General features: G+C 45.6%; 40 protein-coding genes and 1 pseudogene (1 of these 41 running past the window's edge). 19 read left to right on the forward strand and 22 right to left on the reverse strand.

What is annotated here, in order from left to right; translation table 11 throughout:
- Nucleotides 1-74: 74 nt before the first annotated feature.
- Nucleotides 75-635, forward strand: a complete 561-nt coding sequence (locus H6F98_RS07845) for a cyclic nucleotide-binding domain-containing protein (protein WP_242058434.1) — start codon at nucleotides 75-77, stop codon at nucleotides 633-635.
- Between the two features lie 38 nt (nucleotides 636-673).
- On the opposite strand, the gene H6F98_RS07850 is transcribed toward H6F98_RS07845, so the two are convergent.
- From H6F98_RS07850 to H6F98_RS07865, 4 genes are all read right to left on the reverse strand, one after another.
- Nucleotides 674-1,018 carry a Txe/YoeB family addiction module toxin gene (locus tag H6F98_RS07850; RefSeq protein ID WP_313929814.1) on the reverse strand — a complete coding sequence of 115 codons (345 nt, stop codon included), beginning with the start codon at nucleotides 1,016-1,018 and terminating at the stop codon, nucleotides 674-676.
- Nucleotides 990-1,409, reverse strand: coding sequence for a type II toxin-antitoxin system Phd/YefM family antitoxin (locus H6F98_RS33425; RefSeq protein ID WP_242058435.1), 420 nt, complete (start codon nucleotides 1,407-1,409; stop codon nucleotides 990-992). The genes H6F98_RS07850 and H6F98_RS33425 overlap by 29 nt, the downstream gene beginning before the upstream one ends.
- A 281-nt stretch (nucleotides 1,410-1,690) precedes the next feature.
- Nucleotides 1,691-1,915: a hypothetical protein gene (locus H6F98_RS07860; protein WP_192218117.1), complete on the reverse strand. Its 225-nt coding sequence runs from the start codon at nucleotides 1,913-1,915 to the stop codon at nucleotides 1,691-1,693.
- A gap of 116 nt (nucleotides 1,916-2,031) precedes the next feature.
- Nucleotides 2,032-5,502, reverse strand: coding sequence for a HEAT repeat domain-containing protein (locus tag H6F98_RS07865; protein WP_192218118.1), 3,471 nt, complete (start codon nucleotides 5,500-5,502; stop codon nucleotides 2,032-2,034).
- 164 nt (nucleotides 5,503-5,666) lie between these two features.
- Here H6F98_RS07865 and H6F98_RS07870 point away from each other — a divergent pair, with 164 nt between their 5' ends.
- Complete coding sequence (locus tag H6F98_RS07870) at nucleotides 5,667-5,894, forward strand: hypothetical protein (RefSeq protein ID WP_192218119.1); 228 nt, start codon at nucleotides 5,667-5,669, stop codon at nucleotides 5,892-5,894.
- Between the two features lie 142 nt (nucleotides 5,895-6,036).
- Here the strand turns inward: H6F98_RS07870 and H6F98_RS07875 are convergent, their stop codons facing one another.
- Nucleotides 6,037-7,530 carry a DUF697 domain-containing protein gene (locus tag H6F98_RS07875; RefSeq protein ID WP_192218120.1) on the reverse strand — a complete coding sequence of 498 codons (1,494 nt, stop codon included), beginning with the start codon at nucleotides 7,528-7,530 and terminating at the stop codon, nucleotides 6,037-6,039.
- 235 nt (nucleotides 7,531-7,765) lie between these two features.
- On the reverse strand, nucleotides 7,766-11,086 hold the full coding sequence (locus tag H6F98_RS07880; protein ID WP_192218121.1) for an ATP-binding protein: 3,321 nt from the start codon (nucleotides 11,084-11,086) through the stop codon (nucleotides 7,766-7,768).
- Nucleotides 11,087-11,225: 139 nt separating this feature from the next.
- Between H6F98_RS07880 and H6F98_RS07885 the strand changes: the two genes are divergently transcribed.
- From H6F98_RS07885 to H6F98_RS07900, 4 genes are all read left to right on the forward strand, one after another.
- Nucleotides 11,226-11,621: a hypothetical protein gene (locus tag H6F98_RS07885; protein WP_192218122.1), complete on the forward strand. Its 396-nt coding sequence runs from the start codon at nucleotides 11,226-11,228 to the stop codon at nucleotides 11,619-11,621.
- 239 nt (nucleotides 11,622-11,860) lie between these two features.
- On the forward strand, nucleotides 11,861-12,445 hold the full coding sequence (locus tag H6F98_RS07890; RefSeq protein WP_192218123.1) for an SH3 domain-containing protein: 585 nt from the start codon (nucleotides 11,861-11,863) through the stop codon (nucleotides 12,443-12,445).
- A gap of 303 nt (nucleotides 12,446-12,748) precedes the next feature.
- Nucleotides 12,749-15,727, forward strand: coding sequence for an L-glutamate gamma-semialdehyde dehydrogenase (gene pruA, locus H6F98_RS07895; RefSeq protein ID WP_192218124.1), 2,979 nt, complete (start codon nucleotides 12,749-12,751; stop codon nucleotides 15,725-15,727).
- A gap of 311 nt (nucleotides 15,728-16,038) precedes the next feature.
- Nucleotides 16,039-18,711 (forward strand): ShlB/FhaC/HecB family hemolysin secretion/activation protein, encoded by a 2,673-nt coding sequence (locus tag H6F98_RS07900; RefSeq protein ID WP_192218125.1) that lies wholly within the window; start codon nucleotides 16,039-16,041, stop codon nucleotides 18,709-18,711.
- A gap of 102 nt (nucleotides 18,712-18,813) precedes the next feature.
- Here H6F98_RS07900 and H6F98_RS07905 read toward each other — a convergent pair whose 3' ends face one another.
- The 4 genes from H6F98_RS07905 to H6F98_RS07920 form a co-directional block, all read right to left on the reverse strand.
- Nucleotides 18,814-19,614: a DUF928 domain-containing protein gene (locus H6F98_RS07905; protein WP_192218126.1), complete on the reverse strand. Its 801-nt coding sequence runs from the start codon at nucleotides 19,612-19,614 to the stop codon at nucleotides 18,814-18,816.
- Between the two features lie 151 nt (nucleotides 19,615-19,765).
- Nucleotides 19,766-26,530 carry a filamentous hemagglutinin N-terminal domain-containing protein gene (locus tag H6F98_RS07910; RefSeq protein WP_192218127.1) on the reverse strand — a complete coding sequence of 2,255 codons (6,765 nt, stop codon included), beginning with the start codon at nucleotides 26,528-26,530 and terminating at the stop codon, nucleotides 19,766-19,768.
- Between the two features lie 338 nt (nucleotides 26,531-26,868).
- Nucleotides 26,869-29,424: a CHAT domain-containing protein gene (locus tag H6F98_RS07915; RefSeq protein WP_199348363.1), complete on the reverse strand. Its 2,556-nt coding sequence runs from the start codon at nucleotides 29,422-29,424 to the stop codon at nucleotides 26,869-26,871.
- A 208-nt stretch (nucleotides 29,425-29,632) separates the two neighbouring features.
- A complete protein-coding gene (locus tag H6F98_RS07920; protein WP_192218129.1) occupies nucleotides 29,633-31,375 on the reverse strand; it encodes a tetratricopeptide repeat protein in 1,743 nt (580 codons plus the stop codon).
- Nucleotides 31,376-31,674: 299 nt separating this feature from the next.
- On the opposite strand from H6F98_RS07920, the gene H6F98_RS07925 reads away from it, so the two are divergent.
- Entirely contained in the window at nucleotides 31,675-32,952 is a 1,278-nt protein-coding gene (locus H6F98_RS07925; protein WP_192218130.1) for a pentapeptide repeat-containing protein, read from the forward strand.
- 114 nt (nucleotides 32,953-33,066) lie between these two features.
- On the opposite strand, the gene H6F98_RS07930 is transcribed toward H6F98_RS07925, so the two are convergent.
- A complete protein-coding gene (locus tag H6F98_RS07930; RefSeq protein WP_192218131.1) occupies nucleotides 33,067-34,005 on the reverse strand; it encodes a DUF2382 domain-containing protein in 939 nt (312 codons plus the stop codon).
- A gap of 409 nt (nucleotides 34,006-34,414) precedes the next feature.
- Here H6F98_RS07930 and H6F98_RS07935 point away from each other — a divergent pair, with 409 nt between their 5' ends.
- The 3 genes from H6F98_RS07935 to H6F98_RS07945 all read left to right on the forward strand — a co-directional run bounded on the left by H6F98_RS07935 (nucleotide 34,415) and on the right by H6F98_RS07945 (nucleotide 37,682).
- Nucleotides 34,415-34,984 (forward strand): DUF3611 family protein, encoded by a 570-nt coding sequence (locus H6F98_RS07935; protein WP_192218132.1) that lies wholly within the window; start codon nucleotides 34,415-34,417, stop codon nucleotides 34,982-34,984.
- A 219-nt stretch (nucleotides 34,985-35,203) separates the two neighbouring features.
- The gene (locus H6F98_RS07940; protein WP_192218133.1) at nucleotides 35,204-36,316 is read left to right on the forward strand and encodes an S-layer homology domain-containing protein; all 1,113 of its coding nucleotides are present in this window, start codon (nucleotides 35,204-35,206) and stop codon (nucleotides 36,314-36,316) included.
- Between the two features lie 88 nt (nucleotides 36,317-36,404).
- Complete coding sequence (locus H6F98_RS07945; RefSeq protein WP_192218134.1) at nucleotides 36,405-37,682, forward strand: DUF389 domain-containing protein; 1,278 nt, start codon at nucleotides 36,405-36,407, stop codon at nucleotides 37,680-37,682.
- 118 nt (nucleotides 37,683-37,800) lie between these two features.
- Here H6F98_RS07945 and H6F98_RS07950 read toward each other — a convergent pair whose 3' ends face one another.
- From H6F98_RS07950 to H6F98_RS07960, 3 genes are all read right to left on the reverse strand, one after another.
- Nucleotides 37,801-38,526, reverse strand: coding sequence for an SDR family oxidoreductase (locus tag H6F98_RS07950; RefSeq protein WP_192218135.1), 726 nt, complete (start codon nucleotides 38,524-38,526; stop codon nucleotides 37,801-37,803).
- Nucleotides 38,527-38,595: 69 nt separating this feature from the next.
- Complete coding sequence (locus H6F98_RS07955) at nucleotides 38,596-39,186, reverse strand: Crp/Fnr family transcriptional regulator (RefSeq protein WP_192218136.1); 591 nt, start codon at nucleotides 39,184-39,186, stop codon at nucleotides 38,596-38,598.
- A gap of 169 nt (nucleotides 39,187-39,355) precedes the next feature.
- Nucleotides 39,356-40,486, reverse strand: coding sequence for a potassium channel family protein (locus H6F98_RS07960; protein ID WP_192218137.1), 1,131 nt, complete (start codon nucleotides 40,484-40,486; stop codon nucleotides 39,356-39,358).
- A gap of 114 nt (nucleotides 40,487-40,600) precedes the next feature.
- Between H6F98_RS07960 and H6F98_RS07965 the strand changes: the two genes are divergently transcribed.
- From H6F98_RS07965 to H6F98_RS07995, 8 genes and pseudogenes are all read left to right on the forward strand, one after another.
- Nucleotides 40,601-41,773: a mechanosensitive ion channel domain-containing protein gene (locus H6F98_RS07965; protein WP_313929815.1), complete on the forward strand. Its 1,173-nt coding sequence runs from the start codon at nucleotides 40,601-40,603 to the stop codon at nucleotides 41,771-41,773.
- A gap of 5 nt (nucleotides 41,774-41,778) precedes the next feature.
- On the forward strand, nucleotides 41,779-42,900 hold the full coding sequence (locus H6F98_RS07970; protein WP_242058436.1) for a mechanosensitive ion channel family protein: 1,122 nt from the start codon (nucleotides 41,779-41,781) through the stop codon (nucleotides 42,898-42,900).
- A 38-nt stretch (nucleotides 42,901-42,938) separates the two neighbouring features.
- Nucleotides 42,939-43,970 (forward strand): TIGR00341 family protein, encoded by a 1,032-nt coding sequence (locus H6F98_RS07975; RefSeq protein WP_192218138.1) that lies wholly within the window; start codon nucleotides 42,939-42,941, stop codon nucleotides 43,968-43,970.
- Nucleotides 43,971-44,327: 357 nt separating this feature from the next.
- A pseudogene (locus H6F98_RS07980) lies at nucleotides 44,328-45,082 on the forward strand (transposase).
- 211 nt (nucleotides 45,083-45,293) lie between these two features.
- On the forward strand, nucleotides 45,294-45,686 hold the full coding sequence (locus tag H6F98_RS07985; protein ID WP_192218139.1) for a hypothetical protein: 393 nt from the start codon (nucleotides 45,294-45,296) through the stop codon (nucleotides 45,684-45,686).
- Between the two features lies 1 nt (nucleotide 45,687).
- Complete coding sequence (locus H6F98_RS33430) at nucleotides 45,688-45,945, forward strand: DUF5985 family protein (protein ID WP_242058437.1); 258 nt, start codon at nucleotides 45,688-45,690, stop codon at nucleotides 45,943-45,945.
- Between the two features lie 48 nt (nucleotides 45,946-45,993).
- Nucleotides 45,994-46,251 (forward strand): DUF5985 family protein, encoded by a 258-nt coding sequence (locus tag H6F98_RS07990; RefSeq protein ID WP_192218140.1) that lies wholly within the window; start codon nucleotides 45,994-45,996, stop codon nucleotides 46,249-46,251.
- Between the two features lie 105 nt (nucleotides 46,252-46,356).
- Entirely contained in the window at nucleotides 46,357-47,340 is a 984-nt protein-coding gene (locus tag H6F98_RS07995; protein ID WP_192218141.1) for a TIGR00341 family protein, read from the forward strand.
- A 75-nt stretch (nucleotides 47,341-47,415) separates the two neighbouring features.
- Here H6F98_RS07995 and H6F98_RS08000 read toward each other — a convergent pair whose 3' ends face one another.
- The 4 genes from H6F98_RS08000 to H6F98_RS08015 all read right to left on the reverse strand — a co-directional run bounded on the left by H6F98_RS08000 (nucleotide 47,416) and on the right by H6F98_RS08015 (nucleotide 51,423).
- A complete protein-coding gene (locus tag H6F98_RS08000; protein WP_192218142.1) occupies nucleotides 47,416-48,747 on the reverse strand; it encodes a DUF2254 domain-containing protein in 1,332 nt (443 codons plus the stop codon).
- Nucleotides 48,748-48,772: 25 nt separating this feature from the next.
- Entirely contained in the window at nucleotides 48,773-49,792 is a 1,020-nt protein-coding gene (locus tag H6F98_RS08005) for a mechanosensitive ion channel family protein (RefSeq protein WP_192218143.1), read from the reverse strand.
- A 225-nt stretch (nucleotides 49,793-50,017) separates the two neighbouring features.
- Nucleotides 50,018-50,938: a metallophosphoesterase gene (locus H6F98_RS08010; RefSeq protein ID WP_192218144.1), complete on the reverse strand. Its 921-nt coding sequence runs from the start codon at nucleotides 50,936-50,938 to the stop codon at nucleotides 50,018-50,020.
- Nucleotides 50,939-51,051: 113 nt separating this feature from the next.
- On the reverse strand, nucleotides 51,052-51,423 hold the full coding sequence (locus H6F98_RS08015; protein WP_192218145.1) for a hypothetical protein: 372 nt from the start codon (nucleotides 51,421-51,423) through the stop codon (nucleotides 51,052-51,054).
- Nucleotides 51,424-51,952: 529 nt separating this feature from the next.
- Here H6F98_RS08015 and H6F98_RS08020 point away from each other — a divergent pair.
- Complete coding sequence (locus H6F98_RS08020; protein ID WP_192218146.1) at nucleotides 51,953-52,540, forward strand: hypothetical protein; 588 nt, start codon at nucleotides 51,953-51,955, stop codon at nucleotides 52,538-52,540.
- Between the two features lie 394 nt (nucleotides 52,541-52,934).
- On the opposite strand, the gene H6F98_RS08025 is transcribed toward H6F98_RS08020, so the two are convergent.
- The 4 genes from H6F98_RS08025 to H6F98_RS08040 form a co-directional block, all read right to left on the reverse strand.
- Nucleotides 52,935-53,675, reverse strand: coding sequence for a histidine kinase (locus H6F98_RS08025; protein ID WP_192218147.1), 741 nt, complete (start codon nucleotides 53,673-53,675; stop codon nucleotides 52,935-52,937).
- 106 nt (nucleotides 53,676-53,781) lie between these two features.
- The gene (locus H6F98_RS08030) at nucleotides 53,782-54,600 is read right to left on the reverse strand and encodes a hypothetical protein (protein WP_192218148.1); all 819 of its coding nucleotides are present in this window, start codon (nucleotides 54,598-54,600) and stop codon (nucleotides 53,782-53,784) included.
- 769 nt (nucleotides 54,601-55,369) lie between these two features.
- Nucleotides 55,370-56,848 (reverse strand): hypothetical protein, encoded by a 1,479-nt coding sequence (locus tag H6F98_RS08035; protein ID WP_199348364.1) that lies wholly within the window; start codon nucleotides 56,846-56,848, stop codon nucleotides 55,370-55,372.
- Between the two features lie 67 nt (nucleotides 56,849-56,915).
- Nucleotides 56,916-57,671, reverse strand: partial view of a glycoside hydrolase family 31 protein gene (locus H6F98_RS08040; protein WP_192218149.1) — the end only. It continues 1,755 nt past the right edge of the window; the window shows 756 of its 2,511 coding nt (coding positions 1,756-2,511); its start codon lies off the right edge, out of view — the gene reads right to left on this strand; its stop codon occupies nucleotides 56,916-56,918.

Here is a 57,671-nt window from a genome sequence, read left to right on the forward strand (position 1 = left end):
GCTTAAGAAAATCTAAAACTACATGGGTACAAAGCTGACGGGAACGATATCTCTATCTCAAGCAGAGCAAGCTCTTGCTTACTAAACAGTACATCTGTATGGGGGAACTTCAGCCTAAAAAATCATCTCCAAAATCACAAAGTAACTGGACTCTTCGCGATTTGTTACGACGAGTAACTTATTTTGAAACTTGTACAGATTTAGAATTACGGAGATTAATTGAGTACGGGTATCGGCAACTATTTCCTGTAGGGCAGATTGTTTGTCAAGAAAATGACCCTGGAGATTCTTTTTATATTATTCTAAATGGTTCTGTAGAGGTGTTTTCTCAACGAACGGAGAAATATATTGCGACACTCCATGCGGGAGAGTTTTTTGGAGAGATGTCTTTACTATTGGGTGTGCCTCGCTCAGCAACAGTTCGGACTTTGGAAGATTCAATTCTGTTTGTTGTCTCCCATAATGATTTGCAGCAACTTTTGGTAGAACATCAAGAGTTAGCTGATGACATTGCTCAAAAACTATCTGAACGTCAACAGGCGTTAAGAAACTTAGGGTTACTCGATGACGGAGCTTTTGAAGAAACTCCATTTATTCGGATACGAAAGCAAATTCAAACGCTTTTTGGTATTTAGAAAAGATGCGATCGCTCTACTCTTGCTGACGAGGGTCTTCATCTGTCGCCATAGTGATATCGACCTTGCAAAAACTCAATTCGGTCATCACTGACCACGTAAACAATGCGATCCTTCTCTGTTAGACGGCGCGACCAGACATTTGCATCCTGATATTTCAATCGTTCCGGTTTTCCTGTTCCTTCAAAGGGATTGCGCCCAATTTCTTCAACTAAAGATAATAATCGAAGCGCAATCTTTCTGTTTGTATCAACCCAGAAGGTAAGATCTTCCAGAAATCTCACATCAAAACCTAACTCGCGTTTTGAACTATCTTCTTGTGAGGCTTCAGGCTTGGGTTCCGGTTCCAGATTTTCAGGCTGAGGCTTTTTCTTCTTCTTCACCAAGTCCAAACTCCTGACACAGGTCTTCTACAGTTCGCGGTTGACTCGTCCGTGCTTTGGCACGTTCTAAGGCATCTAGAAGACGCTTGGCATTTTCATGGGACTGGAACAGATAGACTGTCTCCCTGAGACTTTCAAGTTCTGCTGTAGGAATTACAGATAGACTTTCCTGCCCTTCATAAGTAATAACTATCTGTTGGTGATTGTAAATTACCTCTGGGCTAACTGACTCCGTCTTTTCACCTTCTTTAATAGCGTTTTCTAGGGCTATTTCTTTTAGGGCTTCTGCTAATAAATCAGAAAATAATTCTTTCTGCTCTTGAAGTACCTCAACAATTGCTGTTTTCAGCAGTTCTTTAAGTTTGGTTTCATCTAGGATAATTTCAGCCATATATCCTCATGCTTTGTTATTTAGCACAATTCTAGCGTTTGTGAACGCTTAAAGGACAAAGAGCGAGCGCACTCACTTTAAAGCTTTACTCAAAAAAGGCAGCAGGGGAGATGTGAAAAAAAGCAGCCAGTTCTTTTATTTGAGTAGCCGTGAGTTCACGTTTTCCATCCAGAATATCTAAACGATAGATTCAGATTGACAGATGGAGGCTAAATCTTTGGGCTTGAAATTGGATTCCTAGCAGTAGAGCAATGATGACATTTGGATTCAATAAGTAACGTTCACCACGCATCTCGCATACTTGTTTGAATTTCCACAGGATCGCCCTGCAAAGTTAATTTGCCAGCCAAGTCGGAAAAATTATAGGTTTTGCGGTTTGGCTTTTCTTGGGGTGTGGGGTTAATTACTAGGACTAACTCTACATTTCCGGCTGGTAGCTGAGTCGGTATATCCAGGCGCAAATGCCCATCGGAGTCAATTTTACCAGTGAGTGTTAAAACTTGCATTTAGGTATCGCGCTCACGAGGTTACTCAGTTTTGAGCCTATCTGACGCAAGGTAATGTGCGACCCCATCAAATTTGCTCAAGTCACAGAGGAAGCGATCGCTAAATCCTACCCTCTCTAATGAACGGTCGTCTGGTGCCAAGCTTGATAGAAATCTGGGTAGGACATATTTTGGGCGCAGTGCCAGATGACTCGGTAGCAAGCCTCGTGGTAATCGGGATTATTTTCATAAACCGGAACTGCCAAGCCAGACTTTAAGGCTGAGACAGCTAGCCGTAGCCCATCGCCTTCAGTGATTTCCGTTAAGCTGTTTACAGCCTGCCCACGGGTTTGATGATGTGTAGCTGTTTGCACAAGCCAAATCAAAGCCTGAATAGCTTCTGAGTTGTACTTGCCGATTTCCCCTAAACTTTTTACAGCTATCTGAGTATAGGCATCTTCAGAGCTTTGTACCAGCCGAATCAGAGTTTGGAGCGCCTCTGGATTATCTTTGCTGATTTTCCCTAAACTTTCTACGGCAAGCCAACGAGTATTGTAGTTATCTTCAGAGGTTTGTACCAGATGAATTAGAGTTTGGATTGCCTCTGGGTTGTCCTTGTCGATTGTCCTTAAGCTTTCTACAGCTAGCCAACGGGTGTAATCTGACTCAGCAGTTTGCACCAGTCCAGTCACAGCCTGGATTGCTTCTAGATTATCCTTACCGATTTCCTCTAAGCTTTTTGCGGCTAGCCAAGGTTCATTATTGTCTTGAGTATTTTGTACCAGCTCAATCAGGGTCTGAATTGCCTCTGAATTGTCTTTGTCGATTTTCCCTAAGCTTTCTGCGGCTAACCTGCGGGTACACTTATCTTTTGACGACTGCGCTAGCCAAATCAAAGTTTGAAGCACCTCTGGGTTGTCCTCACCAATTTCACCTAAGCTTATTGCAACTTGCCTACGAATAGACTCATCTTCAGAGGTTTGCACCAGTTCAATCAGATACTGGATTGCCTTTGGGTTGCCCTTACCAATTTTGCCTAAGCTTTCTGTGGCTCGTCTACGAATAGACTCATCTTCAGAGGTTTGCACCACCCGAATCAGAGCTTGGAGGGCTTCTGGGTTGTCCTTGTCGATTTTCCCAATGGTTTCTGCTGCTAGCTGGCGGGTGGATTCATCTTCAGCAGATTGAACCAGCCGAATCAGAGTCTGGAGTACCTCCAGATTGTCCTTGTCGATCTTCCCTAAGCTTTCTGCTACTAGGTGGCGAGTGTGAATATTTTCAGAAGTTTGTATCAGGCTAATCAGAGTCTGGAGTACCTCCAGATTGTCCTTGTCGATTTTTCCTAAGCTTTCTGCGGCTAGATTGCGAGTATGACTATCTTCAGCCGTTTGCATCAGCCCGATTAGAGCCTGAAGCGCCTCTGAATCGCCATTGGCAATTTTCCCCAAGCTTTGGGCAGCTTCCCTACAGATGAACAGAGAATTAGTAGTTTGTATCAGCTCAATCAAAGCTCGTATAGCTACTAAGTTGCCTGGGTCAATTTCCCCTAAGCTTTCTGCGGCTTCCATACGGGTAAACTCAGAATTGGCAGTTTGCACCAGCCTAATCTGAGTGTGTATGGCTACTAAATTGCCTGGGTCGATTTCTCCTAAGCTTTTTGCGACTTCCATACAGATATAGTCTTCCTGAACATTAGGCAGAAGGTCAATCAGAGCAGTGATCGCGCTCTTTCTCTGAGTTTCTCGCAGGACTACCCTAGCTACTTTTTGAATTGGATTGAGAAGTACCCACCACTTCTGTTTTTCAGTGTTGAAATAACCAAAACTCCATTCAACGATCTGCCTCACAATTTCATCAGCCCAAGGACAATCGCAAAATTCGGAGATGCCTGCTGCTGCTAGAAACCAAGCTTGATACCAATAAAAACTCTCGCACCCATCTTCAAATCTTCCTAAAGCCAAAATAAGTGCCTTCTTTTGCTCCTTCTCTACATCCTCTCGTCCTAGCCAAAGCAAAAACACCTCTTTCCACTGCCGCTCAAAAATGCTGTAAATACCTTGCATCGGGTTATCTTGAACGTGGTTGAGGAAATAATGCCAATCATCGATCGCACACGCCGCAAAATATTCCTGAAACGTGGGATGGAAGAAAGCATAGACAGCTTCATCAGTTTTCGCCTCTCTGTCCACCAAAACGAGCCAATTCAAACGTTCAGCTAATTTGAACAGGGGTTCGCCCATCTCCTGACGAGCTAACTTCCGTTTCAACCGGAACCTAGCAGTGCTGTTGATTCCTGCTAGAGCTAATTTACCTAGAGCTTCGTGTAATTCATCAATCAACTCATCCTGCTGGGTTAAATCCAGATGTTGCTCTTGTTTCCACTCATAAAAATAGCGAGTAAATCTCTCGTAAAGAGCCGCCTTCGTTTCCGGCAATGGCTCATCCACAGGCAGCAAATACGATGTCTGACACAACAGCGACAATCGCAGGGGATTTCTCACCAATTCCCGGATGCGCTCCCTCCCTGTTTCCTGTAACTTCCTCAGTAATTCTTCTCCCCGTTGCAACTCATTGGCGCAGGCAAACCACTGTCGAATAAAATCCTCAACCTGCTCCGGCTTAAACTCCAGAGTGCGATAGGTTTCAAAGCCAGTCAGTATAGTGTTGACATTGGCATCCCAGACATTGAGGCGACAAGTCAGCACCACCCGCGCCTCTACCAGCCAGTCTGTCAATTGTTCCTTGATAGTGGCTAACGCCTCGACAGGTGAGGTAGCCGCCATCTCATCTACTCCATCTAACAGCAGCCACATGTTACCTTCACGGAACAGTTTTTGTAGAGAAGCGAATGCCTGAGCCTCTACCCGTGAAACATCCGGTTCAATGAATCGCAGCGCCGTTTTGAGCCAAATCTGTTGTAGATAGTCTTCAAGGGATTTCCCTTGCAACCCTCCCAACGGGATACAAATCGGCAAACCTTTGTTCTTGTCATGTATCCAAACCGCAATTTTCTCTTGCAGCGTAGTCTTTCCTGCCCCCGGTTCGCCGATGATAGCGATGCGCCTACTTTTCCCAGGCTCAATTACTTCTGTCAAAAACTTGTCATTGTCATACTCTTTCGTGATGACTTCCTCGGCTAGCTGATACACCTCCTCTAGAGGAACATCTCCACGCCGACGCTGCTGTTGTTTGCGCTCAACTAATCCCAGTGGTACATAGACATTTAATTCAAAACCCCGCTCAGTAGCTTGTCGTCGGAGTCGCTGTTCTTCTCGCTGCCGTGCTAAGACTTTGCCACAAACTTCGTGCCAGTCGATCGCATCCGATGTCTCTTTTGCTGGGTTCCAATCCTTTGGATCGACTACCTCTGTGATTTCCAAACCCAAGGCTTGGACAATTGCGAGCGCACTGTTTTCATCAACAGGCTTTTCGCCAAGAAAGCGTTTAACTGTGCTGATATGGACGTATGCCTGAGCCGCCAAGTCTTCTTGAGACCAACCTTTTTTATCCGGCTTTCCAGGTTTTTCTAGTTCTGCCCTTCTTTGGCGAACTTTATCTAGTCCTTCTTTGGTTGCCGAAACGCTGCGGGATTTGCCAGATTGACTCATCAGTCGCAAATAGGTTCAGTTGCGAATACCAATAGCTTAGCTAGCTGTACCTAACATCTGGTAGTTCAGAACGGTTCACCTTGAGCTGAACGGTTTTGCTCTAGAGGTACCCCCCTCAGTCAACCTATCTTTGTCTCAACAGCATTTGAGATGAGGTTCAAATCATGGAAAACACCCAAACAACATTCGTAAAACCAGCACAGACTATCCAACCTATTCAGCTTGTCACTCCTGCACAAGTTCAGCCAGATAGTGCAAATGTCAGTCTGACAGATGGAAACAGTCCTGTCGCTGTCATCATGGCAATTTCAGTTTTGATTGGCGCGATCGCAAGCTTGATTAAAGTCTTGGTACCTGTAATGTTGCAACTGCCACAAAAGAAAACCAAGTAATCCCTTACACTTCTCTTACATGAGGGCGCAAAACAAGAGCGCCCCTACAAACCTTTTACCTACCCCATTGGAAAATTGCAGCGTCCTAAGTCAGCCTTCGTAGGGTGCGTCGCGACGCACCCTACGAAGGCTGACTAGAGGACTAAGCAGCCGTTGCCCCTGTCTCAGAACCCGTGAGTTCAGGCTGAGGTGACTTTGGCGCAAGATGTCCCACCGCTTGCTTGACAAAACCCTGCAAAAATGAGCCCCGTTGATTTTGCTGGAACACGGATTGCAGTTTCTGTCCGAGTCGCTCAATGTTGAACGGTTGTCCTGTTGCAGTAGTTTGGCTAATCTCTTGCTCTTGGAAATACTCAATGAGACTTAGACCCGCTAATCTTGTGAGATAAGCGGCGCTAACTCCCTGCACAGCACCCCCTGCAACGTAGGTGACGACATGGCTTTTGAGGATGCTGCCAACAGTTTGAGTCGAGAGTTCAACCAGCCCCAACTTGAGCATCAAAGTGCCTAATGTTTTAGCGGCTGACTGGGCTTGTGAGAGTGAGAACTTTTGCTGATAAATCTCACCCAAGTCTTTCACTAACTGGGCGCTGATTGCCGCCGTTGCGAGGATATCCAGTGCGGGTACTGGGTTAGCAAACGCTGCTGCTGCCGCAATCCACTGATATTTTTCAATCAAGGGGAGAGCGCGATCGCGTCTGACTTTATTTAACTCAGTTTTCACCTCAGTTTTTAGCGCTACCACGGCTCTATTGGTAGTTGCCCAAACTAATTGTTGCCCTTCTTGAGCAACAAGTTGATTTAACCGCCCACTGAGTGAAGTTAAATCAGGGGTTTGTGGTTCCATCCACTCTTGTACCGAACCATCTGGCTGATGCTGACGCACTTTTACTGAGGCAGGAGAAGATGCGATCGCAACCACATCGTCGGCAGTTAATAACCCCGTCATCCGTTGCCGTAGCTGTTGCAACACAGTGGCTCGTTCTGTTGGTAGATACTGGTCTTGTTTATTAAATACCAGTAGGATTCGCTGGTTTGTCGCCCTCAGTTGTCGCAAGCTTTGCAACTCACTATCCGTCAAATCCCCAGCCGTGACAAATAGAACCAAATCCGAAGCGAGAGCAACTTCTTTCGCTAGGGATTCTGCCGCGACATCACCATCTGTATTAATAAACAGCGCAGGTGTCTCCTTTAAGGTAAGACGCTGCGGTTGTTGACTCCAGATAGACTCCAACACTTGAACAACAGCCGTTTTCCCGACACTTTTACCACCTGTTACGGCTATTTGTAATTCCTGTCTATCTAACTGTGTTGTGAGTTGGGTAACCTGCTGTCGCAATTGGCTAATCGTCTCTGGGTTGCCTGTCTCAGTTTCCAGGTGGTTAATTAGAGTTTCGCAAGAAGCGATCGCTTTTTCCACCGTCTCACGGTTTAACGGCACTGATTCCCTCGAAAAATCAATTTCTTTCGAGTTTTTCTGCTGGAACAACCAGAACCCAGCACCTAATGCCATCACACCGAGTACGCCAAACTCACCCACTTGCCCAACGGAGTGATGCCAACTCTGCAAAAGCCAGAGCAAAAACGACAGGCTAACTCCTCCCACTAAAATAGGTTGCCGCAATTTAACAGCCATCTCTCCCTCCGAAAGCTACTCCCACCAAAGTCACCGCCCTCAACCAAAATTTTTGGGCTATTTCCTCTCTCTATGCTAGTCCTCGTTGACCCACTTCGCTCGTTTCACCACTTCCTACCTAGTGCAAGAAGACAGAAGGCTCTAGGGCAGAAGGAATATTGCTTGTACAGCAAGCTTTTGAACCTTTTTCAACTGGATAGTTATTGCCGCCCTGCTGGACTAGCCAAATTTTTCCCTAGCTAATTAAACCATTAAGTTCAGATGCGCCGAAGTTTTGCACCCTCTGACAACGTTTTATATACAACTGTGTTGCTCGATCTTGCTGATTTTTGCGTAGAACTTGCTCGAAGATCTGTTGTGCTTGTGCAAAGTGGTCTTCTAAGTACAAAGCCACTCCTTCCTCAAACTCCCTACGAGTTTGCTCTTTGAGTTCAAGCACTGGCTGAGGGTCTGCCTCATATACTTCAAATATATCCACAGGTTGAGTTTTACCCTTTACCTTAACTCGACCGAGAAACCGATGTTTATAACATTGTGGATCATTGAGGCGATACCGGGTTTGTTCGCTAATTAAAATATCAACCCCATACACCTTAGTTAAGCCTTCCAAACGAGACGCTAAATTCACCGCATCAGAAATCACAGTCGTTTCCATCCGCTGCGCCTCTCCTACAGTTCCTAACATCAAACTGCCTGTATGTAGACCAATACCGATCGCAATTGGCTCATCACCACTCTTTTGCAAATGCTCGTTGTAGAGCAAAATCTGCTTTTGCATCTCAATTGCCGCCTGTACTGCATCGTCAGTCGTTTGAGGAAACAACGCCATAATTGCATCACCAATGTACTTATCAATAAAGCCGTTGTGATTGCGAATGACTGGACTCACCTCACTCAAGCAAGCGTTGAGGAAATCAAAGTTTTGTTTAGGTGTCATCCTCTCTGACAAGGTCGTGAATGAGCGAATATCGGCAAACAGAACAGTCATGTCTTTCTGTACCTGGTCACCTAATTGAACATCAACAATGCTTTCTCGCTCCAAAAACCTTAAGAATTCATAAGGCACAAATCGTCCATAAGCCTCATTGATTTTTGCTAAGCGAATATGGGTTTTGATTCGTGTTAGTAATTCATTTTTAGAGATAGGTTTGGTTAAATAATCATTGGCTCCAGAATTAAACCCTTCTACCAAGTCTGATACCTGATTTTTAACGGTTAATAATACAACAGGCATTTCATTAGCCGGAAATTGTTCACGAATTTTTTTACAAAATTCATACCCCGTCATTTTTGGCATCATCACATCCAACAAAATAAGGTCAGGTTTTAAACCATTGTGAATGACTTCTAATGCATCTATTCCATTTGAAGCTTGAGTAATGGCGTAGTTTTGCAAAGAAAGATGGTTGACAAGCACCTGAAGATTTACAGGTTCATCATCCACAATTAAGATTTGAAAGCCTCCTTCAGCAGGAACAAATGTCTTACTATCAATTAATAGTTCATTAGCAGACAGTTTTGGTGCCAATAAATCTTGACCCTTTGACACGTCTTGTTGTTTACTTTCTAGCTTATTTCTTGATAAGGGGAGAGTAAACGTGAAGCGTGAGCCAACTCTTACAGTAGACTCGACGTGAATAGTACCACCATGTAGCTGAACTAGCTGTTGTGTTACCGCTAAACCTAATCCTGCACCTCCATATTCCCTTGCAATTGAACCATCCGCTTGTTCAAATGACTCAAAGATTCGCTCTAGTTTATCAGCCGGGACGCCAATACCTGTATCTGTGACGGTAACAGCTAACATCTCATTGACAATAGCAGCAGAAACTTCAATGATGCCGCTTTCGGTAAACTTAATCGCGTTACCCACAAGGTTGTGCAAAATCTGCTGGACTCGATTCTCATCGGCATCCACAGGAGGCATCTCTGGAGCAATGTTATTAATCAGTTGTAAGGATTTGTTGCCAATAAGCGATCGCGAAAGCATCAGCACAATATCTGTTACTTCTCGCATCCCGACTGGATTAATCTTCAACTCAAGCTTTTTGTGTTTTAGCTGTGAGAAATCTAGCAAGTCATTCACTAGCTGAGTTAACCTTCTTCCACTCAAAGCGATTAGGGAAAGGTTCAAAACGGTTTGTTTAGATAACTGACCTGTTACGCCATCAATTAGTGACTCTGCAATACCAATAATTCCATTTAAAGGAGTTTTTAGTTCGTGAGACGTATTTGCCAAAAATTCATCCTTAAGCTGATCCAATCTCTTAAGAGCTGCATTTTTAGTCTCTAATTCAATAGCATAAGCTTGTAATCGTTTTCGTGCTTGATTAAATCGACTTTCTAAGATAAATCCTGAAATTAGGATAAAAACAAAGGTTCCCCAAGGATAGATTCTCGAATACCAAGTTATTGGGCTGAAAATATAAACCAGGATGTCGTGAACGCCAGATAGAGTGAGAATAATAAAGCCAAAAGTAAATAGCTTAGCATCCAGATTTCCTCTGATTAGTATTTGAAGAGCCGCAAATAATAAAACAACAGCATTTACTAGAAATAATAGTTGAGCCGGAAATATAGTCTGACTCCACAAAGCTAGGTTACTAATCACTAAGGTTATCGCAACCAGCACATAAGCTAAGTTGATTTGCCACAAACGCCGAATAACTGACTGATATCCTGCCCCAAAGACTTCTTCAAAAAAAGCACAGCCACTAATTGGTATTAAGTAAAAAGATATATTCCGAATATAATCTAATGCTGCTGGATTGCCAAAAAATAGAGTAACAACCTGACTATTCGCCGTTGTATAAGTACCAACAAATATAGATAACAAACCAAATTTGATATAGGCTTGCTTTTCTTGACGATTCAAAGAAATTAAAAGTGCAATTAAACCTAAGCAAGCAAAGAAAATACCCAGTACAGAGCTAATCTCTTTTTGAATTAAATGCTTAATTAGACTCGTCTTAGAACCAATCATTACTCGGTCAAATAAACCGATATAGATATCAGCCGCCGAGGCGTAACCCGCATAAACCCGGAAAAACAGAGTTTTCCCTGCAACAGGAGGCTCAAGAGGAATAATTGGCCATTGATACTCTTCTCGTTTAACTTGATTTGACGAGTTTAGCGAAAGCTCTGCATAGATTGGCTTATCCTTATCCTCAATGTAAGCACCGAGTATGTAGGGAACGGCACGCAAATACAGTGCAGGAGACTGCCATTGTCCGCTGGGTAAAGGAACACGCAGCCAAACAATTTCTTGCCCCTGTTGTTTCCATAAGCGTTTAGGGAACTCAAATGGATGCCAGTCAGAACTAGAAATCTCTTGTTGTGTCCAAACTGGAACACCAGCTTCATTCAGAGGAAAGTCTCCCCAGTGGTATTGCCAGCCTTGTAGGATTTCCTGCGGTGGTTCCTCTTGCGGCATCAGCATCTGAGGTTGTGCCTGAATAGACGTTAGATTAAATGGCAAGACACTCAGAACAATGACAAACAATGTGCCCAAAGCCAAGACAACCTGGTTACGCAACCAACCCAATCTAAACTTCATTTGGCTCTCCTGGGGTACTATCCACAAGGCTTCCATCCAAAAGGGTAAGTCTTTAACGTCAGTCGTGCCAGGAAATGAGTGTTAACAGACAGCAGACTTGAAGCCCAAATGCTATAAACCAAGTAGTTAACCGGACTAGATGTTAGTTGATTCGGCGAGTGGGATTTTATCCCGATTGTGCTGTACCAAATCGGTAAAAGGAATCAAAGCAAGTTTTTTACCTCAAGGCAGTCATCAGATGAAAAATGGTCAATGTCCCAAGTGCAGTTCGCACGAGGTTTTTTGCAACACGAATAGAAAGTTTCCCTCTTTAAACACGATTACGGTAGGATCTGGAACTTCTGGCGATCGCTATGTCCCACTCGACACTTATATTTGTGGTACCTGTGGTTATGTTGAGAGCTATGTCTCTAGACCATCTGACCTAAGTTACATCAAAAACGAATGGACATTGCTTGAGGTTCCAACGTCTTATACGCATAGCACAGAAAAACACCCCGTCACCGCTAACGGGGCTTTTTTGTCTGAAGGATAAATTGTAATCGCCAAGATGTAGGGGAGAAGTAGGGTGCGTCGTAACGCACCCTACTTCTCTGAGCGTTAAAGTTTCTAAGTGATAAATTTTTAGTGTATTGGTCAAAAAATAGCAAATTTAAACCTAAATCTCTACTTAATTGTCTAAAGCATTGAATTTCGCTTTTTATCGCTGACTAGAGCTTTTTTGAGGGTTTTAGAATAAAGCATCTCTCTTCGATTTGCTAAGGAATTACCCCCATGAAACAGCTCAATGGTTGGCAACAATCCCTCGCCGTGACTCCAATACTTTCACTGGCTGTGACAGCTTTTGCGACTCCCTCTACTGCTGCTAAACCTGCATCGCAAAGCATCAAGCCTTCTCCTCCAGAAACAACAGCATTCCAGGCGGGTAAGTTTCTACTCGCACAAAACTCAGACAACTGTCGCCGAGTTGTTACTCGTGGCGACAGTCTCAATGTCCGCTCAAGCCCAGGTGGGTCAATTGTCGGCTCATTAACCAATAGAACCCTTGTCGCGATTGAGGGACAGAGTGTTAATGGCTGGGTACGGATTTCTTCCCCTGTCAGAGGTTATGTAGCGGCGGCTTATCTTAAGCTATGCGCTACACCTGTACCTCCTTCTAATTCCAGTAGTAACTACCGCCGAGTAGTAGTGGACAGTAGTCTTCGCGTCCGGCAAGCACCCTCGATTAACAGTGCTATCGTTGGCTCTTTAGCCAATGGACAGCGGGTTACAATTGTGAATCGCGGCGTAAATGGCTGGGTACCCATTTCTTCCCCTGTGAAGGGTTATGTATCGTCTGCTTATCTCAAATTGAGATAGTAAGGAGACATTGATACTCCCCAGCTTTAGGCAGCAGTAAGTAGTGTTAAGCTAACCAACCAGCAGACCCCAATTCGGGTTTTAAATTGGACAATAGAAATATAAAGAGCAATCAGCTTTCAGCAATCAGCTTTCAGCTCAAAAGTTGGTGGGAGAGTGAAACTCCGACTAACGATTAGCCACTAAATCTTTGTCAGAGGAATCTAACCGACTGATAGCTGACCAACGATCCGCTGACGGCTTTGTTAAGTACTATAGAAGGCTTCAGTCCAAAGCCTCGCCCAGAATAGGAGTCTGCCAGCCGTGGTTGTACAAGTACAGAAAAGCACCTACGAAACGAAAACTCAGGAAATCGCCAAACAACTTTTGGCAGCAACCAGAGAGAATCGCTCCTTTTTCGCCCAGATGCGTGACCAAATGCGCTGGGATGATAAATTGCTAGCCTGGGCAATGGGCAATCCAGGATTGCGGGTGCAGTTGTTTCGCTTCATTGATTCTTTACCCGCTTTGCGTAGCAAACCGGAAGTTGCTCGTCATTTGCAGGAATATTTAGGTGATGAGTCAGTTGAATTGCCAGCAGCACTCAAAGGAATGCTCAACTTTGCTCAAGCTGACTCGATGCCGGGACAAGTAGCTGCAACAACGGTTTCTACCGCCGTTGAAACACTGGCACATAAATATATTGCTGGTGAGAACATTAAGCAGGTACTCAAAACGATAGAGCGACTGCGGAAAGACAAGATGGCTTTCACTCTTGACTTGTTAGGAGAGGCAGTCATTACGGAAACTGAGGCGCAGTCTTATCTACAAAGTTACCTGGATTTGATGGAGCAGTTGACCCAGGAAGCGAAGAAGTGGTCGCCAGTACAAGAGATTGATTTTGCAGATGGTGAGTCTTTACCACAAGTTCAAGTATCAGTCAAGTTAACGGCGTTTTACTCGCAGTTTGACCCGCTCGATCCTCAAGGAAGTAAGGAAAGAGTTTGCGATCGCCTTCGTATTCTCTTACGTCGGGCTAAAGAACTGGGGGCAGCCGTTCACTTTGATATGGAGCAGTATGTTTACAAAAACATGACGCTCGATATCCTCAAAGAACTGTTGATGGAAGAGGAGTTTCGTTCTCGCACGGATGTCGGTATAACGCTGCAAGCTTATCTACGTGACAGTGAGCAAGATTTACGTGAGTTGATTGAGTGGGCAAAACAGCGCAGCTATCCGTTCACCGTGCGTCTAGTAAAAGGGGCGTACTGGGATCAGGAGACGATTAAGTCCGCCCAAAAGGATTGGCCGCAGCCAGTTTATAACGATAAAGCGGCAACGGATGCCAATTTTGAGAAGATGACCCAGTTGATGCTGGAGAATCATGAGTATATTTATTCCGCAATTGGCAGTCATAATGTGCGATCGCAAGCCTTGGCAATTGCGATCGCAGAAACCCTCAACATCCCCCCTCGCCGCTTTGAAATGCAAGTTCTCTACGGCATGGGTGACCAACTGGCAAAAGCCTTAGTGAAACGAGGTCATCGGGTACGTGTCTATGCTCCCTATGGCGAACTTCTGCCAGGAATGGCTTACCTCATTCGCCGTTTGCTAGAGAATACCGCAAATAGTTCATTCTTGCGGCAAAGCATGGAAGAACGACCAATTGAGGAACTACTTGCCCCACCTGTTCTCGCCAATCCAGAGTCGGAACATCATCCGCAAAACTCCTACTCTTTCCCAAATGTGGCAGATACAGATTATGCGGAGCTAGAGGCAAGACAGGAAGCCCAACAAGCCCTTGCAACAGTTCGGCAACAACTGGGTAAAACCTATTTACCTCTCATTAACGGCGAGTATCAAAACACTGAGCAAACAGCCGATTCCCTCAATCCATCCAATCCCAGTGAAGTAGTGGGGAAAATTGGACTGCTGTCAGTTGAACAAGCAGAACAAGCCTTACAAGTTGCAAAAGCGGCATTCCCAGGCTGGCGGAAGACACCTGTACGGCAACGTGCTGGTGTATTGCGAAAAGCCGCAGAGTTGATGGAACAGCGTCGTGCTGAACTATCAGCTTGGGTTGTTTTGGAGGTGGGCAAACCGTTGCGGGAAGCGGATGCAGAAGTGTCAGAAGCGATCGACTTCTGCCGCTACTATGCCGACGAGATGGAACGCCTTGATCAAGGGCATATCTATGATGTGGCTGGTGAAACGAATCGCTATATCTACCAACCGAGAGGGATTGCGGTTGTGATTTCGCCCTGGAACTTCCCAATTGCGATCGCAACTGGGATGACTGTAGCAGCATTAGTAGCCGGAAATTGCACTCTACTCAAACCGGCTGAAGTCTCCTCCGTAATTGCCGCAAAAATTGCCGAAATTTTGGTTGAGGCAGGGATACCCAAAGGTGTGTTCCAATATGTTCCTTGCAAAGGGTCAACCGTAGGCGCTCACATGGTTAATCATCCTGATGTCCACTTAATCGCCTTTACAGGTTCTCAGGAAGTCGGTTGCCGAATTTATAAAGAGGCGGCGATTGTACAACCGGGGCAAAAACATCTCAAGCGAGTGATTGCAGAGATGGGCGGGAAGAACGCGGTTATTGTGGATGAAAGTGCTGACCTTGACCAAGCCGTTGCAGGTGTGGTGCAATCAGCGTTTGGCTACAGTGGACAGAAGTGTTCGGCTTGTTCGCGGGTGATTGTCTTAGAACCTGTGTATGAGGCTTTTGTGAGTCGCTTAGTAGAGGCAACGCGATCGCTTAATATTGGCGTAGCAGAAGCTCCCAGTACTCAGATTGGTCCAGTCATTGATGCCAATGCCAGAGACCGTATCCGAGAGTATATCGCCGCAGGTCGTCAAGACGCTGAAGTCGCGTTGGAAATGTCTGCCCCTGATACTGGCTACTTTATTGGGCCAGTTATCTTCAAAGATGTCTCACCGGATGCAAAGATTGCTCAAGAAGAAATCTTTGGGCCAGTTGTTGCCGTCATTCGGGCGAAGAACTTCCAAGAAGCACTTGATGTTGCCAACGGCACTGACTACGCCCTCACAGGTGGTTTGTATTCTCGAACACCGTCCCACATCAACCAAGCAACAACCGAGTTTGAAGTCGGAAACCTTTACATCAACCGCACTACTACAGGTGCAATTGTTTCTCGACAGCCCTTTGGTGGCTTTAAACTCTCTGGTGTCGGTTCAAAGGCAGGTGGCCCCGACTACTTGCTGCAATTCCTAGAACCCCGCACCATCACTGAAAACATTCAGCGTCAGGGCTTTGCACCCATTGAAGGGGCTGAATAGGAGAGTTAGTCTAGGGTTCATTATCCGCTGCAAGTAACAAAAGTAACCTCTGTAGGGGCACACAGTTGTGCGCCCCTACCTACTTGACAGACCACTAACATGGGTTTGCTAGTCACTCGTTAGGTAGAAAGATGTACTGCATTTGGCAAAAAGTTTCACCAGCGTATCGAACAGTTACAACAGGACGTAGATCAGGAGATTGATGAATATAATGGCGAATGCCCTAAATGGTCGGTGCTGTTGTGGCATAACACCAATACAGGTATTGCTTCTTTTTAGATTTAAACGTTTATCGGTTGGGACTATGGCACATGATTGTCCTCACTATTGGGCCCTCGCTTAAGCCGAGGTTATCATTACTTCTTAAAATTCTCGGCATCTCTGCATTAGTCGGTGTTGTCTGGTTAATTGCAACTCAGCTAGTTTTTCGCTCGGAATTTGATGTCGTCAGAGAGCCAGAGGATGAAGCGAGTAGTAATGAGCCGATTCGGATTGTCACGCTGTCTCCACCCACCTCAAATCAAACACGGACGAATACTCAACAGTCTGAAGCGAGGAAAAACGCACAGCTTAGAACCAATGTAGGAAATTCAACCCAGGATAGAGCCTTATCTAATCCTTCCGCTTTACCTGAAAGTTCTACTTCACCTCAAGCTATTTCTTCGCCACAAGTTCGCTCGACACCTCAAAGTCGCTCCGCCTCGCAAACTCGCTCTTCACCACAAGTTCGTCCGACACCTCAAGCTACTCCTCAAAGGCAACAATCTGTTCAACGTGCTGAGACTCGTTCACCGCAAAAACAGGCAGTTGCACCACAACCGCAACCTTCTCCGCTAAAGGTTGATTTTTCTGACCTGCTAGCCGCTCCAACAGCGCAATCTAGTACCCAGCGAGCTTTACCTGAACAAGCAAGCCTACCATCATCTGAGCCATCGGGTGTTGCGATCGCTCCACCTTCCTCTGTGCAGAGACAACGTCCACTTCCCCTGCCGGAAGAACCCATCACTGAGCAAGTCCCAGAACCGTCACCTCTAGCGCCTTCACCTCCGTCAACGGCTGCGAAACCTCAACCAGTAGCTTTACCTCCAGCCTCAGAACCTCCGCCAACTGCTGCTAAGCCCCAGCCAGCAACGGAATCGCCTCCTGTTGTGCCCTCTCCCACTACTCCGGTTCAGCCATCTGCTCCAACTCCTGCACCTGAACCAAAACCTATGCCTGAGGCAGTCCCTCAAGCTGTATCAGAAAACGTTTTTGTTGAGCGATTTGAGGTTGTGGGGAGTACAGTTTTTAGCCCAAAAACCTTGGCACTAATTGCTGGAGAAGCAGTGACTCCTGAACAAACCGAACCGTTACCCGAAGGGGTTGAGGTCGATCCGGCTGTGATCAATCGCTTATTATCTCTGGCTGAGTTGCTGCAAGCGAGTGAGGCAATCACAAAATATTACACAGACCGAAACTATATCAATTCTGGAGCTTATATTCCTCAGGATGCTCTGCGTGATGGGGTTGCTACGATTCAGATCATCGAAGGCAGTCTGGAAGCAATCAATATCTTAAACACTACTCCTGCCATACCACCACTAGAAGGTAGTCGTTTGAGCCTGGGTCTAGAAGACGTTAACATCAATCGAGACAATAATCGCCCAAACAACAATGGTTCTGGGTCACTTTTGGCAAACCCATCCTACCTGACGAGTAACTGGCTAGAACCCAACGTTACGCCTGCACCAGACCGCTTTTTCATTACAGGAAATCGCCCTTTGAATCCTGGCTACATTCGTAGTCGTCTTGCGATCGCAGGTGCAACGCCTCTGAATTTAGATCGGTTGCTAGAAGGTGTCCAACTTTTGCAGCTAAACCCTCTGATTGAGAGCATCTCAACGGAGATTGCTCGTGGGACACAAACGGGAACTAGTATCCTGAATGCTAATGTCACGCAAGCGGATACCTCGGACATTCAGTTCTCTGTGGATAATGCGCGATCGCCAAGTGTAGGAAGTATCCGTCAACGCGCTCAAGTGAGTCAAGGGAATTTCCTTGGTTTAGGCGATAGCTTAATCCTCGGCTACAGTCGCACAGAAGGCAGTGAAGGTTGGGATGCTAGCTATAGCTTGCCCATCAACGCTCGCAACGGCACCTTAAGCTTTAGCCTTGGCGATACCTCTAGTGAGGTAATTGAAGACCCATTCAATTTTCTAGATATCCAATCTCGATCCCGCTACTATGAACTAACTCTCCGCCAGCCTGTAATTTTAACTACCACTGAAGAGGTAGCGTTGAGTTTGACAGCCTCTCGACGAGAGAGTGAAAGTGAGTTTCTCCAAGGATTAACGGGTATAGCAGAACCATTCCCTGGTGTTGGTGCTGATGCAGAAGGGAATACACAAGTTTCAGCGCTGCGATTTTCTCAGGAATGGACGAAACAGGGGGAAGAGTACGTCTTAGCGCTGCAATCAGAATTTAGCCTTGGGTTGAATGCCTTTAACTCAACAATCAACCCTATCCCTCCCGACAGTCGCTTCTTTTCCTGGCGGGGAAGAGGACAGTGGGTGCGTCGCTTAGGAGACGATACACTCTTACTCTTACGAGGTGAACTCCAACTCGCAGATCGACCCTTAGTCCCGTTGCAACAGTTTGGAATTGGTGGGCAAGAAACAATTCGGGGATACCGTCAAGATACCCTGCTAACCGATAACGGTTGGCTAGCAGGTGTTGAGCTACGTCTCCCAATTTTACGGATACCTGAAGTTGATGGTGTATTGCAGCTTGCGCCGTTTCTAGAGGTCGGTAGAGGGTGGAATAGTGGAGATAGTACTGACCCAGAAAACAGTGTATTGGCAAGTACAGGGATTGGTCTGTTGTGGCGACAGGATAATCTAAGTGCCCGTTTAGATTGGGGTATTCCTCTCACCTCTTTCTCATCAAGTGGGGAGACGTTGCAGGAGAATGGGATTCACTTCTCCCTGATTTACTCTCCGTTTTAAAGTCAGCCGCTTCTATACTGTCAATGTCGGAGTACGCAACAAGGAAAATAAGAAAGCTGATAGCTGATAGCTGACAGCTTTCTGCTATGAATGTCCAGCACCTTATTTTCCTGCAATTTGCACCACAGGCTTATTAGCAAAGTCTTGTAGGTTGACAGATTGCATGAGGCTTGCCCAATCTTGTGCAACGGATTGGTCGTTAGGATTGCTCAAGCGTAGTTCAGCTAAGGAGGACAAGGTATCTTGCCAAATTCCTGCTTCTGCATAGAGAGCAGACTTTTCACTGGGAGTGGCTTGATTGATCTGACTGGCTACGGTAGGGTCTAGGGCAACTCGCTCTACCCAACTCATGGCAAACAGGCGGTCTTCTGGCTTGTTGGGGTTACAGATAACTGAAACCTGCCACAGGTACTTTTGACCGACTTGCATAGGGGTAACGCTGTCTGGAATGCGAATGCCTACAATCCCAGGCTTACCCGTCAGGGGAAATTTGGTCGAGTAAAGCTCTTGCTCGCCAGCTTCGTTCTGTAAGGTTAACTGGGCTGTTGCACCCGGCATTTCGGCTGGGATGTTGACAAATACTGTAGGATGTGCAGATGCGGTGGAGTCAACAGGAGCTTCCTTATCTGAGGATATTTCCTCTGGTTGGGTGGGCGGGGTAACAGGGGCGATAGTTACGGGTGGGCAAGACCCTCGCGCAAAGCCACCAACTCGGAACCGGGAGGGTCGGACTCTCACCCGAAATCCAAGGCGACCCGCAACTAGGATTCCTTGACTTCCGGAGGAGGGTTCTCTAGCTTGGCTAAATCTGGACAGGGCGAATACGGGCAGGACACTGGTGCCTAAAAATCCTGCGGCTAGGACGGTTGCAAGGGTGATTTTGAAAGAAGTAGAGGGTTTCATAAGGGTTCTCCTAGGGTTGGCGCTGGGCTTGGTGCGATCGCTTACGTTTGGTTTAGATGGTAATAATAGAGGGATTGAATTGTTCGGCTTCTACTGACACATCAGTTGAGTTGAGAGCGATTACGCAATGTATTAACAAAATGTAATGGCTCTAGGGTGCGATCGCTGATGTTGACCAAGACTGATAGCACAGTGACGGGAATTGTGCGAGTTGCTGAGGGCTGACTGAAGAAGTAAAGGGAGTGATGCGGATTGGGGTATGGGCTTGGGGGGAAATGCGATCGCTTTCAGGATCAAAAGTGACCCAATCGGATGCTTCAGCTTCGGGTGCTAAGGGATCAGTGGGATTGAGGGGTAAGCCACCACGTCCGATGATGGTGAATTGGCTCAGTTCACCGTCTGCACCGCTTGCTGAACACTGCCCACCGACTAAGCCTGAGACATCAATAAAGTTTAGAGGTAGGGCAGCTAAACCTCGGCTGGGGTCAATGCCAAGGGTTGTTATTTGTACAGTTCCAGCGGCTCCACCTTGAGAACTGGCAGTAATGTCGTTGAGAGGGGTTCGTGCTGGGCGAAAGTCAAGACCAAAGATGCCAAGAGCGTTGATGGTGATTTGCCCACCATTGCCAAGAACCGCATCAGCAACGATATCACTTCCTTCTGAGCCTTTGGGGAAAGATGCTATGACGTATTGGGCGTTGATGTTGATGTTACCACCTGTGGCACTTCCTGTTGCCAGAGCAGAGATGAGGCTCTCGTTATCCAGACGCAAGAAGCCAGAGGCGTTGAGGTCGATGTTTGCACCACCTTCCCCTTGACCCGCTTCAGCCGTGATGCTGCCTTGGTTGAGTCCGATAAAGTCAGCATTGACGTTAACATTGCCTGCAATTCCTGATGGGCTGCTCACGGATACTTCTGCTTCATCTCGAATTAGCAAATCTCCTGTATTTATAGTGACACTGCCAGCTCTACCTCCTGCCGTAGCTGCTGCCACTACACCTCCTTGTGGTTCACTTCCCGGTGAGGGAGTAAACGTACCACTAAGCGTTACTGAATCGCTGGCATCAATTATCACATCTCCCGCTACACCACTTATGGTGGAGGAAGAGATGAGACTGTTATTAACGCTCAGCCTTTCCAGGTTTTGCAGTTGAACGCCTCGTCCTTGTCCCGCATTTGTCGCTGCTGAAATAGTCGAGTCATCTTCCACGGTTAACTCACGGGTGTTGATCGTGATTAGTCCTGATTCAGAGTCGGCATTACTACCTGTTGCTTCTACCGACAACTCGCTATTGTCACTTACGAACACAGACTCGGCTGCTGCCTGATTCTCATTGAGACTGATATTACCTGCCAGACCTGTCAGGGTGGATGCCTCAATCTCACTGTTGTTAAGGCTTAAAGTTTCCAATCCTCGCAGTATGATGCCGTCGCTCACTCCGGAAATATTTTCAGCGGATATTGTGGAGCGATCGCTAGTTAACTGCCGAGTATTGAGCAGGACTCTTGCTGCGTTCCCACCATCTGCCTTAGCTGTTACAGCTAAGCTGCTGTCTGTGAGTTCTACGGATGTCGCTGCTGCCTCATCTGCATTCACATCGATACTGCCTGCCAGACCTGTTTGGGTGGATGCTGTAATGTCACTGTTGTTGAGGGTCAGGGTTTCCAAGCCTTGCAGTATGATGCCGTCGCTCACTCCGGAAATATTTTCAGCGGATATTGTGGAGCGATTGCTAGTTAACTGCCGAGTATTGAGCAGAACTCTTGCTGCGTTCCCACCATCTGCCTCAGCTGTTACAGCTAAGCTGCTGTCTGTGAGTTCTACAGATGTCGCTGCTGCCTCACCTGCATTCACATCGATACTGCCTGCCAGACCTGTTTGGGTGGATGCCCCAATCCCACTGTTGCTAAGGCTTAAAGTTTCCAAGCCTCGCAGTATGATGCCCTCGCTGTTACCTGAAATATTTTCAGCGGATATTGTGGAGCGATCGCTAGTTAACTGCTGAGTGTTGATTGTGATGCTTCCTGCATCTCCGTCAGCTTCCTCAGCTTCAACACCTAAGCTGCTATCTGTGAGTGCTACAGATGTTGCTGCTGCCTCATCTGCATTCACCTCAATACTGCCTGCTCGACCTGTTTGGGTGGATGCCTCAATCACACTGTTGTTAAGACTTAGCGTTTCCAATCCTTGCAGTATGATGTCCCTGCTCTCACCAGAAATGTTGGAAGCAGATATCGCAGCTTGCTCCCTGGCTGTTAACTGCCGTGCGTTGATGGTGACGCTTCCTGCATTTCCACCAGGCTCACTAGCTTGGGCAGCCAAGCGGCTCTCTCCTATGATCTCTATAGATGTCGCTGCTGCCTGATTCTCATTCACGCTGATGCTACCTGCCTGACCAATAATTGTCGAAGCTGAAATTTGACTGCCGTTAAGAACTCGCAATGCATCTAGATCTTGGAGTGTTATATTGCCACCCACTTGGCGTATATTGGGGTCTGTGCCTAGAGTTTCAGCAGAAATTCGGGATTGCTCTTGCACCGTTACTTGTCCGGCAGTAATTGCTATATCTCCGCCATCACCTTCTGCACCGTCTTGTACCTCAGCAGAGATTTGGGCTTGGTTTTGTACCGTTACCTGTCTAGCAGTGATTGTTATATCTCCGCCATCACCTTCTGCACCATTCTGTACCTCGGTTGAAATTCTGCTGTTATCAACCAAAACCGCGCCGTTATTTGCCTCTATAAATACGTTGCCAGCATCTCCCGTTCCAGTAGTACTGGCGTTAACTCTAGTATTCTCCCTTAGAGCAATTGAACTGGCTGTCATCCGAATCTCAGCCGTGTCATCTGGATCAACGGGAGTACCTTCTACCTGATTGGATATGACGCTGTTGACGGTACTAATAGTACCTCCCAACGCATTAAGTGTAATATCTCCGGCGGCACCAGCACCACCAACATCAATATCAAAAATGCCACGACTACCAGCCGTCGTTGTAAAAGAATAGTAGTCGAATGTAACATCCCCTGTACCTCCAATAGACAGATGGGGGATTAAGGTTGATTCTGCAATACGTGAGTTAGCTTCAAGTGAGAATTCCTCTGAAGGAAGAAGTTGTGCCTCATTAACGAGAGTTGCGATGGAAATGGGATTATTGGGTTCAGCTTCAACGAATATACCGCTACCTTCATTACCTTGATTTTGAATCGAAACTTGTAACGTGTAAGAAGCACTAGGGCTTAATGGTTGACCTTCTATTAATCCACCATTAACAAAAGAATTGAACTGACCAACGCCAATCACAAACGTACCATCAGTTGTAAAGGTATGGTCAATATAGGAATCAAGGCTGCTTGTACTTCCACCAGCACCTACTGAAGTAGAAGAGTCGTCATTGCTAGCTAGTAGATTCCCTGCACTATTAAAGAGGAAAAGCTCTGTGTCTACATTACTGTTTGAATTGGCGAATGATGTTCCTGCATTAATTACACCTTCATCCATAGAGATGGAGGCAGCATTGACTATAATATCCCCCCCTTCTCCAGTTCCTTCTGTTTGAGCAAATAATCCACTGTTTGGAACTTGAACCGGACTAGAAGGTGGTGTTCCTGCATCTTCTAGTGAAACTTGAAGTGAATAGGTGTCTGCTGGAGTTTCTGGAGTTGTACCATTATTAATCCCATCTGGTGTATCGCCACTAATCAGTGAGCCACTCGATGCGAAGGAGTTAAATTCACCAACTCCAATAACATACCGACCTGGTGCTGAAAAGTTATAACGAAGGTAAGAGTCAAGACCACTTGTACTTCCGCCTTCGCCCAACGAAATGGTAGCGTCATCACTAGTTGCCAGTAAGTTTCCAGCATAATCGAACAAAAAAAGTTCAGTATCCATACTGCCTACTGACTCGTCAACATCAGGAGTCGCAGGATTATTAATGTTGCCACTACCATAATCAATGTCGAAGATACCAAGACTTGCTGATGCAACATCAAATGAATAGTAAGCAAACCTGCCATTGCCCTCACCAGGAACCGTATAGTGAGGAATGCTTTCGGCAGACTCTATGTCCGAATTTGCTCCGGGTGTAAATAGTGGTCTATCTAAAAACTCTAGTGTTGTGGTATTTGTCGGTAGAGTATCAAATGGGGATGCTATCTCATCTAGCTCAGGAGCAATGCCAGCAATAGTAACTTGACCAGAAGCCGTGATAGTAATGTTGCCTGAAGGGCCATTACCAAAGGTCGTTGTCAGGAATTGTCCGCCGTTAACCAACTCAAGAGTATTGACATCAACATTGATGTTACCTCCTGAAAAATTACTTCTAGTTGTTGCATCTAGAAATGCTCCATTGGAGACACGCAAGAGACCATTACCATCACGCACATTGACAGTGATATCACCACCTGTTCCACTGTTCGGTTCATCAGACGAAGTAGACACTCGACTGAAAATTCCTGTTGTTGGATTAAATCCAGAGATTTCAACCAGATCTCTAGCTTCGATTAGAATATCTCCTGCTTCTCCTTGGTTACTTCCTGTTACTCCTCTACCACGAGTGCGAGCTTCTAGGGTGGCTCCATTCGTCAAGAAAACAGTCCTGCCTGTGATTCTAATATCACTGCCTCTACCTGTAGATTCACGACCTACAGAAGTTGATACTGTACTTCTATCAAGAGAGACAGTTCCCGTATCAGCAGCGCTTATTGATACACTTCCTGCATTACCAGAGCCAAAGGCATCTGCACGTACTACAGTATTATTTAGGGAAACCGTTGCGCCTGTAATTGCGATATTACCGGCATCACCAGTTCCGTTACTTGTGCTGTTAATATTTGCAGTATTGATAGTAACTGCTTGACCAGCATCAATTGAAATATTACCGCTACGATTAACAGATGATGTTTGAATATTAGCCGTTGTAATATTGCCAGTTGCTTCCAAAATTACAGGACCTGCAACGCCGGTTGGAGACTTAGAAGTATCAATGCTTCCCACCACAATGTCTCCTAATGACGATGATGGAGTAGTAGTGGAAAAAGTTGTTCCTCCAGCGGTAAGTGCCGAAGGTGGATTTAAAGGTGGATTATTAGCCAAACTAGCCACACCCGCTCTCAATATCACAGCCGGACTTTGGCGCAAAATGGGAATGTCTGGATCGCCTGACAGATTTATACCCGAAGAATTTAGTACTTCAATTCCCGAGGTAACTCCTGTATCTCCAACATCTACTACTCCAATATTGAGACTGTATGTTCCTGGATTTTGTATGACAGTAGAAAATGCTTGAAGTCCAGTTTCTGCATTGAACCCTGAAATAGAGGAGGGAGAAGAAAAGCCCCCTGAGAAAGTAGTGTCAGCTAATTCGTTTAACGCTATTAAGGTTACTGGTGTAGGTGGTGTACCTGTTGTTGTTCCGGATAGCGAAATAAAAGCAAAGTCGTTAAAAGAGACGCTAGGTGTGCTTTCGCTGGTAACAAACCGCCATTGAAAAGAAATAGGTTGATTGGCGGTTGTGGTTGAAAAGGTTGCTTGGATCGCAGAACCTTCAGTAGCATTTCCATTGCCGAGATTATCCAAAGTATTATTTAAACCCAGGAGGGTTTGTAGTTCTGAGTCAACAATCGAGCCACTTGCATTTGAGATAAAAGCTGTATTGATATTAGATACGCCTGTGCTGGCATCAGGTAGACTTAATGTAGCAGTAGCATTACCGATAGTTCTCAGAGGAGTATTTTGTACAAGACTAGTATCGGGGCCTGTAATAGTAATGTTTCCTGCTGTAATGCTTCCTGTCGCTTCAACCTTGAGCGATACTCCCTCATAATTCCCAAACGTGACATCCCCATTGACGCTAATAATGGGATCATACAAACTAACAAAAGTTCCAGGTTCCCCTGCTAAATTCAGAATCGAGAAACCACCACCACTATAAAAGTGAGCATCCCCCGACACATTCCCATCACTCACTAACGTCAAACTTCCTCTTGACTGAAACGGAGTCTGAGGATGATTCAACGCCAAAATATCAACACTATCAGTCCCTTGAACTAAAAGATTCCCTCCGGAGAGTGCCAAAAACGGATTCTGTACACTATCCCGCACCCGAACTGTCTGATCTGCCAGCAAGTTCAAGTCCCCTGTCGTTCGTAGCTGACTTTCCTCCAACGAGAGCACTTGACTAGAATAAAGAGTCGCTGACTGCGCTGTAACATCCTGCACCTGCACATCGCCAGCCACTCCTTCCACAACAACCAGTCCCTCTGGTGCTGAAAGATGTCCTGTACTCGTCACACTACCGCCAGATAGTGCTAAGTCCCGTCCCACTGCTAAATCTGCCTCACTCACCAACGCCGCAGGCGGTTCTGAACCATACTGCAAACCAATGGGAATATTCACCGTTACCAAAGGCGGTGCATTAGGGTTTGTTGCTCGAAACTCACTACCATCGGGAAACTTAAACCGATCCGCTGTCCCCGCAACAAACGACCCTCGAATATCCAGTTGAGCATTGGGACCAAAGACAATGCCATTGGGATTAATCAGAAATAGGTTTGCCCCACCATCTACCCCTAACGTCCCAAAGATATCGGAGCGGTTACTTCCCGTCACCCGCCCCAAAATATTCTCAATCCCCTCCGGATTGGCAAAATAAACTCGTTGCAGATCCCTAACATTAAACTCCCCGAAACTGTGGAACAGGTTAACCCCCCGGACTGCTCCTCCATCAATTCGGTCAGCCAACCCTCCCCGCACATCGACATTCGGCATGACCTGAGACGGTTCCGTCCCCAACGTTTGGTCAGGAACAATCTGAGCAAGAGTGGGGTCAGTCTTACCTGTGATAACCCCAATGACAGCCATGACACTCGCAAGGCTTAACGACCAAACACCATGATTTCCGAAGCGAGTCATTGCTGTACCTCCAGCCAAACAGTCTGTTATTGAAGGGGATACCTAGCTATTTCTTACCCCCCTAACCCCCCTTAGAAAGGGGAGAACTAGAGTCAAAGTCCCCCTTAACAAGGGGGCTTTAGGGGGTTTAAACGAAGTTTGCATCAGAAAGAATAAGTTATGTATGCACCGTAGCCTTACTAAAGGGAGGGAGCTAAATTCCCCTTGCAAAGGGAGACTGGGCAAGATTTCAGTTAACGCATCTATCTGAGGATCTAGTCTAGGAAACCATATTCTATTCCATCCTCAGGTATCCGCCGAAAGGTTGTCACAATCTTTAAATTCTTCTGCGAAAGAAGCTACAACCAGTTCCCTACTAGGATGAACGGTGCCCAAAAATAAGGATGGCGTCGGAAACGTGGATCTTGGAGGATAGACAGTTGGGCTTGCCGCAACGCTTCTGCTTTCGTGACATCCTGACGCGCTAACTCCTCATAAAACCGACCCATTAGCATAGACGTTGCCTCGTCATTCACCGACCAAAGGCTTGCTACCGTACTCCGTGCCCCTGCCCGAACGGCAACTCCTGCTAACCCTAATGCTGCTCGTTTATCGCCCGATGCCGTTTGACAAGCACTCAACACTAGTAGCTCAATCGGTTCAGAACGCCCTAATTCACTCGATTGCAGCAAACTGTTTAGCTGTCCTACATCGATCGCAACATTATCTTCCCCAGTCAAAATAAACGTCTCTTCTTGCCGAGAACTAAACTGACCATGAGTAGCAAGATGCACAATGGGAGCCGCAGAGCTTTTCACGGCTGCTTTGAATCGCTCGATTGTAAAATCTTCATCGAGTAGGATGCGTGTCGGTAATTCCGCCTGAATTGTCTTGAGTTCTGGCTCAACGTTGGGTAGTGGAGAGAACTGTTGAGAACGCCATTGCCGTGCTTCGGTGATGCCAACGGCTAGGACACTTAGATCTTTCTGCTGTAACGGTTTGGGACTGACAAGCTGTAATCCTGGAGTGAGAGCGATCGCATATTTCTCCAATAAATATTGTTGCCCATCATTGAGCGCCCCCATCGGAATATTCCGCAGCGCCCCATCTAAAACAAACACCAACGTATTCACCTGACTCTGACCCAAATCCTGCTCAATCGGACGGATGAGCAAATCATAAACTTGCTGGCTTAAGGGTCGAAACTCCAAACTAATGCGATTGTACAAAGCACCCTGCAATCGCTCGACCAACGCTTCCACTTCCTCGCTGGTAATTTTCGTAGACTTGTGGCTCAACTGCTGCCCTGGCAAGTTGATAATCACCTCCAAGCGATCTGGCAGGATAATCGGATAGATTACCGCCACCTGCTGCACTCCAGCCACTTCATCAAGTTTTACCGCTTGCACATCCAGACAGGCTTCCCGCAAGAAATTATTCAGTTCCGCAATTTGCAACGACTCCATTACTTGTCGTGCTTTTTCCAACTTTTCTGGACTGGACTTGCCATCGTTATCCTTTAACAGCAAACTCACCAACTCTCGGTGAATCGGTTCAACGCTTTCTTTAAAGGAAAACTGGACTTCTGGATTTACTGTAACCAGGTCACTTCGCAAAGATTGGAGAATATCAACCGCACTAGAATAAGCTGCGATCGCTTTTTCCGGCTTCCCCTGTGCTTCTAGTATCCGCCCTATCTGCCAATGCCAACGGTAAGTCATATCATTGGCATTAATCTTTTGGGAGAGAAACAGCGCTTGTTCCGTTAAACTTTGCGCCTCATTCCATTGCTTTGTTCGTTCATAAATCTCGCCTAAATGACCCATAGCATAGGCTTGGGCGCGTTGATCACCTAATGCCTCTGCCTGTCCTCGTGCAGTAATTAACCCTTGGGTAATATCAGCCCAACTCTGCACTGATGGACTATTCAATTGGTTTAAGCGAGTCAAACTCCGAGCAAAGTTAATTTGGGCATAAACCGTAGTGCGACTGGGAGGCAGCGTATTAATTTGTTGTTGAATTGGAGATACAAGAGCTTGAGCTTGGGAGACTTGGTTAGTTTCTAGAAGGAAACTCAGTTGATTAAGTTGAGCTTGTAATTTTATCGTTGGAGAACCAGAACCCTTAGCAACCTGTTGATAAAAGTTGAGTGTTTCTTCATTCTTTTGCTGGGCACGGGCAATATTTCCCAAGCTGAGTTGCGCTGAGGCAATGGCTTGAGGAAGTTGCAATCGCTGCGCTGCTTCCAAACTCTTCTGCGTTACAGAATAAGCCTGATCGAGATTGCCCACAATTTGCAGCACCTCTCCTAAGCTGCGTAACCCCATCGCCTTAGTCGGTGAATCGGATTGATTTTCTAAACTTTGAGACAAGGGTTGCAAAAGTCCGATCGCTCGTTGATGAAACCCCAAAATTTGTAGTGCTTGTGCTTGCCGAATCTGGGTTTGCGTCGCGTCAATTTCGTTGCCAACTTGCTTATAGATTGTTGCGGCTTGTTCCCAAGTTGCCAGTGCAGCTTCCGCTTGTCCTTGAGCGAGTTGAACCCGTCCTTGAATTTCCAGCGTTTGTGCTAACACCGAAAGGCGCTGATTATCTAAATCCCGTTGCGTTTGCAGAATCTCTAAACTTTGGCTTAGTGCTTGGTTGGCTTCTGCCCAAGACCCTAACTGCTCGTACACTAAAGCCAGATTACTTAAACTCATCGCTGTCGAGAGTGCATCTCCTTGGGCACGATACCCCTGAACTGCCTGCTGGAGAATTGCTGCTGCTGCTGATAGCTGCCCGGATTCGTAGAGAGTTCTTCCCTGCTGAAGCAAGGCTTGAGGATTAGTGCTATTCACACTCAAGTTAACAGGAGAAGCGCCTAAAACTGGAGCGGTACTCAAGCGAGGAAAGGTAACAAGGCAAAACGCCACTGTTAATGAAAGCAGTAAGAATCCCCAACCCCTTACGCGCCTTAATACATCGCTCCAATACCGTCGTTTGTGCTTAGGACTTACGCAAATTGCTCGTTTAATTACTATTCGTAGTAGGGTGGGCACTGCCCACCTTAGAGGTAGAGGTTCTGAGGAATGTCTTCGCTGTCTGTTGCTCATTGTTGTGTCTGGGGTTAATGAGGGCAGGCTAGGGTTGCTGCTGTTGCTGTTGCGGCGGCTGTTGTTGCGGCGGCTGTTGTTGCTGCGACTGTTGTTGCTGCTGTTGCAGCGCAATTCTTTGTAAAGCGGTTTGTGCGAGGGATTGTTGGGGATTAAGCTTTAGAGCAGTGGTTAGTGCTGCGATCGCTTCTGGAATGCGTCCCAACTGACCTAAAATCAGACCTTGCCCTGTCCAAGCGTCTGCATTATCCGGTGCAAGCTCAAGCACTTGTTCGTAAGATTCTAAGGCTTCCTCATACCGTTGGAGGGCAACCAAGGCGACTCCTCGGTTATACCAGGCTTGCACTAATTCTGGATTGAGATTAATCGCGCGATTGGCAGAGAAGATGGCGGGTTCGTGGAGTCCTAAATGCCACAACACAACACTCCGATTTGCCCAAACTTGCGCGTTATTTGGCTCAAGTTCGAGTGCTTTTTCATAGGCTTCTAGAGACGCTTCGTAGTCATTGATACTACGAAGAATTCTGCCTTGGTTTGCCCAAGCTAGCGCATAGTTAGGATTAAGAGTGATCGCTTGCTTACTGGAAGCCAGTGCCTCATCGTAGCGCTCCAAGTACCAAAGGACGGCACTGCGATTGCTCCAAGCTTCAGCATAATCAGGGTTCAGCCCAACCGCACGATTCACGGCTGCCAGGGCTTCTTCATAACGTCCCAAACCACCAAGAGCGTGTGCTTGTTGATGCCAAGCTTCGGCAGCACCAGCTTCTCGCCAAGTCCCATCTCCCTGAAGTGCCTTGGTACAAGCCTCCAGTGCTGGTTCATAGGTTTTGAGTTCGTTTAATAGTCCACATTGCGCGACTAATGCCCGTGAAAAATCCGGTTTGAGAGTAATGGCTTGTTGGTAAGAAGTTAGGGCTTCGGTATTGCGTTCGAGTTGTTCAAACAGTTGCGCCTGATTTGCCCAAATCTGAGCATTTTTTGGCTCAAGGTTTAATGCCCGGTCATAAGCCGCGATCGCTTCGGGATACTGCTTGAGTTCGGTATGAGCTAGCCCTTGATTGTACCAGGCAAGTCCTGGTGTTTTATCACCCCAATTCCCGTTACCTGCCAATGCTTGCTGGCAAGATGCGATCGCATCTGGGTACTGTCGCAAATTGAGCAAGGCTTCACAGCGAGCCGTTAAGGTTTGAGAATCGTTGGGTTCCAGCAATAGCGTCCGGTCATAGGCAACTAACGCCTGTTCATCGTCTGCCAACTGACTCAATGCAATTCCCCGATAGTACCAAGCTAAAGCCGGAGCGCGATTTCCCCAGTTGCCATTCACCCGTAGTGCTTCATTGCAAGCATCTAACGCCGCTTCATTTTGCTTGAGGGCAGAGTATGCCATGCACTGATACGTGAAGGCAAGTGAGTTTTTGTCGTCAAATTTTAAGGCATTGTCTGCTGAGGCGATCGCTTCGGGATATTGCTTGAGGTTCAGGAGAATCCCACTATGGACTGCCCAAATGCTTGCACTTTTAGGTCGTAACGTAATTGCCTGTTCACACGCCGCTAAAGCTTCTTCATACTTTTGGGCAGATATCAGTAAATCGCAACGATTTACCCAATAATCAAAATCTTCCAGGTCTTCTAACCCAGATTGGGCAGTAAGAGTAGTAAGTCCAGCATCTTGGCTCAAGGTCTGGGTGGTACTCGCAGCTAGGGTAAGTGATGACGCTCCAAGACCGCCTACAACTGCCGTCAAACTCAACCCTATTCCGAGAAGCCGCATCAATTTTTACCTGTCTATTTGCCAGCATGAGACAACGGTAGTGATTACCCTGTAAAGTTGTGACTGACGTGAAACTTTATTAGTGTTGTGAGTCTAGACCATCGATCATCGCATAAACTAGACTCACGTCAATTGACTTGTCACGAGTCTTAAAGTGTTGCGATAGTGAAGATTCAGGGTATTGAGTAAACAAGTTTTCTTCATTCCTCAACGCTGCACACTTCCATCTTTAACGTGCGTACCCAATTAGATGTTCAGCCGTGTATCTCACACTTATAGCTGAACCCAACGGAAGACCTATGATTGCTCTAAAACCTTTTGCGATCGCGTTTTGCCTCCCTCTACTTTTTGCTCTCCCCTCTCAAGGAGCAGACCCTGATGATGTCAAACAACTACGAGACACACGAGAATGTGCAGGATGTGACCTGCAAGAGGCTAATTTAGCAGGAGCTTATCTGCGACAAGCTAATTTACGGGGCGCAGACTTGCAAGGCGCTAACCTCAATGGTGCAGACTTACAAGGTTCTTATCTCAAAGAGGCAAATCTCGAAGGCGCAGACCTCAGAAACGCGAATCTCTCTGATGCGAATCTCGACAATGCGAATCTTGAAGGGGCAAGTCTTAAAAATACAGTATTTAACGACCGGACAATCATTGCAGACAAATGGCGGATTGTTCAACGGTTGGTTACTCAAGGAGTAGAGGGTCAAGAGCTAACTGAGGCGGACTTAGCCGGAGCAAACTTGGATGGTGCTGACTTGAGACAGGCTAACTTAGAAGGCGCAAATTTAGAGAGAGCCACTTTTGAGGGGGCGAACTTAAGCGGGAGTAATCTCAATCGCACGAATTTAGGAGAAGCTAATCTTTTCATCGCCAATCTCAGAAACGCAAGTCTGAGCCAAGTTAATTTGCAACAAAGCAGTCTACGAGCAGCAGATTTGAGAGAAACAGATTTTACTGGCACAAATCTGAGTAATGCTGACCTTGCAGCCACTTATTTCGGAAGTGCTAACTTAACTGGCGCAAATTTGAGCGAATCTGATTTAACAAGTGCGATTTTGAGTAACGCAAATTTGCAATCAAGTAATCTTGAGGATGCTAACCTTACGCTAGCCGATCTGCGGGAGACAAATCTTACAGGCGCAATATTAGAAGGAACGGAGCTAAGGGGAGCAGATTTGAGCAATGCTGACTTGGGGGGCGTCAGCTTGCAGGGGGCGGTTCCAGAAGGAGTAACGTTGAGGAATGTGGATTTAGTTGGCGCAGATTTGAGCGGTCTTAACCTTACGGGTACAGATTTTAGTGGTTTAGACTTGAGCAATATTAACTTGAGTCAAGCGAATCTTAGTGAGGTAAATCTTAGCGGGGCAAATCTTACGGGTGCCAACTTAAGTGGTGCTAATTTAAGCGAAGCGAACTTGAGTCAAGCTAACCTGACAAATGCACAGCTAGAAGGAGCAAACTTGAGCCAAGCAAACTTGCAAAGAGCTAGGCTTCAAGGCATTCAAGTAGGAGGAACTAACTTCTGTGGCGCAATTTTTCCCAGTGGAAGTGAGTTTAAATGTGGAAGAAATTGAAGCTAGTACAGCACGGCGGAAATAACTATCCAGTTGGACATTCCCATTGGGGCGGCTTGCAGTACCAAACTCAGTTGCCCTTTGCTTTTCTTGCAAGCCTAAACTCAATTGGTATCAAACCTTTTTATCTACAATTGGTTTACCGTCGGTATCCACATCTAGCTCTTCTCGACGAAGCTGTTCTTGGGTATTAACCGTCTCCTGCGTTACTTCTTTCCTGACATTGACTTCCTCACGCACAAAAGCTTTCTTTTGAACGTCAGCAGTCTCTTCGTAGACTTCCATACGTGCAACTTCCCCTTCATGGAAGGCATTTGCACCAGGAGAAACTACAGTTTTAGCATCTTGTGGAGTAGTACGCTCAACGATAACTCGCTCCTTTTCAACAGGTACCGAAACTCGTGCCGTCTCTGTTTCAACGTGTTTGCCAACTGTTACCTCTCCTGTCTTAACGCGCTTTTTATTGGCAATCAGCCGTTCTTGATACAGTTTGAGAGTTTGATGATCCTGCTCATTCATGTCGTAGAGAGAAGAATCATGCTGGTAGGTGTAGGTATCGCGGTTGTAGCTAGCATTGCGAGGTTGATTAGAGGTAACACCAGGAGCTGCATAGGCAGGCGCAGGATCTAAAGGTGCTGATGCCTCTACAGATGGAGATGCCCCCACAGGTGCCGATTTCTGCACAGGTGTCTCTGTAGCCGAAGTACGATAAACCCCCCGCACCCGCTCTTCATAATCGTAATCAACTCTCAAGCTGTCGTTGAACTCAGGTAAATTTTCCGCTTGGTCTTTGGTGAACCCTAGGGCGTAAATGTGCCGTGAATTATGGTCAATGCTGGAACGACCTACTGGTAGCAGTACTTGCTTACCAAAAATCCAGAAGCCTGTGTCAACGACGAGATACCGGAAATGACCTGACTCATCAACTAGGATATTTTTGACGCTGCCAATCTTTTCATCAGTTCTGTCTGCATAAACATCATATCCCTTGATTTCATCACCAAAAGTGTCTCGGTAATTTGGGTCAAAGTCTTCGAGCTTGTAAAGAACCATATTTCTATTCTCCAATTATCTACTAACAAAATTATCCTTGCCATCATGAAAAAACAAGTGTTTAGTAAACATCTATATTTATCGTTTACAAACCTTCTAAACTGGCTGAGGATTAGTGTTTAGAAAGACTGTGATTTTCCAGATAAACCCCGTCTAAACTTTGATTTATACCTTGATCCAGATCAAATCATCTCTAATATAATAAGTATAATGTTCAACAGCACAGATTCTCTGTACAAGGCAAAGCCGTTAAAGTCGCTATATCTAATAAATTAAGGGTTTTGCTAAAAGAACTTGAACAGCAAGCGACTAATGAATTAGACAGGTTTTTGCATAAACGAAGTGTTTTTTCAAGCAACCTAGGTTCTATATTACATTACTAGATTAATCATGCTAAAGGGGGATGAATATGTCAAATCAATTAGGCTCTTACTTACCACCACCAACTAAACAACGATTTGCTGATACTTTTCGCACAGTTAGCCGATTCAGCTTGTGGATACAGTTGGTGCTGGGTGGTATTTCTGCCATTGCTTTATTGTTAGCTATCTTTAGCCGTAATCTCAGCGTTAAAACAGATAATGCAGGCATTGGATTGGGTATCTTTTTAGCTATTGTTGGAATTTTGTTGCTGTGCTTCAGAGTGTATTGGGCTTTCCGCTACAGACGTTTAGCCAAACGATTACAGTCAGCTAATCGCGACGTACATCCCAAAAAGGAAGAGATAATTCAAGTTCTGCAAATTGGACTAGTTGTTAGTTTGGCGGGAGTGTTGTTAGCTTTCTTAGCCTCTGAATTAAGCGTCGTAGTGGTACTGGCAAAAGCTCTAGCCGAACCTCAAGGGATAGCAGTCTATAACCGTCAAAATGTCATTCGTTCACTGGATATTTTTGTCGTGTTAGCCAATATCAATATGATTGGTGCCCACTTTGTAGGAGGCGTTACTTCTCTTGGTCTACTTGAGTGGGTAGATCAGTAGGAGAGAAGAAAAATATAGCGATTATCATGTGGATGAGGTACAGACTTCTGGGTTTTCGGGAATTGGGTGACGCTGGCATCCGGAGGGAACCTCCGGACGAGGAAGCGCACCCGAAGGGAATTGGGAATAGACAAGAAAATTAGATGTACCTCACTGAAATGAGAATTTCTATATGTAAAGTTTTTTTTAAAAGAGCAAAAAAATTAGGAGCTATTTACCATGTTCAACTTCCCTCGTCTGTCATCAGAAACTGTAGCCTTCCTAACTCTAGGATTAGCAATAGGTGCAGTTGCACCGTTAGTAAATTTGGCTTCAGGTGCAGTAGTAGCGGCTCCAACTTCAAACGCGAGCTTTCCTGATATTCAAGACCACTGGGCGCGTCCATTTATTGAACCCCTCGCTGAAAAAGACATTCTTGCGGGATATCTTGATGGAGCATATAAACCTAATCAGCCAGTGCAGCGTGATGAATTTGCGGCAGTAATCCGCAAAGCTTTTAACCAAGAACCCGTTCGGAAAATAGCAAGTGGAAGTGTATATAAAGATGTTCCTTCCGACTATTGGGCTGCTTCAGCAATTGAGGAAGCTTACCAAACAGGATTTATGACGGGCTATCCTGGGGGTTTCTTTCGTCCAAATCAAGATATTTCTAGGGTTGAGGCATTAGTTGCTTTAGAGAAGAACTTGAATTTGTCTTCAACAAGTCCGACAGCATCCGCAACTCAAACTACGACGAATCAAGCAGCAACGAGTCAAGCAGCAACGAGTCAAGCAACCACACAACCAGTAAGCACACGTCGAACAACTAAGAAGCCTTTGTTTATCCCTCTAGCAATGACTAGTTTGATGCAGCCACTGGTAACTCCTCCAGCGAATAGTCAAATGATGCCTGCTAACGATTCGCCCTCATCAGTAGCGAGTGACAAAGGTGTATCTCCTAGTGAGTCGCCTTCATCGGTAGCGAGTGACCAAAGTGTACCTCTTAGCAGTTCGCCATCATCAGCAGCAAGTAAGCCAGGTTTGTCTTCGACACGTCCTGCCTCATTTACTGTTAGCAACTACTATGTAGATGCCAAGGAGATTCCTTACTATGCGGTCGGTAATGTAGCAGCAGCCACAAAAGCAAATATCGTGGTCAACTATCCCAATCAGCAGATTCTCAATCCTACTCAACCTGCTAGCCGTGGGGATGTTGCTGCTTTTATTTATCAAGCGTTGGTTGCTCAAGGAAAAATAGAACAGCTTCCTAGTAACGTAGAAGCATCTAATTATATTGTTAATCGCCCTCCTAACAGCAATCAAAGCAATCAAAACACTCAAACGGCTCAATAGACTCTCGCGTTTCCCATCAAGCGAGGCAGTAGAGGGTGGAACCTCAATTCTGCTTTCCGGACAGCAACTATAGAACAGAGGGAGAGCAATGCGTCAACTACTTGTACAGGTTCCACGGGGATGTGGTCAAAAGGTTCTTGACATCGCCAAGGCTTGTAACGGAGCGAATCTTGCTCAGTTTGAAGCGACTGGGAAGGATGAACCATTAGACGTAGTAATCGTTCACGTCTCCAATGGCAAGGTTGAGGAACTGCTAGAAAAGTTAGAACCACTACCCAACTTGCACATCACGCTGTTGCCTCGTGGAGTAATAGCCTTGCAGCCTCCGGCATCAGAAGCACCTCAGCAGGTGAAAAATGTGGAGGCACGCAGCCCGATCGAGGTATTTCTCTCAGGTTTGCAAAGTGTTGGCTCCTGGAAAGGCTTTCTGGGGTATGCAGCGGCAGCAGGTGTGGTGGTGTGGATTGGCTTGTTCACCAATAGTAGCTATCTTCTCGTTGCGGCGATGCTGATTGCACCGTTTGCAGGCCCAGCGATGAATGCTGCGATCGCTACAGCACGCGGCGATGCACAACTGCTCAAACGGAGCCTATTACGCTACTTTTCAGCCCTGGCAGTGACAATCACTGTAGCTGGAGCGCTCAGCCTGATTTTGCAACAGGAAGTTGTGACATCCTCAATGAATTCAACCAGTACTGTCTCAGCCGTGGCGGTGCTGCTTCCACTCATTGCGGGTGCGGCAGGTGCTCTCAATCTTGTCCAATCGGAACGAAGTAGCCTCGTGTCAGGGGCAGCCGTTGGGATGCTGGTTGCGGCTTCGCTTGCCCCCCCTGCCGGAGTGGTGGGCATGGCAGGCGCGATGGGTCGCTGGGATATGGCTTTGAACGGTGTCTTTGTGCTATTCCTGCAATTGGTTGGGATTAATTTATCGGCTTCCCTGATGTTCCGCACCTATGGATTGACTCCTCAGGGAACCCGCTATAGCCGTGGTAAGCGCTGGATGTTTCCGGTTATCCTTGCCGCTACGGTGCTGATGCTTTTGAGCTTGCTGACTTGGCAGTTTTCTACCTCCCCGGAACTTCAGCGCAGCAGCCGTGAGCAACGTGCTACTGCTCAGATTCAGAAGGTGGTGAATGATAGCGGTTTGGCAAATCTGGTGGAAGCGAATGTTCATTTCCCTCCTGTGAACATCAAAGGGCAGAACACACTGCTAGGTACCGTTTATGTTCAGCGTCAAGCAGGTGTCACCCAGTCCTCTGAGGAGATTCGCTCTCGCCTCACAAGCACTATTCAAACGCAATTACTTGAGCAGGGGTTTAACGTCACACCGTTAATTGATGTCAGCGTTCTGGAAGCGCCGCAATAGAGAATTTAACGGGATTGTTGGGAAGCTGCCTGCTTGTTTAAAATGACGTAACGCAATATACGCCATGCGATAAATCGACTCCACATTGAGTTCTATTGGTGCAAGAGGTCTATTGTTGTTAAAGCCCAGAGCGCATAATACGTTCTGCAAGTGTTGGCATGAAACGCCCAAGCGCAAACAGTAATTTGGTTTTACCAATCCGCATTTCAAATCGATCTTGGCTAAAATCACGCCAAAATTCTTCGACTAATGCCTCTGGTTTAATCTTGCCGCGTCCCCGTCCTCGTGTCATGGCAGTATCCACAAGCGGTGGAATGATCTCAAAGACTCGAACAGAGGTTGCTTCAAGCTGCCATCGCAAGGTTTTGGTAAAACTGTGTAGCGCGGCTTTGCTAGCACAATAGACTGGGGCACTTTGCTTTGGCACAATGCCCAACCCTGACGAAACGTTAATAATTGCAGCAGTGGAGTGAGTCAGAAGTTGCGGGAGAAAACGTTTTGTCAGATACAGAGGACTGAGCAAGTTAATCTCTAGTTCAGCTTCAATCTGCTCAACTGCGATCGCAGGCTCGGCAAAGTCATAGTTATACTGAACGCCTGCATTATTGATGAGAATGTTTACGTCAGGATAGTTATAGACTAACTTGTCGAGTGCTTGGCGATCGCGCATGTCTGCAAGCTCGACGGTAACCGCTGGCAATTTGCTTTTCACGGCTTCGGCTTTTTGGGCATTTGTGCCTGTCACAATCACGGCATTTCCCTCCTGAAGAAATCGCTGGGCGAGAGCGAAACCTATTCCTGATGTGCCGCCTGTAATCAAAACAGTATTGTGAGCCGTGTTCATAAATTACACCAGTTGTTAGGGTATGGAAGCCATCCTAGACTGGAGCTTGTGGTAACGCATTAACATAGGTTAATGCGATTTCAATTGGGCACGAATTCGGCTCAAGGTTACAGGAGTGATGCCGAGGTAGGAAGCAATATGATGTTGCTTGAGGCGAGTTTCCAAGCCAGGGTATTCCTCTTGAAAACTCAAATAGCGAGTTTTGGCATCATCCAATAGCAAAGCACTTTCTCGCTTTTCCTTCTTGATGAATAAGATTTCAGCAATTTTGCAATTTAGCGCTTGCCAGCAGGTATGGTTTTCACAAAGCGATCGATAAGCTGAATAATCGGCAATGAGTAGCTTTGTCTTCTCCAATGCCTGAATAAAAAGTCGTGAAGGCTGTTCCAATAGCAACGCGCTATAGGCTGCAACAAAGCTATTCTCAGCACAGAATGATTTCGTATATTCGTTGCCGTCACGATCAACATAATATAAGCGCAGGATGCCGGATATTACGAACCCAATTGTTTTTGGGACATCACCCACACAAATAAAAAAATTACCTCGTTTCAAGGTGGAAGTTTGAAATAGGTTCGTAGCTTTGATGACTTCGCCTTCTGGTAGATTGATGAGTGATCGTAGTATCGCGATAAGTTGGGTCAGCTCTTGGGTCAGCATATCTAAAACGCAATGTATCCGTAATGAGACTGAAACGCAATCTCGTTGTTCTGAGCGTTGGTGGAGAAGCTGGAAGCCTCATTCTACCGTTGCTGATTTGGCTGAGTGCGTAAGTCCTGAATTTATCCTCATCAGGGGTTTGGGGGCTATAAGATCCACACCATAATTTTCAATTATTGCCTGTCCGTCTTTCCCTCTCCACGTCCCCGCGTTTGTTCCCTAAACGTTCAGCAGGAGCCATGTCGCTCCATTCGTAAGCCATGTAATTAGTAAGTGCAGTTAAGTTAGGTTGCCATTTTCGACGAAGAGAAATGTACGAGGTAGCGCCCTCCTCTAGATCTGTTACCGTTCCTATTCCCTCGGATCTCAACCTTTCCACTGCATGATAATACCGCTGCCGCCACAACTGCTCTTGCCGCTCGTTGATATTGGGATGATTCTTTGGCAGGAATGTGCAAGATACTTCAGTTAGTATTTGTAGACTGCCGCCCCACAACTCAGCTACTGCCGTAGAGCGTACTAGCGAACGATACTCTTCAGGATTCAATGCACTTTTAATTAAGGTGGCTGTATCCAGCGACAAAAGTAGCAGTCTTGCCAGAGCATAGTAAGTTTGTCGAAAGCGAAAATAAAGCAGTATCGGGTAAGAGTGTTGCGATTCCAGTAGGTTTATCAAATCCCTAGCCATGTTAGAAATATCCTGCTGGATACCATTAAATTCGCTATTGGCTCCAAACCCAACCAGGAGTTCTACTGCGTCGGCTGTACCAGATGTGCGGTGATGTAAGCTCAAAGCAAAGGTGTTGCGTTTTATGAGTGCGCTGTATACCGACAAGAGGTAGGTAATAGTCAAAGTGAAGGTTGAAAAGCCAAGTGCTGCCTCCAACACCATCAGCAGCCGTTGGATATCTGTTTTTGGCAGAATGTCGCCTGTACCAAGCGTCGTGAAGGAGTAGGCACTGTAGTAAAAGGCGGTGGCAAAACCAGTAGGCGTCATTCCTTCAGTCTCCTGAATACTGGAACCCAACTCATACCAGATGAGCAGGGCAAACCCGCAGCTCAAAAAAAATATCCATGCCGCTACAATGACGATGAGTGCTACGGAGCCAGCGTGAGAGAGTAAGCGATCGCCTTTGAAGGGAATAGCGCGTGCAGCCAACCGGAAGAGGCACCATATCCCTTTGCTGAGTGGCAAACTGAGTAAGCTGCTGCCAAGGCGAGGGAACAGCACAGTCAGGTAGATGTCTATGAGCGCCAGAATCACAACTCCTACACCTACTATTTGTGCTAACCAATTCATCAAAACCTCCGGGATACCCCACTAAAGACTAAACTTTTTTGCTACCTCACATCGGCACTTCCCCCTGAGGTTGTATTTTTTCAACAGAAACTTGTAATAAACTGAAAGCGCACGGTGCCAAAGTATCTTACGACACAGATTGCACACTTAGACGCACTGTTGCTGACGTATTTGGAATTTCCTCTTCTCATGCTTGATTCTCTTTGGGAGGTCTGGAGTATTAACCCAGTCTTGCAACTAGCACTACTGGGATTGATAGGGATACTCGCATTTCTCGGTAGCCTTTCAATTCCTCAAGTACTTCAATCAATGTTCAGTAATTTTATTTCTCCTAAGGTTACAGAAGCCTATCAAAAAGTTGTTGAACCTTATGAAGGTTTGTTATGGGTTGTTAGCTCACTCTTTGTTGCTGATATTATACTGCTTTTAATTTTCAACAATGGTGAGTTGAGTTTAATTGAAATTCCCTTGGGTTTAACTTTAGCTATTACCGGGAGTTGGTTTGGAAATCGGCTCTTTAAGCAGTTTTTTGATGTCTATCTCCTAGATGCTGCTATTAAAAGCGGGCGTAAGCTCAATAGCGAACTCTTGATTCTCTCTAAACTCATTGCTAATTCAATTATTGTTGTCCTTGCTATTATTGTTTTTGCACAAACACATCAAATTAATATTTTAGGCTTAGTTGCAAGCTTAGGAGTTGGAGGTCTTGCTGTTGCTTTTGCCGCACAAAAGACCCTAGAACAGTTACTCGGTGGTATTGTTATTTATCTTGATCGCCCCTTTGTTGTCGATGACTATATTGGCTTACCGGATGGAACTTTTGGTCGTGTGGAATCTATCGGCTTGCGTTCAACAAAAATTCGTAACTCTGGAAAAGGAACGTTGGTTGTTGTGCCGAACAGTTCTCTTACCCAGGTGAGTATTGAGAACTTTACAGGGGCAAAAAAAGTTATAGCTCTCATGTATTTAAACTTCTATCAAGCCATTTCCAGCGAAGACCAAGCTTTTGTTAAGCAAGTCATTATGGAAAGTAGTACAGATATCTTTGGAATTGACACTCAAAGTACAGAAGTCACGTTTCGGGAATTACTTGGAAAAAATGAGCTAGTGAAAACCCAAGCCCAAATTACATTCTTCATTTTAGGTTCGGGTGAAGTTTCCATGGATTTGCGGCGTCAACTCCTCTATCTTGCTAGCCAAAATATTAATCAAAAGTTGCAAAAACACGGAATTGAATTCACTATAGAAGAGCCAACTATCTATGTTGATTCACCTATTACTATTTAGACAGCATGATGAATCCGGATATCATTCTAGAGTTTATCCAGCGGGAAGACATCAGGTTAGTCTTACTCAGGATAGGAACTTTTCTGGGTTTCATCCTCTTGTCTTTGATTGCAGGGCGATATACACCTACACTGGTAAGATTCATCATCCTAAGATTTTCGCCACAGCAGGTAACGAATATTTATGAAAGTTTAATCGATCCAATCAGAAAATTATTTATTATTGCGGGGACTTTAATCCTTCTTTCCTTATCTTTAAAAGTCATTGAAGAGTATGAGGCTATCTATAACTTCCTCAGCTTCTTTATGGATTTAGCCGTTACGATCAGTGTTGCTTGGTTAGCCTCACGCTTATTTCGGCAATTTGTCCGTGTGTACGGGATTGAGTTAATCCGTAAGTTAGGACGAGATGTGGAGGAGTTGCTGCTGGTTCTTGAGACTTTGGTTAATGTCATTATTGGGTTTATCGCTGTTTTAGCGTTTGCTCAGGGTCGCTTTGATCTAGTTGGCTTAATGGCAGGCTTGGGGATTGGTGGGTTAGCGATCGCATTTGCAGCCCAAAAGACATTAGAACAGCTTCTCGGTACCATCGTGCTGTACTTAGACCGCCCTTTTGTTCCTGGTGAATATATTCGTTTACAGAAATCTCAACAAATACCCGAAGGTCTATTTGGTCGCGTCGAATCTATTGGCTTGCGCTCTACCAAGATTCGCACTGTTGCTAAAAGTACACTGTTTATTGTCCCTAATTCCATACTGGCGAATCTGGAAATTGAAAATATAACTAGGGGAAAGAAGGTAATGGTTTTGCTATACCTGGATTTTCCTCAGTTACTGAAAGAGCGTGAACAAGCTTTGGTTCAACAAGTGATTACAGAGAGTACTAATTCCTTAGTTGGCATTGACCCAGGAAGTACTAATATCGATCTGATGAACCCTGAGAAAAAGCAAGCCACTCGTGCTAGAGTCACATTCTTTATTTTAGGCTCCAGCGAGAACTCGATTCAGCTCAGAAAGCGCCTGTTGGAATTAGCGAATGAGAAGATATCCAAAAAGTTGATGAAATCGGGAATTCAATTTACGATGCAAGATCCAACGATTTATGTGGAGTCACCCGTCACTATTTAGGACGAAAGTTTGTAAAAGCAATATAGCACCAATTATCTATGAACTTACGTCTTATTGAAGTATTCCTTCCTGATGAGGATGCCCAGAAAGTACCAGAATTACTCCAAGACTATTCCTTAATAGAGATTTGGCAGACCCGCTTATGCAACCATCAAAATCTCGTTAAAATCCTGCTGTCTGGGGAAGAAGCCGAAACTGCAATTGATCGGTTAGAAACTCACTTTTCTCAAGTTGATGGCTTTCGCCTTATTCTGCTTTCTGTAGAAGCATCTATCCCTCGACCCTCACTACCTCCAGAGATAGGGGTTGAACAAAAAAAACAACCACAAGAACAGGAGTTAGATACTCAAGTATCTCATATCAACCGTCATGAACTTTATGAAGATATTTCTGCAACGGTAATCCTATCATGGACTCATCTTTTGATGGTTCTGCTCTCAACGGTTATTGCTGCCATTGGTCTGTTACGGGATGACGGAACTATCATTATCGGTTCTATGGTCATAGCCCCTTTACTGGGGCCGAATATGGCGTTATCGCTTGCCACTACTCTTGGAGATACAACTCTTGCCCGTCGGGCAGTAAAAATTGGTGCTGTTGGTATCTCTATTGCTTTTTCTTTTTCTGTCTTAATTGGATATTTTTTCACAGTCAGCCCAGAGATTCCTGAAATTGCCTCTAGGACAAGGGTGAGTGGCTCAGACCTTATCCTGGCATTCGCCTCAGGCATGGCAGGCGCACTCTCACTTACATCCGGAGTAACAAACGCCATTGTGGGAGTTATGGTAGCAGTGGCTTTACTCCCGCCTTTGGTGACATTCGGACTGTTGATTGGCTCAGGTCATTGGCAAGTAGCTGTAGGGTCAATGTTGCTATTACTAACCAACTTGATCTGCCTGAATTTAGCAGGATTGATTACGTTTTCAGTACAGAAGATTCGCCCAAGAAAATGGTGGGAAGCCGATTTTGCTCAGAAGGTAAGACATACTGCCTTTTGGATATGGTTTGTACTGCTATCAGCACTGATGTTTGGGATTGGGCTGTGGTGGAGGAATTACAGATTTAGCTGATAATCTTTGAGGCACTTACTCACACAAGAATTCAACGTGAGAGTGCTGATTGAGCGGAGCGTTCAAGGGAACAACGACAGTAGCAAGTGAGCTAGCTAAAAACTTACTAAAAATTGAGAGCAGCATAGTAAGCGATCGCGTCAGCGCATTGGCTCTGCCTGTGGTACATAATCATGTCATAATACAAGAACTTTGGTTCTTCAGTACTTAGTATGCTAAACAGGTAGCAGATTAGGGATAAAAGAGAAAATAAGTGAAAGTAATAGCGACGAGAAGCCTAACTGGCATTGACACATGAGGCGAATTTATTATTGACTGTAGACAGAAGGAAAGAGCTGTCGGGATGCATTTATAGTCATGTTTAGCAAAAAAGGAATCAAACTTCTAACAGAGCTTCTGAATCTAGAGGGAATAAAAGTAATTTCGCAGCATCAGCCTGAAGGGATTGGGATAATTTTACAGCTTGAGCCAATCGGGAAAGAAAGTGTTTGTCCTCGTTGTCAAACAAAAAGTCAGAGAGTCCATCAAAATCATCGATATCTAGTTAAAGATTTACCTTGGGGAGAAAAGCCAGTATTTTTAGAAATTAACAGGAGACAGTTCAAATGTGAAAAATGTCGAAAGCCGTTTAGTGAAGAATTAGATTTTATCAGAAGAAGAAGGACTTACACAAAAAGGCTAGCAGGCTTTATCCTACAGGAAGTTCTAGTAAGTATGTCTTACTAAAGAACGAGAAAGACCTGAGTGAAGAGCAAGAAAATAAACTTGTCCAGGTTAAAGAGGTATCTCCTGAACTCAAAATAATGCATAAGTTGAAAGAGGAAATCCGCAAAGTTTTTGAGCAGAGTGATAATTGGTTAACGGGGTTATTAAAATTGGGGATATGGCTAGCCAGTGCGAAAAAGTATTTTCCAGATAGTCAGAAGACTATTATCCGTTGGCTGGATGAAATTATTGCTTACTTTGACAACAGGACTACAAGTGGCGTTGTTGAGGGTATCAACAATAAGCTCAAGTTGATTAAACGCTCTGCTTATGGGTTTAGGAACTTTGAAAATTACCGAATTAGATGCTTACTTAATTGGCAGTTAATTGTTGATTTAGCATACTAAGTACTGAAGAACCAGAACTTTTAACCTAAGCCTTTTGAAGGATGCTATATCGAAAAGATTTGTATTCCACTAGAAGGTATGATGATTTGTTTTGCTAAACATTCTGTAAAGGTTATCAGAAGAATTCCACCAAATTAATAGTTAGGCAATTAAAAACTATTCTTTAGCCAGTCTTAACTATTGGATTGGAGCTGGTCTATCCACAAGAGACATGAAAAATTTTTCTGAAGAGATTCAACAATTTATTCGTCAAAATATTAAGTCTGTAGACCATTTAAAAATTCTGCTTTTTCTTAATGAAAACAAAAACCAGAAGTGGACTGTTTATAACCTAGGTAAAAAACTTTATCTGCACCATACAATTGTGAAAGATACTCTAGGGTTTTTCAATAAACGTGGATTCTTAGAAGTCGAACGTCAAGAGAAAGAGCATTTTTACAGCTACAATCCGAGAAATGAAGATTTACTGAGCATGGTCGAGCAATTAGCTCAACTTGATCGACACTATCCAGTTAGTCTGATCAATTTTATCTATTCTCTATCGAAGAATCCGATTCAATCATTTGCAGATGCTTTTAAGTTGAAAAGTGAGAAAGAAGAATAATATGGCATGGATTGTTTATATTCTGTGTGCAGTCATTGCTTTTACTTGTTGCGTTCTACTTCTACGAGGCTATCGGAAAAGCAAAGCTCGGCTGTTGTTGTGGAGCGGACTATGTTTTGCCATGTTTACATTAGACAATATGATTCTTTTTATTGACAAAGTGGTTATTCCTTCAGTGGCTCTATCACCTTGGCGAACTTCAGTACCCTTAATTGGTATAATTTTTCTTTTATATGGATTAGTGTGGGAGGCAAAGTAAGCTGATCCTACGGGAAGGAACTACTGAAATAGGAAAGTATGGGGAAGTATGACGAGCTTTTTGATGGGAACAGTTGCTATGGGTTGTGCAATAGCGGGATTGTTTTTCCTGCGTTTCTGGAAAGAGACAAAAGACCGTTTATTTCTCAGCTTTACGTTAGCCTTTTTTATGTTGACAATCAATAGAACTTTACTGGGTTTTACTCCCTATGCTAATGAAACAACTCCCGACCTCTACTTGTTGCGTTTATCGGCTTTTCTCATCATCTTGTTCGGCATTTTAGATAAAAACTTGCATAAGGGGTAATCACTAGAATTTAGGTAGTATTTTGGATAGAAGAGGTAGTCAAATGAGAGTAATCTAGTGCAGTGAAAAAATAACTGGACTAGTTACTAGCCCGTAGAGATTGTTATGCTCAAACCAAAAGCCTCTCAAGAAGAACTGAAAAATCTGTATGAGTCTTTGAAAATCGAGGCTGAACTCAGTCAGAACTATATAGTTCTGATTGTTAGTTCTTGTCTGATTGCCAGTTTCGGACTCATCAGCAACAGCGCCGCAGTGATTATTGGGGCAATGATTATTGCTCCCTTGATGTTACCGTTGCGATCGCTGGCATTCAGCGCTTTGGAGGAAGACGTGGATTTGTTGCGCCAAAGCCTAATCTCTATAGGAGTTGGCAGTGCGATATCTATTCTTTTGGCTGGAGTGCTGGGGAATTTAGTTGGGATTTCAGAGTTTGGTTCGGAAGTTCTCTCGCGCACTCAACCGAATTTGGTGGACTTGGGAATTGCTGTCACGGCTGGGGGTATTAGCGGTTATGCCAAAGTTCGACCAAAAATTAATGATGCACTGGCGGGGACAGCGATCGCTGTGGCTTTAATGCCACCGATTTGTGTAGTAGGTTTATCCCTATCTCAGGGAATCTGGCAATTGAGCTGGGGAGCGTTTTTACTGTACCTGACTAACCTCTTAGGCATTACCCTTGCTTGTATGCTCGTATTCATTATTTATGGATATGCCAGGATAAGCCATGCCTTAGGTTGGATTTTAGGTTTAACTGCCATCTTGCTTTTGCCCTTGGGAGTAAGTTTTTTTCAGTTGGTGAAACAATCTCAGCTACAAGCCACGCTGAGAAGAAATTTGGTCAATCGCACTGTCACTATTGGACAACAGGTACAGCTAGTTAAAACCAAAGTAAATTGGACGAAAGATCCCCCCGAAGTTTACTTAAGCGTTGAGGCAAATAAACCTATCACCCCTAAACAGGTGCGATTGGTAGAAGAATTTATTGAGAAAGAAATGAAACAGCATTTTGTTATTATCATTCGTGCCAGTCGAGTTCAGGAAGTGCGAGCCTCTGATTCACTTGAACCGGAAACACCATCTCAAAAATGATGACAATGATATTGTCCCTAATGGTTGTCACTTGATGCGCTCGTCAGTTGGTAGTTATCACAGCTTTTTCCTTACTCATTGCTGCTCTAACGCCTTCACTGCCGCCAAATATTGCTCCTCAATGCAAGCGCGATCGCACTCCTGAGCTACCTCCTCACGACTACTGTCCTGGATCACCTGGGCATGATGCAAAAGCGCCGCCCGATCTTTCTTATTGCGGGTGTGTGTTGCAATAACTGCGATCGCTTCCAACATTCGGATTCTTACCGCTACATCCGGTTTGCTGTACTGTCGAATTTGATTAAAGGCATCATCGGTTAGCTTTGCAAACGTCACCGAGTCGGCAATCACGCGCAGGTTGTTGTCGTCATCATAGCGGTAGGGAGAGGGGAAATCTCTTTCGGCTAAGCGGCACAGTGCTGCACTTAGCTGGTCAATACATCGGATAGCGGTAAATGGATCGTTAATGCCTGGGGAAATGGCACGAAGCGCGACTTCAACAAGTTCGTTGATGCAAAACTCTATATCCTGCTGCTCAGTGCGTTCTTTACCCAAGATGAAAGCATCATTGAATTGCTGGGTGAGCTTCTCGTTCACTCGTTCCCCAGGCCAAACCCTCACCAGTTCGCTTCCTTGCACGACGAACTTGCCTGGGCGATGTTTAAGACGCACCAGGAGGTCTTTCGACTTGGCAATTTTCATCAACGTCTCGTCATCAATTGCCTGAAGATAACCGCTGCTCATTGCCAGAATTGGAGAAGCTTCCTGGTCGAAACCAGTGGGGATTTCCTCAACCCACCGCCGTTTGTTCTGCGACCCACCATAGCCAATCTTTTGGGGGAAGAGGCGATCAATCGCCTTGTCCAAATCGCTGCCGACCTCCCCGATGATTTGCGCTGCCTGAATCGAGGTTGAGGCGTGATGGATAAAGTAGATTAGCACGCCGATACTCGTGATCGCCAGCAAGAGGCCGACCGTAACCGATATCTGCGGCACAAACACATTGTAGTCATCCCCTCGGACTGTCCGCAGGACGAGCAAGCAGTAGATAAATGTGGCGATGAACGTGCCAAGCACAATCTGATTGCCCGTGTCCTGCATAAAGTTACGCATCAGTCGCGGACCGAACTGTGAGGATGCCAAGGTGAGAGCAACGATGGTGATCGAGAAGGCAGTACCAGCAACGGTAATCATCGAACCAGCAATGGTAGAAAGCATTGTACGCGCACCATCGGGGCCACCCGTGTAGATCCAGGATAACTTCTCAATCGGCCCCGACTTGCCTGCTCGATCAAAGGATAGCGTTGTGAACGCTAGAGCGATCGCTATACCCGCCATCAGTGTCGGCACGAACCAGTAGCTGGAGTGGAGGGAGTCCCAAAGTTTGCTTAACTTGATATTTTTCATTAGTCAGCCTTTACCTTTTGGGGCGCTAGCCTAGCATCCCGTCAAGGTTATCGCTTTGGTTGCCATTCCCATCTTTTTGCGCCCGCTTTTCGGCAAGTTTCCTGAGTGAACTACTGATACTGCGTGGCTTTGGCACTTGATTGTTTCCCGCCGGCCATCCTTCTCGTTGACGGGAGCGATCGCCATCTGTATCTTCCGTTTGGTCATGGAAGAGCATCTGTTGCGTCGGGAAGGGTAGGTCAATTCCGTTGGCAGTGAGCTTATTCTTGATTGCCGTGAGAACCATATCTCGTGAGTCGAGAGCTTCGGCACGTCGCGGTGGTGCGATCCACCAACGGGCGCGGATATCCACAGTACTCTCAGCAAGTTCCATTACGAGTGCTTCCGGGGGCGGATCGTGCAAAACTCCCTTTATACTTGCGATCGCTTCCAAAATCAGCTCCTTCGCCCGGTCAATATCGTCTCCATAGCCGATGCCGACATTGTATTCCAGACGACGGTTTTCAAAGGCGGTATTAACGGTTACTGAATTAGTAAAAAGCTCAGCGTTTGGGATGACAACGCGACGACCATCGTATGTCCTGATTGTTGTAGCGCGTGTCTGAATGTCTTCCACCGTTCCCTCAAAACTTTTGAAGGCGATTTGGTCATCAAGCTTAAATGGTTCAGTTAAGAGAATCAGGATACCAGCCAGAAAGTTCTGGAGGATATCGCGGAACGCAAAACCAATTGCCACACCACTGATGCCCAGCAGTTGAACCAAATCTCCAGCCTTGAACGTCGGGATGACGATAGATAACGCAACAAAAAGACCGACTAAAATAATAATCCCTTGAGCCAAGCGTCCAAGTACCATTCCGAGATTTCGAGCTTGCCGATGTTTTCGGGTAAGGCGTCTGACCGATGACTTGAACACTCTTGCTGCAATAAAAAAGAGCGCGAAGACGATTATCGCTAACAAGATATTTGGCAGCATGAGTATCAGGCTGTCGATCATTGCCTGTATTTTTCCCCATGCCGTTGTTACTGAGTCTTTGGGATTCATAACTCCTCCACTTCCATCAAACGTTGTGAATATTAATAACAATTAGAAGTTAGTCTGTCTGTTCGTCGTAGTGAAGCTTTCCAAGCTAAACAGGTGCAGGTTTTAGAAGAAGTAAATCGACACTTCACTCCAATTCTTGAAATCACTCAAGTTGAATAGTCAACTGAGAAAATCTGGCTAAGTTCGACTCTAAACCAATGTCCTAAGTATTTCTTCCCCAATTAGTTAGACAGAGGAGCGAAGTGTGAATACAGTGACCTCTGGCGGGCAATTGAGCCGTATCGGTACGATGCTAAAACCAATCCCTCGGTTTACATAAAGACGATTCCCAGACTGCCCATATCTTTTAATCCAACCGTCAGCGTGTACCTCATCCTCCTTAACAAAAGTCATCCAAGACCATTCTGGGGTGAAGGGTAGACGAAATTGCCCACCGTGCGTGTGTCCTGCCACAGCTAAAGGTGCAGTGTTAGGAGGTAATGCTTCAAAGGAATTTGGATTGTGCATCATCACCAACCTTGGTGCGCCTTCTGGTACTGGGGCTAGCGCGACTTTCGGTTTATCGTGATTAGGCCAATGTGCGCCGATGCCTACTAGGTATAGGGGTGTGTTGTCCGTTGTGTTTGCTGCCGTTTGGTTGCGATTCTCGGACGGTGCTATCACAACAGCCTCGTTCTGAAGGACTTGCACATCCACTGCTTCAAGCGCCTCATGCAATTTGGCAGCTAACTGTTCGTTTGGCGGTGCCTGCTTCTTTTTCATTGCATAGTCATGATTGCCCAAGACGGCATAAGTGGGGATGCCTGCTAGGGGAAGCGATCGCACAATTTCAACAGCCTTGTTAATCTCTTCGCTTGGGTCTTCACCTGGATCGTAGATAAAGTCACCAGCAATTAGCACCAGTGCTGGACGATCCTCGATTAGTTGTTCCACAATGCGGCGGATGGTACTGGTGTTGCCCATCCACATTCCTATTTGCCAATCAGCGATCACTGCGACTCGTTGCCCTTCCCAAGCAGTGGGAAGATTAGGGATTTCTGCAACTTCCTCTTCTGTATCGATTAAATACGGTTCGAGCAAACCCCAAAAGAGAATTGAGCCAAAAATTCCTAACAAACCTAACAACGTGTATTTAATTTTCTTCATTTTTGATAAGCTTCCTGATACTTTTAGAGAAAAGTTCAAGCAACTACTGCTGAACTCAACTCCATTAAGTACAATGCACAACTTCTGAAACTCTGAATAAGCTCCGCCATAGCTTATCTTGCTTCATCTTGAGAAATAGATAGTTTAGAGTTACCAGTACCGTTTGATATTACCTCTTCTACTTCTGTTGCTTTGGGTACATCTGCCCACATTTTTAGTTCAACCAAACCAAGAATCTTTACACTAACTTGCAATGATACATTTTCAGTAGGTATCTCCCTTTCTCTAACTCTCTGACCAGCAATTTGCATCACATCAATGGCTTGATCGACAGCCATAACAATCGCTTCTTCTGTAATTTCTGAAGCATTTTCTTGAGTGATGTGAGTCACTTTATCAATTACCTGCTTCCCTTTTTCTTGAGCGGTCTGGAGTACATCATTCATTACCTTTTTCCCCTTTTTTTGAACTTCCTCATAATCCATAATTAGCTTCTTTGGAAAGAGTCGTGTCTATTTAAGATTCCTACAGGGCTTCATCATCTGCATCAGTCCAGGGTTACATATGAAAACGCTATATTAGCTAACTTTAGGTTTTTTTAGCGAATTAAGGAGAAGTGCGATCGCTACCTAACTGACTCCTCAAGTAATCAGTCAAATAAGGTTTGTTAGGGTGTCTATACTAGATTAAATAATTAAATTATGGGATTTCTTTCGCAAAAGCAAGATATAATTGTAGGTTTGGTTTTTATTTAGATATTGAGTTATACCTCAAGAGGTTATTGTTTAGTCAGTTTGATAAACATCTATATCTTTAATTTAGATCTCACTTAAATAATAGTTTTTGCAAAACTATCAGCTAAGTTTGAAGTAGATTCAGACTGGGAATAGAAAAGTTGTATCCTTACTTGATTAACAGAGGGAGTACATCCCATGAGGAATAGCTAATAAATAGGTTCGTGGCATTGCGATAGAAGTGTTCATCTAGTGCATCTCGGCAAAGGAGATTTTTTCAATGCAAAATAGAACAAGTAACGCTCAGGTTATCCGTCACGATGGCGATCAGTGTAGCGGTTTCGCCCAAATGTTGTGGAATAGCCCAAGAGCCGCTGCCTTAGCGCTCTTACTGATAGTTCTTCCTGCCTGTGACAGTCAAGAACAAGCGGTTAGTCCAGGAACTGGCGAAGTCGTTGAACCTGCGGCTGAAACAGTTAGTCCTGAAGCAGTTAGTCCTGAAACAGCTAGTCCTGAAACAACTACTCCTGTGGCTGGAGCAACCACAGGCGCAGTTGCCGAGACACCAAACGCCAATCTCATCGGTGAAAGTGTAACCGTGAGTACAAAAGTGATAAGAATCATTAGTCCGGAAGCGTTCGTAGTCCAAGATAAGGAATCTCTCGGCGGTCAAGAAGTGCTGGTTGTAACGAATTACAACTCTCCTGCTGTTGCCGTGGGTAAAAACATAGAACTAACAGGTATAGTGCGCCAGCTCGTTGTAGTTGACGTTGAGAAAGAGTACGGTTTCGATCTGGAGCCTGGGGTGGAAGCGGAATTTAAAGACAAGCCCATCATTACTGCTAAGGCAATTGAAGAGGTGGATTGAGCTAGCACGTAAGCAGTTCTCAGAGATGAGGACTGGCTGCGATCGCATTTGTGCCTCGCCTCATCGGCGGCAATGAGTTAGCACTTGAGGCGATAACGTTTGCTCTCACATCGCTGTGGACCGTGTTCCTAGCACCGGGGCTATCAGAGACCGGGCTGACGCAGAGATTCCCGTAATCTCCCCGTTAAACACGCCCAAAATACAAAATAGGACAACGCCCAGGTGAAAAGTCCACCAAGGCTCAAAGGTATAAAGGTAATGATGCAACAAAAAGGCGATCGCTAGGCAGTCCGCCCCCAGGATTGAGGGTCTAGGGAGCGACTGCCATTCGCCTTGAGCTATATCTGTGTTGACCTATTCTCAGGACTACAATGGCTGAAATAGCTGACAAACATCATCGAATTTCTTCTCGTTTGTCAACGATAAATACCTCTGCTTCGCCATCATTTTCTAGATCCACAGCGTCAGTAACCACTTTTTGAGTGGCTACCCGTTCACGCCTTTCAACAGGCTTAGCTTCTACAACTTCGCGCGTTGCCACCCGTTCACGCGATCTAGCTTCTATAAGATCGGGAGCATCGTAGATTCCAAATTCGTCAACATTGTGTTCGCGCATGATCGTTTGAACGCGACCAAGGTCATTTTCATTTCCACTGACCATCAACAGATAGTCGCCCGCCTTAATGCGCTCGTTGTACACCTTGGCTCTCTCTTCAGGAATACCCATACCAACCAAGGCTCCAATAATACCGCCAGCCGCAGCACCAATTCCGGCACCCGCCAACGTCGAGGCTAGAGCAGGTATCTCTACTCCTGCTGCAAGTATTGGACCAACACCAGGGATAGCTAATAAACCGACGCCTACCAAGAAGCCACCAATACCGCCTAGAACCGTACCAGTTGTAGCACCTATACCAGCTCCTTCCTTGGCTTCATTTCCGTGTTTCTCCGTTATCTCCTTAGCTCCTTCGATATCCTCGACATGCCGTGCTATTAAGGAGACTCTGTTCATGTCATAAGCTGACTTCTTGAGAGCATCGAGTGCCTGTTCAAGATCGTCCTGGCTTTTGAAAACACCTACAGCGCGTTTGTAGGAATCTGTTTCGCGATTAAATGTTTCTCTTTCATTAATCATTTCTTTTCTTTTCCTTTGAGTGAATTCAACAACTTATGGTGTTACTAAGTCCTTTTCTTTTTTCTCGACTTAGTTTAAGAAAAAAGGTTTTGCCCTAAAGAAGTAACTACTTGTTATCTACAGCGGAGGGATAGACCTCTGTGGCAACAATAACTGGTCTATTGGTGTATCGTTTCTCAAACTCCGCGATCTGATCGTCGTTCCAACCCAGAGCTTTAGCTTCCCGCGCCAGTATGTTAACGTTCCGCGTTACGCCAGTCACCACGACTTTTTCGCCTTCTTGGATATTACCTGGAACTTTAAAATCGCGATTGGCACCAATAACCAGCACTCCGATATCATCAACCCAACCATCTTCAAATAGGGCGAACGTATTGGGAATTGCAAGTTTTCTTACCTCACCCTCTACAGCGACGGGTTTATCGAAATAGCCCGCAGGAGCTTCATATAAACCTTCGGGAGTAGGGGCAAGCGCTAGGGATTGTGCAATGATGGCGGGTTTGCGTTCGTAGTCTACATACAGTTCGTCTTCTAAAGCCAGACCAAATTCTTTCTCAATGTCGGCAACAACAAATGACGCAACTTTACCTGTAGCTTGAACGGGCATGTCTGTGCCAGGAAGCGTGAAGGGAGTACCAGTGGCATTAATAACCAAAATGGGTTCGCCCTCCTTCGGTGTCATGAGAAAGCCGCTGTTTCCAACTGCTTGTGCCGTTTGGCTTCTCACCGTCACCTCTTTTCCGATGGTCTGATCGGGTGAAACTTCTGCAACTTCTTCAGCTGTTGTATTGGTTCTTCCGTCGGCAATCTCCTTATCATTACTGCAACCAGGAAGCAACAAAGCGGTTAGACCCAGCGCGATCGCTCCTATAGAAGCTCCTGTTCTTTTAGTCCAGCCTCTGCTGGAGTAACTTTGTTTAATCATGATTTTCCTTTTGCTAACTCTTGATCAATGAAAATAAAAAACGCATCTTGTGTATGTGTAATTTAAGGCAAACATCACTTAACTCTGCAATGCAAAAACTGAGGTTGCTTTTACAAACTTACAGATAAATAGGTTTACGTCTTTCTACCTATTCACAACAAAAACTAGTGATTATCTGTAAGCGGCAAACAGTAAAACAGTCTAACTCATTGATGGTTCAGTACATGCTACTGTTAAACTCCCTTCCAACATATTTGAATATAAAAGCAGTCACCTCTATCAATAGGAGGTTTTTCATCCCTAACTACTTGTATTTGCTTCAAGAATTTTGAAGTGTTTCCTCGATAGTGGGTAGCCGAGCGAACTTTTGCTTTTCGTTGTTTAACGTAAGTAGACAAACATAAATAAACTCAACATAGCTGTAGGATAAGCATTGCCTTAGAACTTGACCAGGCTTGAATCACAGGTTTTTCTGACATGTCAATCTTATGTTTAATTTCGTCCATCTACTTAGCTTCTAAGCCATTTTTGATAGTTAGGAACATCCTGAATTTTAGGAAGTTTATCAAGCATCTATACCTATGCTTATAGATGTTTAATAAACTTTGCTTAGTCTTAGATTTAAACAGCTAAACTATAGAGCTTATTCAAATATATACAGCACATTTGAGATAGGAGTTGTTTTTAAAGCTATACAAATTACGCTATTTTGAGCAATAGCGAATAATCTCAAAGCCTTAAAGATATTTGCTGCGGACAATTAAGTTAACTATGCTACTGGGTGTTCGATCCAGCGAACCGGATAGTGACTACGCTCCACGCCCGCTAATTCGCTAACGCCTGCTTGTGCTAGAAAGTTATCGAGTTCGTATAGCTTTAGCGGTTCTGGCATCGGATAACGCTCGTCAAGTTTCTTCAGCTCAGTGTAGTGGCGGATAAAGGATGCGATGTCTCTGGGGTATTGCTGCTCGTTCACGCCAATAAACTGACCATACTGGCGTGCTCGATTGAGAATAGACCGCCAGCGATCAATCGAGGCAATCCCTAGTGATTCAAGACCATTCGAGAACAGGTTAGCGTAAATTTCATCGTAGGGCTTGACGGTGTCCAGATAGTTGTCGAGCTTCTGTGCTGACATTTGATCGTTAAATACAGCCCAAAATGGCACTAGCCCAAGGCGCAATGTCCACCAAGGCTGGAGGTAAGTAAATGACTCAACAAAAAGGCGATCGCTAGCGCTAGGCAATCCACGTTGCTGATACCACCAACGATATAGGTCAGCAACCAGTGGACTCAAGTCCTGTGGGAAATCGAAAACAATCCGACGAACACGCAAACCATATTCACGGGCAAACTGCTCTACATCCTTCCGTAGGGCTGGCTCAAAGCCCCACTCTGACTCTGGATATCTGCCATCCGGGGCGGGTGGGTTCCACTGTCGGTGTTTAGATCCACGTCGTCTTAGAAAGTCGGCAATCTGCTGGCTGTCCTGAAAATAAGCTTCAGGGGGTAGCTCACCTTTGCCACCAACCTGGAAGAGATGACGTTCACCAGCATGGGTAGACAACCAGGTGTATTGGCATTCAGTTAGGAATAGTGTTCCACCCGGTTCTAAATTCTCCTTCAAAAACTGCTTGAATCTGCTGCCCAGATGGGTTCGCTTCAGCCGGAAGTAAGCAAGGCGACCAACCTTCAATCGATCTTGGTTCGGGTCATGCATTTGGTACACCGAAAGATCAGGATTCCTTGTCAGCAACCGTTGGACTTTTGTTTTAGCCCACTCCAACTTCTGTTTCGGGTCATCCAAATCGCTGGAGTGCCGCACACAAGTGAGAAGGGTTTGCGGCAAGTAAGGGATGCCCAGTGCTGCACACAGATGCACAGCAGCACCATTGGAAGAGCCAATCATAGCGGCAGGGTAGCGTCGTTTGGGATATTGCTTGACAACCCAACGAGACATGGTTTCCGCCCGTATCTCGTCTAGCACTCTGGGCGATGATGCATCTGCCCATCCTGAGAAAGTGGAGAACGTCTCAATCCAGCGATCGGGGAGATGGCTAGCGGCATCTAGTAATGAAGCGCTAAGCCATGGTAGATTGCCCCCCGATCGCAAATCTTTGCCATGAAGGTATTTAGCCGTCGCACGCAGTGCCGCTGTCGCCGAATCAAGACCGATGATGTAGTGGGGTCTGACCCCCAATGATACTAGTAGCTCAGTAATTCTTGGATGAGGAGAGGGGAATTTCATGTAATCATCCTTCACTGCTTTCTTGGACGAGTAGGTAGAGGTGGAGCCTTCATTGCTTGTCGTATGCTCAAGGCGTAACGGCAGCAAACTCTCCCTTAAAGCGAACCTGTCTAAAAGGTTGGCACTCCAACTGTTGCCCCTGACAAGTCACCTCTTCCTCGTCTACCCAAACTTGCTGTACCTTGAATCCGTGGAGATGGAGTTGGATACTTTTGTAAGGGAAAGCATAATCTCCCTGTTGCTGCCAGATTAGCTCCAAACCATCCTGCGATCGCCCTTCAGGGCGGTGCGCTCCGCGCAATCGCACCATCCGGAATTGCTCCAGTCGCCACTCTCCATACCCGTCTCCAGCATCGCTGTACAGGTATCCAACACTGGTTTCTTCAGCAGGTGGGTAGAGGTGAAGAATCAATTGCTCTGGTTCCTCCATTGGCAGAATACTTCCCGCTCTTACCAAAAGTGGAATCTGCTCCAGAGGTGCTTCAAGCGTAATCTCCCTGCCTCCTTCATGAGCCGTACCATCCCAGAAGTTATACCAATGCCCCTTGGGAAGGATAACGCTGCGCGATCGCGCTCCTTCCTCCAGAATTGGACAAACCAGTAGGGCATCCCCCAAAAAGAATGCATCATCCACACCCCAGAGTCTGGCATCATTGCTGTCTGACCAGAAAACTGGACGAACTGGAGGATAACCCTTCTCTTGAGCTTCCCAACTCAACGTATAAAAGTAAGGCAGCAGTCGGTAACGAAGTTGCAAAAATTGCCGAATAATGCTTAAGGTCGGTTCGCCATACGTCCAGGGTGCGCGGTGCCCAGCATTATT

The sequence above is a fragment of the Microcoleus sp. FACHB-SPT15 genome, assembly GCF_014849525.1.
In the GTDB taxonomy this organism is placed as follows: Bacteria; Cyanobacteriota; Cyanobacteriia; order Cyanobacteriales; family Coleofasciculaceae; genus Symplocastrum; species Symplocastrum torsivum.

Excerpts from the sequence above, each read along its gene's own strand:
- H6F98_RS33425 (WP_242058435.1), bottom strand. The coding sequence starts at position 1,409 with ATGGCTGAAATTATCCTAGATGAAACCAAACTTAAAGAACTGCTGAAA.
- H6F98_RS07860 (WP_192218117.1), bottom strand. The coding sequence starts at position 1,915 with ATGCAAGTTTTAACACTCACTGGTAAAATTGACTCCGATGGGCATTTG.
- H6F98_RS07865 (WP_192218118.1), bottom strand. The coding sequence starts at position 5,502 with ATGAGTCAATCTGGCAAATCCCGCAGCGTTTCGGCAACCAAAGAAGGA.
- H6F98_RS07870 (WP_192218119.1), top strand. The coding sequence starts at position 5,667 with ATGGAAAACACCCAAACAACATTCGTAAAACCAGCACAGACTATCCAA.
- H6F98_RS07875 (WP_192218120.1), bottom strand. The coding sequence starts at position 7,530 with ATGGCTGTTAAATTGCGGCAACCTATTTTAGTGGGAGGAGTTAGCCTG.
- H6F98_RS07880 (WP_192218121.1), bottom strand. The coding sequence starts at position 11,086 with ATGAAGTTTAGATTGGGTTGGTTGCGTAACCAGGTTGTCTTGGCTTTG.
- H6F98_RS07885 (WP_192218122.1), top strand. The coding sequence starts at position 11,226 with ATGTTAGTTGATTCGGCGAGTGGGATTTTATCCCGATTGTGCTGTACC.
- H6F98_RS07890 (WP_192218123.1), top strand. The coding sequence starts at position 11,861 with ATGAAACAGCTCAATGGTTGGCAACAATCCCTCGCCGTGACTCCAATA.
- H6F98_RS07900 (WP_192218125.1), top strand. The coding sequence starts at position 16,039 with ATGATTGTCCTCACTATTGGGCCCTCGCTTAAGCCGAGGTTATCATTA.
- H6F98_RS07905 (WP_192218126.1), bottom strand. The coding sequence starts at position 19,614 with ATGAAACCCTCTACTTCTTTCAAAATCACCCTTGCAACCGTCCTAGCC.
- H6F98_RS07910 (WP_192218127.1), bottom strand. The coding sequence starts at position 26,530 with ATGACTCGCTTCGGAAATCATGGTGTTTGGTCGTTAAGCCTTGCGAGT.
- H6F98_RS07920 (WP_192218129.1), bottom strand. The coding sequence starts at position 31,375 with ATGCGGCTTCTCGGAATAGGGTTGAGTTTGACGGCAGTTGTAGGCGGT.
- H6F98_RS07925 (WP_192218130.1), top strand. The coding sequence starts at position 31,675 with ATGATTGCTCTAAAACCTTTTGCGATCGCGTTTTGCCTCCCTCTACTT.
- H6F98_RS07930 (WP_192218131.1), bottom strand. The coding sequence starts at position 34,005 with ATGGTTCTTTACAAGCTCGAAGACTTTGACCCAAATTACCGAGACACT.
- H6F98_RS07935 (WP_192218132.1), top strand. The coding sequence starts at position 34,415 with ATGTCAAATCAATTAGGCTCTTACTTACCACCACCAACTAAACAACGA.
- H6F98_RS07940 (WP_192218133.1), top strand. The coding sequence starts at position 35,204 with ATGTTCAACTTCCCTCGTCTGTCATCAGAAACTGTAGCCTTCCTAACT.
- H6F98_RS07945 (WP_192218134.1), top strand. The coding sequence starts at position 36,405 with ATGCGTCAACTACTTGTACAGGTTCCACGGGGATGTGGTCAAAAGGTT.
- H6F98_RS07950 (WP_192218135.1), bottom strand. The coding sequence starts at position 38,526 with ATGAACACGGCTCACAATACTGTTTTGATTACAGGCGGCACATCAGGA.
- H6F98_RS07955 (WP_192218136.1), bottom strand. The coding sequence starts at position 39,186 with ATGCTGACCCAAGAGCTGACCCAACTTATCGCGATACTACGATCACTC.
- H6F98_RS07960 (WP_192218137.1), bottom strand. The coding sequence starts at position 40,486 with ATGAATTGGTTAGCACAAATAGTAGGTGTAGGAGTTGTGATTCTGGCG.
- H6F98_RS07970 (WP_242058436.1), top strand. The coding sequence starts at position 41,779 with ATGATGAATCCGGATATCATTCTAGAGTTTATCCAGCGGGAAGACATC.
- H6F98_RS07975 (WP_192218138.1), top strand. The coding sequence starts at position 42,939 with ATGAACTTACGTCTTATTGAAGTATTCCTTCCTGATGAGGATGCCCAG.
- H6F98_RS07985 (WP_192218139.1), top strand. The coding sequence starts at position 45,294 with ATGAAAAATTTTTCTGAAGAGATTCAACAATTTATTCGTCAAAATATT.
- H6F98_RS33430 (WP_242058437.1), top strand. The coding sequence starts at position 45,688 with ATGGCATGGATTGTTTATATTCTGTGTGCAGTCATTGCTTTTACTTGT.
- H6F98_RS07990 (WP_192218140.1), top strand. The coding sequence starts at position 45,994 with ATGACGAGCTTTTTGATGGGAACAGTTGCTATGGGTTGTGCAATAGCG.
- H6F98_RS07995 (WP_192218141.1), top strand. The coding sequence starts at position 46,357 with ATGCTCAAACCAAAAGCCTCTCAAGAAGAACTGAAAAATCTGTATGAG.
- H6F98_RS08000 (WP_192218142.1), bottom strand. The coding sequence starts at position 48,747 with ATGAAAAATATCAAGTTAAGCAAACTTTGGGACTCCCTCCACTCCAGC.
- H6F98_RS08005 (WP_192218143.1), bottom strand. The coding sequence starts at position 49,792 with ATGAATCCCAAAGACTCAGTAACAACGGCATGGGGAAAAATACAGGCA.
- H6F98_RS08010 (WP_192218144.1), bottom strand. The coding sequence starts at position 50,938 with ATGAAGAAAATTAAATACACGTTGTTAGGTTTGTTAGGAATTTTTGGC.
- H6F98_RS08015 (WP_192218145.1), bottom strand. The coding sequence starts at position 51,423 with ATGGATTATGAGGAAGTTCAAAAAAAGGGGAAAAAGGTAATGAATGAT.
- H6F98_RS08020 (WP_192218146.1), top strand. The coding sequence starts at position 51,953 with ATGCAAAATAGAACAAGTAACGCTCAGGTTATCCGTCACGATGGCGAT.
- H6F98_RS08025 (WP_192218147.1), bottom strand. The coding sequence starts at position 53,675 with ATGATTAATGAAAGAGAAACATTTAATCGCGAAACAGATTCCTACAAA.
- H6F98_RS08030 (WP_192218148.1), bottom strand. The coding sequence starts at position 54,600 with ATGATTAAACAAAGTTACTCCAGCAGAGGCTGGACTAAAAGAACAGGA.
- H6F98_RS08035 (WP_199348364.1), bottom strand. The coding sequence starts at position 56,848 with ATGAAATTCCCCTCTCCTCATCCAAGAATTACTGAGCTACTAGTATCA.